General features: G+C 42.1%; 43 protein-coding genes, 1 other RNA gene and 1 pseudogene (2 of these 45 cut by a window edge). 16 read left to right on the forward strand and 29 right to left on the reverse strand.

Annotated elements, in window-relative coordinates:
• Window positions 1-787, forward strand: partial view of an aspartate aminotransferase family protein gene (locus tag VLA57_RS00245; protein WP_333953969.1) — the 3' portion only. The gene continues 395 nt to the left of window position 1, outside the view; only the last 787 of its 1,182 coding nucleotides appear in the window; its start codon lies off the left edge, out of view; the stop codon is at window positions 785-787.
• 103 nt (window positions 788-890) lie between these two features.
• Here the strand turns inward: VLA57_RS00245 and VLA57_RS00250 are convergent, their stop codons facing one another.
• The 7 genes from VLA57_RS00250 to VLA57_RS00280 form a co-directional block, all read right to left on the reverse strand.
• A complete protein-coding gene (locus tag VLA57_RS00250) occupies window positions 891-1,790 on the reverse strand; it encodes a LysR family transcriptional regulator (protein WP_333953970.1) in 900 nt (299 codons plus the stop codon).
• Between the two features lie 234 nt (window positions 1,791-2,024).
• A complete protein-coding gene (gene dnaX, locus VLA57_RS00255; RefSeq protein ID WP_333953971.1) occupies window positions 2,025-4,028 on the reverse strand; it encodes a DNA polymerase III subunit gamma/tau in 2,004 nt (667 codons plus the stop codon).
• Between the two features lie 160 nt (window positions 4,029-4,188).
• Window positions 4,189-5,475 carry a hypothetical protein gene (locus VLA57_RS00260; protein WP_333953972.1) on the reverse strand — a complete coding sequence of 429 codons (1,287 nt, stop codon included), beginning with the start codon at window positions 5,473-5,475 and terminating at the stop codon, window positions 4,189-4,191.
• A 124-nt stretch (window positions 5,476-5,599) separates the two neighbouring features.
• On the reverse strand, window positions 5,600-7,144 hold the full coding sequence (gene lysS, locus VLA57_RS00265) for a lysine--tRNA ligase (protein ID WP_333953973.1): 1,545 nt from the start codon (window positions 7,142-7,144) through the stop codon (window positions 5,600-5,602).
• 136 nt (window positions 7,145-7,280) lie between these two features.
• The gene (locus tag VLA57_RS00270; RefSeq protein WP_333953974.1) at window positions 7,281-7,769 is read right to left on the reverse strand and encodes a hypothetical protein; all 489 of its coding nucleotides are present in this window, start codon (window positions 7,767-7,769) and stop codon (window positions 7,281-7,283) included.
• Between the two features lie 39 nt (window positions 7,770-7,808).
• Complete coding sequence (prfA, locus tag VLA57_RS00275) at window positions 7,809-8,897, reverse strand: peptide chain release factor 1 (protein WP_149409427.1); 1,089 nt, start codon at window positions 8,895-8,897, stop codon at window positions 7,809-7,811.
• 242 nt (window positions 8,898-9,139) lie between these two features.
• Window positions 9,140-10,285 (reverse strand): beta-ketoacyl-ACP synthase III, encoded by a 1,146-nt coding sequence (locus VLA57_RS00280; RefSeq protein ID WP_333953976.1) that lies wholly within the window; start codon window positions 10,283-10,285, stop codon window positions 9,140-9,142.
• Window positions 10,286-10,605: 320 nt separating this feature from the next.
• On the opposite strand from VLA57_RS00280, the gene pnuC reads away from it, so the two are divergent.
• A complete protein-coding gene (pnuC, locus tag VLA57_RS00285; RefSeq protein WP_333953977.1) occupies window positions 10,606-11,358 on the forward strand; it encodes a nicotinamide riboside transporter PnuC in 753 nt (250 codons plus the stop codon).
• A complete protein-coding gene (locus VLA57_RS00290) occupies window positions 11,309-11,917 on the forward strand; it encodes an ATP-binding protein (protein ID WP_333953980.1) in 609 nt (202 codons plus the stop codon). Before pnuC ends, VLA57_RS00290 begins: the two co-directional genes overlap by 50 nt.
• A gap of 37 nt (window positions 11,918-11,954) precedes the next feature.
• On the opposite strand, the gene VLA57_RS00295 is transcribed toward VLA57_RS00290, so the two are convergent.
• The gene (locus tag VLA57_RS00295; RefSeq protein WP_333953981.1) at window positions 11,955-12,638 is read right to left on the reverse strand and encodes a DUF421 domain-containing protein; all 684 of its coding nucleotides are present in this window, start codon (window positions 12,636-12,638) and stop codon (window positions 11,955-11,957) included.
• Window positions 12,639-12,741: 103 nt separating this feature from the next.
• Between VLA57_RS00295 and VLA57_RS00300 the strand changes: the two genes are divergently transcribed.
• Window positions 12,742-13,656 carry a DMT family transporter gene (locus VLA57_RS00300; protein ID WP_333953982.1) on the forward strand — a complete coding sequence of 305 codons (915 nt, stop codon included), beginning with the start codon at window positions 12,742-12,744 and terminating at the stop codon, window positions 13,654-13,656.
• 142 nt (window positions 13,657-13,798) lie between these two features.
• A pseudogene (locus VLA57_RS00305) lies at window positions 13,799-15,147 on the forward strand (aspartate ammonia-lyase).
• Between the two features lie 164 nt (window positions 15,148-15,311).
• Here VLA57_RS00305 and VLA57_RS00310 read toward each other — a convergent pair.
• The 4 genes from VLA57_RS00310 to VLA57_RS00325 all read right to left on the reverse strand — a co-directional run bounded on the left by VLA57_RS00310 (window position 15,312) and on the right by VLA57_RS00325 (window position 23,087).
• Window positions 15,312-15,767 (reverse strand): GlcG/HbpS family heme-binding protein, encoded by a 456-nt coding sequence (locus VLA57_RS00310; protein WP_149409434.1) that lies wholly within the window; start codon window positions 15,765-15,767, stop codon window positions 15,312-15,314.
• A gap of 605 nt (window positions 15,768-16,372) precedes the next feature.
• A complete protein-coding gene (gene hrpA / locus VLA57_RS00315; RefSeq protein ID WP_333953984.1) occupies window positions 16,373-20,638 on the reverse strand; it encodes an ATP-dependent RNA helicase HrpA in 4,266 nt (1,421 codons plus the stop codon).
• A 206-nt stretch (window positions 20,639-20,844) separates the two neighbouring features.
• The gene (locus VLA57_RS00320) at window positions 20,845-21,441 is read right to left on the reverse strand and encodes a DUF1543 domain-containing protein (protein ID WP_333953985.1); all 597 of its coding nucleotides are present in this window, start codon (window positions 21,439-21,441) and stop codon (window positions 20,845-20,847) included.
• A gap of 221 nt (window positions 21,442-21,662) precedes the next feature.
• Window positions 21,663-23,087: an SLC13 family permease gene (locus VLA57_RS00325; RefSeq protein WP_149409436.1), complete on the reverse strand. Its 1,425-nt coding sequence runs from the start codon at window positions 23,085-23,087 to the stop codon at window positions 21,663-21,665.
• 388 nt (window positions 23,088-23,475) lie between these two features.
• Here VLA57_RS00325 and VLA57_RS00330 point away from each other — a divergent pair, with 388 nt between their 5' ends.
• Window positions 23,476-23,637 (forward strand): hypothetical protein, encoded by a 162-nt coding sequence (locus VLA57_RS00330; RefSeq protein ID WP_011513753.1) that lies wholly within the window; start codon window positions 23,476-23,478, stop codon window positions 23,635-23,637.
• A gap of 48 nt (window positions 23,638-23,685) precedes the next feature.
• On the opposite strand, the gene VLA57_RS00335 is transcribed toward VLA57_RS00330, so the two are convergent.
• Both VLA57_RS00335 and VLA57_RS00340 read right to left on the reverse strand, forming a co-directional pair.
• Complete coding sequence (locus VLA57_RS00335; protein WP_201551339.1) at window positions 23,686-24,381, reverse strand: YoaK family protein; 696 nt, start codon at window positions 24,379-24,381, stop codon at window positions 23,686-23,688.
• A 111-nt stretch (window positions 24,382-24,492) separates the two neighbouring features.
• Window positions 24,493-25,299, reverse strand: coding sequence for an enoyl-ACP reductase FabI (locus VLA57_RS00340; RefSeq protein WP_201551341.1), 807 nt, complete (start codon window positions 25,297-25,299; stop codon window positions 24,493-24,495).
• 362 nt (window positions 25,300-25,661) lie between these two features.
• Between VLA57_RS00340 and folE the strand changes: the two genes are divergently transcribed.
• Window positions 25,662-26,258 carry a GTP cyclohydrolase I FolE gene (folE, locus tag VLA57_RS00345; RefSeq protein ID WP_226939345.1) on the forward strand — a complete coding sequence of 199 codons (597 nt, stop codon included), beginning with the start codon at window positions 25,662-25,664 and terminating at the stop codon, window positions 26,256-26,258.
• A gap of 124 nt (window positions 26,259-26,382) precedes the next feature.
• Here folE and msrA read toward each other — a convergent pair whose 3' ends face one another.
• The 12 genes from msrA to ffs all read right to left on the reverse strand — a co-directional run bounded on the left by msrA (window position 26,383) and on the right by ffs (window position 42,375).
• Entirely contained in the window at window positions 26,383-27,633 is a 1,251-nt protein-coding gene (msrA, locus tag VLA57_RS00350; RefSeq protein WP_201551343.1) for a peptide-methionine (S)-S-oxide reductase MsrA, read from the reverse strand.
• A gap of 177 nt (window positions 27,634-27,810) precedes the next feature.
• Window positions 27,811-29,151 carry an iron-containing alcohol dehydrogenase gene (locus tag VLA57_RS00355; RefSeq protein WP_333953988.1) on the reverse strand — a complete coding sequence of 447 codons (1,341 nt, stop codon included), beginning with the start codon at window positions 29,149-29,151 and terminating at the stop codon, window positions 27,811-27,813.
• 209 nt (window positions 29,152-29,360) lie between these two features.
• Window positions 29,361-31,043: an ABC transporter ATP-binding protein gene (locus VLA57_RS00360; protein ID WP_333953989.1), complete on the reverse strand. Its 1,683-nt coding sequence runs from the start codon at window positions 31,041-31,043 to the stop codon at window positions 29,361-29,363.
• Between the two features lies 1 nt (window position 31,044).
• Entirely contained in the window at window positions 31,045-32,103 is a 1,059-nt protein-coding gene (locus tag VLA57_RS00365; protein ID WP_333954460.1) for an ABC transporter permease, read from the reverse strand.
• Window positions 32,104-32,126: 23 nt separating this feature from the next.
• Window positions 32,127-33,194, reverse strand: coding sequence for a microcin C ABC transporter permease YejB (gene yejB / locus VLA57_RS00370; protein WP_333953991.1), 1,068 nt, complete (start codon window positions 33,192-33,194; stop codon window positions 32,127-32,129).
• A 91-nt stretch (window positions 33,195-33,285) separates the two neighbouring features.
• Window positions 33,286-34,065: a hydroxyacylglutathione hydrolase gene (gene gloB / locus VLA57_RS00375; protein WP_333953992.1), complete on the reverse strand. Its 780-nt coding sequence runs from the start codon at window positions 34,063-34,065 to the stop codon at window positions 33,286-33,288.
• A gap of 94 nt (window positions 34,066-34,159) precedes the next feature.
• A complete protein-coding gene (locus VLA57_RS00380) occupies window positions 34,160-35,992 on the reverse strand; it encodes an extracellular solute-binding protein (protein ID WP_333953993.1) in 1,833 nt (610 codons plus the stop codon).
• Between the two features lie 247 nt (window positions 35,993-36,239).
• The gene (gene serC / locus VLA57_RS00385; RefSeq protein ID WP_333953994.1) at window positions 36,240-37,349 is read right to left on the reverse strand and encodes a 3-phosphoserine/phosphohydroxythreonine transaminase; all 1,110 of its coding nucleotides are present in this window, start codon (window positions 37,347-37,349) and stop codon (window positions 36,240-36,242) included.
• Between the two features lie 167 nt (window positions 37,350-37,516).
• Entirely contained in the window at window positions 37,517-38,377 is an 861-nt protein-coding gene (locus VLA57_RS00390; RefSeq protein WP_333953995.1) for a hypothetical protein, read from the reverse strand.
• 105 nt (window positions 38,378-38,482) lie between these two features.
• Window positions 38,483-41,416 (reverse strand): M48 family metalloprotease, encoded by a 2,934-nt coding sequence (locus VLA57_RS00395; protein WP_333953996.1) that lies wholly within the window; start codon window positions 41,414-41,416, stop codon window positions 38,483-38,485.
• A gap of 58 nt (window positions 41,417-41,474) precedes the next feature.
• Window positions 41,475-42,071, reverse strand: coding sequence for a LemA family protein (locus VLA57_RS00400; protein ID WP_201532178.1), 597 nt, complete (start codon window positions 42,069-42,071; stop codon window positions 41,475-41,477).
• 207 nt (window positions 42,072-42,278) lie between these two features.
• Window positions 42,279-42,375: signal recognition particle sRNA small type (gene ffs, locus VLA57_RS00405), an RNA gene on the reverse strand.
• A 244-nt stretch (window positions 42,376-42,619) separates the two neighbouring features.
• Between ffs and VLA57_RS00410 the strand changes: the two genes are divergently transcribed.
• Window positions 42,620-43,336, forward strand: a complete 717-nt coding sequence (locus VLA57_RS00410) for an SIMPL domain-containing protein (RefSeq protein ID WP_333953998.1) — start codon at window positions 42,620-42,622, stop codon at window positions 43,334-43,336.
• A gap of 98 nt (window positions 43,337-43,434) precedes the next feature.
• Here VLA57_RS00410 and VLA57_RS00415 read toward each other — a convergent pair whose 3' ends face one another.
• On the reverse strand, window positions 43,435-44,256 hold the full coding sequence (locus VLA57_RS00415; RefSeq protein ID WP_333953999.1) for a DUF4124 domain-containing protein: 822 nt from the start codon (window positions 44,254-44,256) through the stop codon (window positions 43,435-43,437).
• 195 nt (window positions 44,257-44,451) lie between these two features.
• Window positions 44,452-45,861, reverse strand: a complete 1,410-nt coding sequence (glnA, locus tag VLA57_RS00420) for a type I glutamate--ammonia ligase (protein WP_011513771.1) — start codon at window positions 45,859-45,861, stop codon at window positions 44,452-44,454.
• 750 nt (window positions 45,862-46,611) lie between these two features.
• Here glnA and VLA57_RS00425 point away from each other — a divergent pair.
• The 5 genes from VLA57_RS00425 (at window position 46,612) to VLA57_RS00445 (ending at window position 51,007) form a co-directional block, all read left to right on the forward strand.
• Entirely contained in the window at window positions 46,612-47,235 is a 624-nt protein-coding gene (locus tag VLA57_RS00425) for an anthranilate synthase component II (RefSeq protein ID WP_333954001.1), read from the forward strand.
• A gap of 51 nt (window positions 47,236-47,286) precedes the next feature.
• Window positions 47,287-48,426: an anthranilate phosphoribosyltransferase gene (gene trpD / locus VLA57_RS00430; protein ID WP_333954002.1), complete on the forward strand. Its 1,140-nt coding sequence runs from the start codon at window positions 47,287-47,289 to the stop codon at window positions 48,424-48,426.
• Between the two features lie 63 nt (window positions 48,427-48,489).
• Window positions 48,490-49,377: an indole-3-glycerol phosphate synthase TrpC gene (trpC, locus tag VLA57_RS00435; RefSeq protein ID WP_333954003.1), complete on the forward strand. Its 888-nt coding sequence runs from the start codon at window positions 48,490-48,492 to the stop codon at window positions 49,375-49,377.
• Between the two features lie 103 nt (window positions 49,378-49,480).
• On the forward strand, window positions 49,481-50,212 hold the full coding sequence (locus tag VLA57_RS00440; protein ID WP_011513775.1) for a Smr/MutS family protein: 732 nt from the start codon (window positions 49,481-49,483) through the stop codon (window positions 50,210-50,212).
• 108 nt (window positions 50,213-50,320) lie between these two features.
• A complete protein-coding gene (locus VLA57_RS00445; RefSeq protein WP_333954004.1) occupies window positions 50,321-51,007 on the forward strand; it encodes a DNA-3-methyladenine glycosylase family protein in 687 nt (228 codons plus the stop codon).
• 21 nt (window positions 51,008-51,028) lie between these two features.
• Here the strand turns inward: VLA57_RS00445 and VLA57_RS00450 are convergent, their stop codons facing one another.
• On the reverse strand, window positions 51,029-52,963 hold the full coding sequence (locus VLA57_RS00450; protein WP_227673160.1) for a mechanosensitive ion channel family protein: 1,935 nt from the start codon (window positions 52,961-52,963) through the stop codon (window positions 51,029-51,031).
• Between the two features lie 317 nt (window positions 52,964-53,280).
• On the opposite strand from VLA57_RS00450, the gene VLA57_RS00455 reads away from it, so the two are divergent.
• The 3 genes from VLA57_RS00455 to VLA57_RS00465 form a co-directional block, all read left to right on the forward strand.
• Entirely contained in the window at window positions 53,281-55,179 is a 1,899-nt protein-coding gene (locus tag VLA57_RS00455; protein ID WP_333954005.1) for a TonB-dependent receptor plug domain-containing protein, read from the forward strand.
• Between the two features lie 355 nt (window positions 55,180-55,534).
• Window positions 55,535-56,959, forward strand: coding sequence for an adenosylhomocysteinase (gene ahcY, locus VLA57_RS00460; RefSeq protein WP_201532169.1), 1,425 nt, complete (start codon window positions 55,535-55,537; stop codon window positions 56,957-56,959).
• Window positions 56,960-56,972: 13 nt separating this feature from the next.
• A protein-coding gene (locus VLA57_RS00465) for a methylenetetrahydrofolate reductase (protein WP_011513780.1) crosses the window boundary here: on the forward strand, window positions 56,973-57,671 show its 5' portion. Its footprint extends 150 nt past the window's final position; 699 of the gene's 849 nt are visible here — the first part of the coding sequence; the start codon lies at window positions 56,973-56,975; the stop codon falls past the right edge of the window.

The following is a 57,671-nucleotide window of genomic DNA, read 5'->3' on the forward strand; positions in this document are numbered from 1 at the left end:
TACCTTATTATCATTATCAGCAACTGCCAATCCTAAAGCGCGCGAAGGCTTTTACACTTTAGATAATGATTTTATCCGTGTACCATTTGGGGATATTGCCGCCATTGAACAAGCAGCTCATGACTATGAGGATATTTGCGCGGTATTCGTAGAGCCTATTCAAGGTGAAGGTGGTCTTAATACGGCAGCTAACGGCTTTACTTATCTTGAGCAGATACAAGCCGTATGCGATACACGTAATTGGCTGTTCATGCTCGATGAAGTACAGACCGGCAATGGACGAACAGGTAAGTATTTTGCTTATCAGCATAGCAGCGCACGCCCTGATGTATTAACGACGGCTAAAGGCTTAGGTAATGGCTTTCCTGTCGGTGCCTGTATGGTACGTGGTCGCGCCAATGGCTTATTTGGAGCTGGTAGTCATGGCTCAACCTATGGCGGCACACCGTTAGCCAGTCGTGTGGTACATAGCGTATATGACGTATTGGCGAGCAGTGATATCATGCAAAACGCCGTCAACGAGGGACAATTTATTCGTGATAGCATGGTTGATGCATTTGGACAATATGGCGTCAGCAGTCGCGGCGCTGGGATGATGATTGGCATTGCCCTGCCTGAAGATATGGACTGTAGCAAGCTTGTCGATCTTGCTCGTGATGAGCAGAAACTTATCATCAATGTCACAGGCGGTCATGTGATTCGTTTGCTACCACCACTTAATATGAGCCGTGATGAAAGCTCACAAGTGGTTGAACGCTTGGTTAATTTACTAAAACCCTCGTTTTAAACGTCTATTTAACCAAAGCATAAAAAAGCCTATAGACAAATTATCTATAGGCTTTTTTCGTTATTAATCAATCAGCTTCATTAGCATTTAAATAAACTAAACCTTAGTTTGCATGAAAGTATTTTTTTAATACCTCTAAGCAACGCGTGATTTTTGCAGGTTGTTGCTCACGGTTTAAGGTTACAGCATATAGTACAAAACTTGGCATCTGGTAGCCGGTCAAAACTTCGACCAAGTTGCCCGATTCTAGCTCTTTTTTGACATCCATTTCCATCATTCTAAGAATACCATGACCTTCTTTGGCGATGGTCATTGCCATAAAGACATTATTGGTATGGATACGCGACGTCATTTTGATACGTGTTTTTTTACCAGTCTCAGTCTGAGTAAGCTCAACATTATTTGTATCCTTCATGATATCAATACAGATAAGATGATGATCTGCCAAATCTTTCGGCGTTTCGATTTTCTTATGCTGACGTAAATATTGCGGTGAAGCGACCAACATTTGACGCACATCAGATAACGGTTGATTGCTTACAGTTGAGTCGTTGATATTGGGGCTCATACGTATCGCAATATCGATTCGCTCATCAATCATATCAATATAATTATTATCTGCAAAATAGGTGATACTAAGATCATCGTGCGCTGACATCCAAGTCGATAGTGCTGGCAAAATATGATTAACACCAAGCTCTGGGGTCGTTGCAATACGCAAACTACCTGCCAATTCATCACGTAATTGATTGACTTTAATTCGACCTTGCTCTGCCGCACTTACCACATCTTTTGCCGCTTCATAAAAGCTAGCACCCGCTTCTGTTAAGCTGAGCTTACGGGTTGAGCGATGTAATAACACCACACCAAGCTCGTTCTCTAAAGAACGTATTTGCTGACTAACGGCGCTGGTGGTGATACCAAGCTCACGGGCTGAACCACTAAAGGAGCCGTGTCCGACCACACTAGCAAACACAGCCATACCACGTAAATTATCTAACATATTCTCATCCAAGCTGCTTTTTAGTTGTTAATATAACTTAACCATTATAGCGGATAATGATAAATCTTACAGTTTTTTAATATTAAACTCAGAGTAAGATGTGAGCGCCCCTTAATCAATAAAGGTAAAAAAATCAAGATGATAGATCAATATCGCCTTGATTTTTTAATAGATACAATATTTTTAATAAAGTGCTAATTTTTATAAACTATCAATTAATAAATGTATGACTGTTTAATATAACTGAACCTTGCCCATTTTGCCTTCGCCACGCTCGGTTAAATATTGCATCACTGGCGTATTAAACAATCTTGATTCTGCCACTGTTTTAGCCTCAACGAGACGTTTTTGTTGACGACGCTCTGGGGTTTTATCATCGGCTTGCGCGATACTGCTATCAATTCGTAAACTGATGGCGGCATCAGGGAATTGTACCTGCATCTTTGTCGCTAGCTGCTCAAAGGTTGCCTGCAAATGCTTACTATCGACTGCTGTGACAAAGATGGCTTCGGCATTACAGCTGCCTGTCATCATACCTTGACGGGCAAGCGCCAATTCATCTTGAGCCAAACTAGCGGCTTCACGAGCAGTTTGTAGCCAATAGTCCCATTTTTCTGGTGTCCACTCACCTATCAATTCTTGCGGCGGACAACGCAGAAGCGCACGAGGGTCTTCAGATTGACTGAATAATTGAGAATCATTTACCTCGGGTTCAACAACGGGTTCAACAACGGGTTCAACAACGGGTTCAACAACGGGTTCAACAACGGGTTCAACAACGGGTTCAACAACGGGTTCAACAACGGGTTCAACAACGGGTTCAACAACGGGTTCAGGTTGATTATTGGACAATTCTAGCGTGTCATAAACGTTAGAATTGTCGTACTGGCTTAAATGACTAGCCTCGTCATTTGAGTAATATTGCTCATGTTGAGTAATACTATTATCAGCGCCAACATCCTGTTTATCATTGATACTTATATCAGTATTCTCATAAACGATATTGTCAGATTGAGTTTGTAATTCTAATGATGATGGCACTGACTCAGTAGTGGTGACTGATGTAGCGCTAGAGACAGTGGTAGTATGTTTTTCTATAGCCGTTACCGTACTATCAGGTACATTGGCTAATATCTCATCAACCGGTAAGGGACGAAAAGCTAAGAGACGTAAAATACACATCTCAAGTGCTTGCATCGGCGTACTGGCAAGCTTGACGCCTTCCCGTGCTTGTACCACGATTTCATAATAAAGCTGTAATACGTCAGGGCTCATATGCTGGGCAAGCTGATCGATATGCTGTGCTTGCGCTTCATTGACATTGAGAGCGACTTCGGGCAGCAGCTGACACAATGCCAACTGATGCAATAGCTCAGCGAGTCCGTCAAACATACTGCTAGCATCAACCATTTGCGCACGCATCTGCTCGATATGGGCAGCGACAGCAGGCTTATCATGATTATAGATATCTGTAATTAAGCTCACTAAGTCGGCCGCATCAATCAAGCCGAGCATCGAATTGACGGTCACATCATCAAGCGCACCTTGGCCAAAAGCAATGGCTTGATCGGTCAACGATAAGGCATCACGTACCGAACCTTTTGCCGCACTAGCCAATTGCCAAAGTGCAGGCTGTGTATAGCCTACTTGTTCTTGGGTTAGAACATTGGCTAAATGCTCACTGAGCAAGCTTTGCGACAAAGGACGCAACACGAACTGCAGACAGCGCGAAATAATAGTAATCGGCAGCTTTTGTGGATCCGTAGTGGCTAATAAGAACTTGACATGCTCAGGGGGCTCTTCCAAAGTCTTAAGAAGCGCATTAAAACTGTGTGTCGACAGCATATGCACTTCGTCAATCAGGTAGACTTTATAACGGCCTTGGCTTGGCGCATACGGCACATTATCCAGTAGCTCGCGCGTGTCCTCAACTTTGGTACGAGAAGCCGCATCAATCTCAATCAGATCAATAAAACGCCCTTGATCAATCGCCACGCAATTATCACACACGCCACATGGGGTACTGGTAATACCTGTATCACAGTTCAAACATTTAGACAAAATACGAGCAATGGTCGTTTTACCGACACCGCGCGTACCTGTAAATAGATAAGCGTGATGTAGACGATTGTAATCAATCGCATTAATCAATGCCTGTGAGACATGCGTTTGCCCAATCAACTCGTGAAAGTTTTTGGGGCGGTATTTGCGGGCTAAAACTTGATATTGCTGCGTCATAATGAATGCCAAGGTAAGTCGTAAAAATATAAGTAAAGCATCAAATTAGCAATTTATCTTAAAATCAGTTATCGAAGCTAAATGTCAAAAATAAGTGTCGAGCCTAACTATTGAATCTAACTATCCAAACCAGCTATCAAACTTAAGTCTCAAAACTAGGCTATGATTGAGCTCTCAATTGAGCCAATTGTTGATATAAACGCTGCGTATTCGCATCGATAAGCGATCCATGCTGATGGAAAGCATCAAGATGTACTTCGGTATCCACGCTATCTTCACAAGGTCTGACATCGATACCAATTAAAAACAGCTCTTGCATAACGGGCTGCTGCATTTGGGCGTTGAGCTCAAATAGCAAATCTTGATGACCAGCACGAACTTTATCTGCACTCAACGAGCTATTGCTATCTTGCGCATAAAATACCATCAAATAATGGCGACCAAATACATTATAAGAGTGCTCATGGCGCACATAACCTGTCCAGCGCGATTCTTGATCGATCGTTCTATGGGCCAATATTTTTTCTATTAAACACGCATAGGTGTACATGGATTCATCGACCAAAATATCAACCTGCTCTTTTGGCAATGGGTTACCCGCTTCATAACAGCTTTTGATTAAACTATTAAAAAGCTTGTACCACATTCGAGTATTCTTCTGAATCTCTGCCATCAGCGCTGCCGCAAACTCAGTATGGTTAGACTCTGCTGCTTTTATCAATCGTGGTTCAATCTGTGCTATCAATTCATGACTAACCAATTGCTCTTGAACTTCAATCGCTCTATGATGAAAATCTGGCGATTGTAAGAACTGCACAAGCAAAGTCGATTCATCTGCAAACGTCTCAAACCCAGTCAGTTTACTGCGATGAAACGCTAGATAGGCGGTCAAATCACTTGGTGTTACCAACTGGTTTAATATCTCAGCAAAGTTCTGGTAGCTAAATACTTGTAGAACGCTGTGTTCATCGTCCAAATCTAACACACAATCTTCAGCAAAGAACTGACTGCCATATTCATAACCAACCGCATAAGATGGCAATGATGAATACTGGTTTTGTAGATCATTATGATCGCAATCTTGATGCTGGACTGAAAGTGATGTTAATCCAATAAAATATACGGGTTTATTAGATGTCGCTTCATTTTTATGAGTGATAGCTTTATCGTTTTTGAGATAAAGATGTGCATGTTGCTTGATAAGCTGATTGACAACTTCTTTTCTCCATGTACGAACTTGAGTAGTATCAATGTCTTGCTTACTTGCCTGCATCACGACATCATTGACAATAAGATAAACCGTCGCATTAGAAAACTTGAAAACAAAATCATAACCCTGAAAATATTCAGGGCTAGTGATTTTCTTTTCTGATAAGTTATACAAAGACAAAAAACTCTGTTGAATCATCTGTTGCCAAATCGAGGGCGTTACTTTCTGATTGTCCATAGTATGCATAATGTCCCTATTAATTAAGTACTAAAAAACCATAGAAGGCTATTCCATCAAAGCGGAGAAAGCCATCTTATGTTCAGTTTAGTACTAGCATAGACTTATGGCAAGCAAACTATCTTTAACCCTCAAGCTTACGGCGCATATGTGGGAATAAAATCACATCACGAATACTGGCAGAGTCTGTCAATAACATCACTAAACGGTCGATACCAATACCTTCACCTGCTGTTGGCGGTAAACCATAAGACAAAGCTTCGATATACTCTGCATCGAAATGCATCGCTTCATCATCGCCAGCATCTTTTTCAGCAACCTGACCAAGGAAACGCTCAGCCTGATCTGCAGGATCATTAAGCTCACTAAAGCCATTAGCCAACTCACGACCACCGACAAACAGCTCAAAACGATCCGTAATCTCAGGGTTATCATCACTACGGCGTGCTAGCGGTGAGGTTTCAGCAGGGTATTCAGTGATAAACGTCGGCTGACGCAATTGGTGCTCAGCGGTTTCTTCAAAGATGATGGTCTGCAACTTACCCACACCAAAGACATCCTTTACCTGTTGCTTTAGCGTTGTCGATGCGTACTCTGCAAGATACTCACGATCGTTAATACGATTCATATCAAAGTTTTCTGCATATTTGGCAATCGCATCAGACATAGATAGACGTATAAATGGCGCTTTTAGGCTAATGGCTTCTTCTTGGTAAGTAATCTCGGTGGTACCTAAGATATCGATCGCCAATTCGTTAAATAAGCGCTCAGTCAAATCCATCAAATCATGATAATCTGCATACGCTTGATAAAACTCAATCATGGTAAATTCAGGATTATGACGGGTTGAAACGCCTTCATTACGGAAGCTACGGTTAATCTCAAAGACTTTCTCAAAACCACCAACGACTAAGCGCTTGAGATAAAGCTCAGGAGCGATACGCAGATATAATGGCATGTCTAACGCATTATGATGGGTCACAAACGGACGTGCCACTGCACCACCTGGGATCGGATGCATCATAGGCGTTTCAACTTCCATAAAACGCTCATTTAGCATAAATTTGCGAATACCACTAATGACTTGACTGCGCACCATAAAGGTATCACGGGTCGTCTCATTGGTCATCAAATCAAGATGACGATTGCGATAGCGTGCTTCCACATCTGCTAGACCATGAAATTTATTTGGCATTGGACGTAGCGCTTTGGTTAATAACTCAATCTCTTCAATATGTACGTACAAATCGCCTTTGCCTGAACGACCGATATAACCTGACACACCAACGATATCACCCAAGTCTAGCGATTTGATGTCTGCTAACGTCTTTTCATCTAACTCTTTGCGTGCCACATATAACTGGATACGACCTGTCATATCTTGGATAACAATAAACGCCCCACGGTTCAGCATGACGCGACCGGCGACATTCACCTTTGTTTTTTCGCCTTTAGCATCATTGTCAGCAATTTCTTGTTTTGAGATACCCTCAAAAGCTGCCTGCAAGTCTTGGGCATAATCCGTGCGCTTAAACGTATTCGGATAAGGCTGTTTACCTGAAGCGACGATATCGTCTAGCTTGGCTTGCAATTGGGCAATCAGCTCATTAGCGTCTTCTGGAGCTTGCTCTTGATTATTTTGCTGATTTTGATTATTAGGCTTTGACATAACACTCTCAAAATTATTAGATAATTAAAGGAATAAACGAAAACGATAAACTTAAATTAAGGGATTAAAACAAAAAATTCAAATTAGGCAGCTGCATAATGATTATGCTTTCTAAGCATTAGAAACAACCATCAAATTAGTCGACACAAATCGCAGGCTGTGCCATACCTTTTTCTATGGTTTGATAACAACCAAACGGGCTATTATCACTAGCGCATTGCCCAGACTGGTTTTTAGTACCACTCTTAATGAACTCACCGGTATTTTTGCACTTACCTTGGCATTCGGTACTGTCTTGGCAAGCTTTTCCTGCATCGATATAATTTACCACACATTGATAGCAACCAAGGCGACCTTGCTGTGAAAATGCGCCACCCTTTGCCGTGCACGCTCGTACCATCTCGTTAGGCGGATAGATGCACGCTTGATAAGAAAACGGGTCATTTTTATTAGTCGTTGCGGTATTAGTCGTTACACTACTATCGCTCTGGTCTGGCTGTACGACTGACGTTGATAAAGGCGTGACGCTACAAGCAGATAACCAAAACGCCATTAATATCGCGACAATACTTATCGCGATTTTATTAAACGGTAATAGTAGCGATGAGTTGGTTATCATATGCATAGCATACGCCTCTTATTTTATAGGCTTATGAATCTTTTATTAAACACCGCCAATACTTGCCATCAAGTCCGCTTGATGCTCACGTAACAGCGCATCAAGGATTTCATCCAAGTCACCTTCCATAATAGAATCAAGCTTATATAAAGTCAGATTAATACGATGATCCGTCATACGTCCTTGCGGGAAATTATAGGTGCGGATACGCTCTGAACGATCGCCACTACCGACCAAATCGCGACGTATCGTATCAGCGGCATCTACCTGTGCTTGGACTTTGACTTGCTGAATTTTTGATATCAGCATTTTCATTGCTTGCGCACGGTTTTTATGTTGACTGCGTTCTTGTTGACACTCTACCACGGTACCCGTTGGTATATGCGTCAAACGTACAGCAGAGTCGGTAGTATTCACGTGCTGACCACCAGCACCGCTTGAGCGGAAAGTATCAAAGCGAATATCAGCTGGATTCAGATCAACCGTATCATCAATTTCAACTTCAGGCATTACAGCGACAGTACAGGCTGACGTATGCACTCGACCTTGGCTTTCTGTATCAGGTACACGCTGAACACGATGTACACCAGACTCAAACTTTAGACGACCATAAACGCTATTACCAGACACACGAGTAATGATTTCTTTATAACCCCCATGCTCACCCTCATTGGCTGACAAAATCTCTAAAGTCCAGCCTTGGTTCTGGGCAAATTTTTGGTACATACGGAACAAATCACCAGAGAAAATCGCTGCTTCATCACCACCTGTCCCTGCACGAATCTCAAGGAATGCGGGCACTTTGTCGTTAGGGTCTTTTGGCAGCATCATGAGATTAAGTGCTTCTTCCATCTCTACGATAGTATCGCGAGCACTGTCAATCTCTTCTTGCATCATCTCTTTCATGTCAGGATCTGATGCTTCTTTTAGCATCGCTTCTGCATCAGCTTGATCCTTTTCTGCACCAACATAGTTCTGCCATAAAGTGGTGATATCCATCAAGTCACTATGCTCAACGGACAGCTCACGGAATTTATTGTTATCACTGATGACACTCGGGTCTGATAATAAGGCAGTGACCTCTTCATAACGGTCTACCATTTGGTCTAAACGCAGGCGTAAGGATTCTTTCATAAAAGGACTTTTAATTGAATAATTGAAATAAGACGGTGATTATAGCAAATTTTTGCGCTTAAATTAAAACCTCTCAGCAATCTTGTCAATATATGAACAAACTTTTCTGCCGCTTGCACCATATCGACACTTTTTTCTGATCATTTGAATGCAGCATCAACTTTGCTTAAAATTTAAATAAAAAAATAGCCAAGAATATTCTTGACTATTTTGCTAATAATTAAGACTCAGGACTTAAAAAATTAGACCTTACGGACGATTACCGACCCAATAGAGTAACCAGCACCAAACGAGCAAATAACACCCAAATCACCGGATGCAAGGTCATCTTTATAGCGATGGAATACAATCATCGGGCTGGCTGAGCTGGTATTGGCGAATTCAGCAATGACACTTGGTACAATGGCTTTGTCTGCTTCTTTACCGATGACCGTACGCAAGATTAAATCTAGCATGTTGGCATTGGCTTGGTGGAGCCACATCATTTTTACATCAGAGGTTGCGATGTTATTCTCTTGTAGATGCTCAGTAATGACTTCTGAGACTTTTGGACAGACTTCACGGAAGACTTTACGACCATTTTGTAAGAATAATTTATCGGTTACTGGCTCTTTAAGATCCGGATACATCTCTGTTTGCGCTGCCAAAAACTCTGAGCGATCCATAAAACCGTATTCGTTTTTGATATTGGTTGAAAACTGAGTAAATAGCTTAGAGTTTAGAATCTCATAGCCTTTAGGCGTATCGAGTTCTTCTACGATGCAAGCGGTTGCGACATCACCAAAGATAAAGTGACTGTCGCGGTTACGCCAGTTTAAATGCGCTGAAGTAATTTCAACGTTGACCACAGCGACGCGCTTAGCAAGACCTGATGCGATAGAACCATGTGCTTGCGATAGACCAAAAGTCGCTGCACTACAAGCTACATTCATATCATAAGCAAAACCGCCCACCATACCGATCGCATTTTGAATCTCGATAGAGACGGCTGGATAAGTACGCTGAAAGTTTGAGCAGGCAAGGATGATACCATCTAAATCATTGGCTTCAAGTCCTGCATCAGCCAAGGCATCATTTAACGCGGCCACACCCATTTCTGCCATGATAGACAGCTCTTCGCCCAAGTTACGATAAGCGATAACAGGTGCCATGATGTCAGGATTTAAGATACCGTCTTTTTCCATCACATAGCGTGATTTGATACCAGATACTTTTTCGATAAAAGCCGCTGATGAAGGCTGAAGAGCCGTGAGTGTGCCTGCTTCAATGTCAGCCGCGTGTTTTGCATTATAGTTTTCAACATACTGATTAAAGGACTCTACCAGTTCTTCATTACTGATGCTAAAAGGCGGGATATACAGGCCGGTGCCTGTGATACAAGTCGTCATGATACGCTTCCTTGTCTACTACTATGGTGCTTGAAATAAGCATAAGGTGAAGTAAAACAACAGTCGTCTAATTTTGGGTGAATGACTGTAAACTTAAAATAAGTGCCTTTATTATGCCTGAATATTATTATTTTTCTAATACTTTGTTACAAATAATCAGCTTCTTGCCAAGAATAAGCAAAGATTGGCTTCATTTTGCGGCAGCTGCGTTATAATCAGCCTTGCTTACTCACGTTATTTGTATAAATAATTGATCTGCATTTTGATTGTCTACATCTCTATTAAGAAATATCAAACTTATTATCTATTTTGGAATGACAATGGTGGAACTTTTGAATTGGTTGTTTGGTCAGTATGCCGACTATCCGACCTTGTTTATCGGGTTGGAATTGATTGCGGTTATCTTTGGGGTAGCCAGTGTAATACTCGCCAGCAAAACCAATATTTTGGTATTCCCTATTGGCTTGGTCAGCACCGCTATATTTGTCTATCTGTTATGGAAATGGCAATTATTTGGTGATATGTTTATCAATGCTTATTATACCGTTATGAGTATTTATGGCTGGATCAATTGGTCAAAAAATAAAGAACTTACACAGCATCGAGACCATATAAACCCCACCGCTCAGCAACATAACCAAGAGCTTAAAACTACTGATGCGCCAAACCTTATCCAAGTAGAACGTTTAGATAAAAATGATGTCCCTATATTGGCATTATTAGCCGCGGCAACTATAGCTTTTGTTGGTCTGGTTTATTATTTTAGACCAGTCATTAATAACAACTTCAGCTTCGATGGTGCTGAGCTTGGCATGCATCTATTTACGTGGGTTGACTATACTGACATGCTGACCACTGCCCTGTTTTTGATGGCGATGTGGCTGATGGCACGGCGTAAGATTGAGCATTGGATACTCTGGATTGTCGCTGATGCTATCTCAGTACCGCTTTATTTTTATAAAGGTCTAACCTTTACAGCATTACAATACGTAGTTTTCACTCTTATCGCAATTTGGGCTTATTATGAATGGCAACGACGCTACCGCCTTCAATCTCACGCAGCATACGCCTAAATCCGTCATCAAGGTCGCAGTTTTAGGCGCAGAAAGTACGGGAAAAACCACCCTATGCCGTGATTTAGCTACCCATTTTGGCTGTCCTTGGGTGCCAGAATATATGCGCAGTTACTTGCAAGCTAAATGGGACGACGAGCAACTGACCTGTACGTGGGATGACTTGCTGCCTATTGCACAAGGTCAGATACTGCTTGAGAATAAGTTGGCAAAGCAAGTATCACAAACGTCAAACGACCATCATTATTTATTTTGCGATACCAGCTTGTTTGAGCTGATGGTCTACTCTAATTGGTATTATGGCGATTGCCCTGAAACGCTTACCCAAGCAGCATTGGTGCATCATTATGACTTAATACTATTAACCGACGTTGATACGCCTTGGGTCGCTGACGATTTGCGTGATAGCCCACATCAGCGCGATGAAATAAGCGCTTATTTTGCTGATCAGCTAACGATTCACAACAAATCCTTTCGGGTCATTGGTGGTGATAGAGAGGCGCGGGTTCAACAAGTGTTAAAATTGCTAGACGCATTTAAATTAAATAATAATGCTTAGGCTATTTAATAAACACTGTCAAATCTTGCACCCATTACTATCTTACGAGCTTAGTGTTTAAGGCTTTTGCCCAATTCCGGCAGTTATCTTCACAGCGCTCGCAAGGCTGATTGACATCAGAGATAAAGTCCAAATATCCACAGTACATACAAGCGTAATATGTTCCTGATTCTACCTGCTCAACCGCCTGATACTGTTTCGGGAAAAGTGGCAGACCATAGCCAGTGTCATCAGGTGGGTATAATAAAAGACTAAAATTGCCATCGGTTTCAAGCAAACCGGTACGAACCTGACCTAAATGCTCGACCCCCTGTTGGCGCATTTCCGCAAAAAACTCATCATGTGACATTTTCCCTTCTGCTATTTTGTCGTGTACCAGCATGCCATCTTCGACGATATATAAGGACTTGCCTTCTAACAAATCTTCAAAAGGCTGATATTTCATCATGCCCCATGTACAGAGCCGGTAAAGCAGTATTACCGTACTCATGATTAGTACTGCTTGGATAATCGGTAAATCCTCGGTAAACATCGGGTCACCTGCGATAGATCCCAGTGACAAGATGATAGTAAGCTCAAAGATGGAGAGCTGTCGAACGCCGCGCTTGCCGGTAAAGCGCAAAAATGAAATGATGAGCACAAACATGACAATGACACGTATCAGTATCTCAGCAGCAAATGTCCATGTTGTATCATGAATGAAAATACTTGCCCAATCCATATTTTTTTCCTTGTTATTATTTTTAATGATGGCATCAAAACCACTCTATTTAAAGCTGCTCTATTTTATGCAAAAACTCACTTATTAATTGTAGGAATTATTTTTGAAAGTCACATTGTATACGCTGATTGCGTTAATAGCCTTTGCTGCAAACTCTCTGTTTTGTAGGATGGCCTTAGCAGAGGGTTATATAGACGCTTGGAGCTTTACCATTGTTCGCCTATTAAGCGCTGCTGTCTGCTTGAGTATGATCATGGCAGCTCAGTCCTACTACTTAAGACATCGCAAATTGAGACTTAGTCATTCTTTCAATGAAGAGATATTAAGTGAAAGAGGGAATTGGCTGAGTAGCATAAGCTTGGTTATTTATGCGCTGTGTTTTTCGATTGCCTATGTAGAGCTTGAGACTGGCACTGGGGCGCTGATTTTATTTTCAGCGGTTCAGCTCACTATGATTGGTTGGGGGATTTATAAAAAAGAGACGTTGAGTCATTTGCAATGGATTGCCTTTATTATTGCCATCACAGGATTTGTATATTTGATGCTACCATCGGCCTCAATGCCTTCATTACTCGCTGCCATGCTCATGGCAATCAGCGGTGTGGCGTGGGGTATCTATAGCATACGCGGCAAGACCTGTCTCTCACCGCTGCGAGCCACAGGTTTTAATTTCATCAGAAGTTTGCTAGCGATACCGATATTATTAGTCGCTGGTTTTATATATCAAAACATTATGGATGTGCAACTCATTCATATCGACAGTATCACCATGGAAGGGATATGGTTGGCGTGTGCATCAGGGGCAATTGCCTCTGGTGTTGGCTACAGCATCTGGTATATGGCAATGCCTTTATTAAAAAACACACAGGCTGCCGTTATACAGCTTTGTGTGCCCGTGCTTGCAGCTTTACTGGGCGTGGTGATTTTGTCTGAGCCGATCACTTTAACTTTTATGATAGCAAGTACTGTCATCTTGAGCGCAGTATTGGTCTTTATTTTAAATAAACAGCCATATTAGTCACAATATAAGGCGCTTATGCTGAAATGTTGTCTATAATGCTCATTTGAGGCGGCATCGCCATAGTGATAACAGGGTTTTTATAAATATCGCAGGCGATGGACGTTTTTATCAGGGCTTTTTATTGAAGGAATTCTATTAAATGACAACCACTACTCGCCAAGAATATGACTTACTTGGTCATCGCGATGTGCCGGCTGACGCTTACTACGGCATCCAAACCTTACGTGCTTTTGAAAACCTCACTATGAGCGGTGTGCGCTTAACAAAGTTGGAGTATTAAATAATACCGTTAAAGATGCGATTGTCGCAGCGTGTGATGACTTAATCGCTGATAAATATCATGACCAATTTATCGTCGATATGTTTCAAGGCGGCGCAGGCACCTCAACCAATATGAATGTCAATGAGGTCATTGCCAATCGTGCTTTAGAGATATTAGGCTATGAAAAAGGGCAATATCAGCATGTCCATCCAAACAATCATATCAACCTTTCGCAGTCGACCAATGATGCCTATCCAACGGCGCTCAATGTCGCATTGGATGACTATTGCACCCATTTGTTAGAAAAGATGGCCATACTGAATCAAAGCCTAATTAACAAAAGCATCGAATTTGCCGATCAATTAAAAATGGGACGCACCCATTTACAAGATGCGGTACCGATGACTGCAGGTCAAGAATTCAACGCTTTTGCAACGATGGTCAAAAAGGAGATGGCACGTATCGAGTCAACTCGTGCGCTGTTTCATGAGATTAATATGGGCGGTACTGCTATCGGTACTGGCTTGAATGCACCTGCTGGGTATTCAGAGCTGTGTGCTGAGACGTTACAAGAGCTAACTGGCAGACCTTATTATATTGCTGAAGATTTGATTGAAGCCACACAAGATACCAGTGCTTATGTTGCTTTGTCTGGCAATCTGCGTCTATTTGCTGCTCGTCTATCAAAGATTGCTCATGACTTACGCTTACAATCCTCGGGTCCTCGTGCAGGCTTGGCACAATATCGCCTGCCTGAGATGCAGCCTGGTAGCTCAATCATGCCGGGTAAAGTAAACCCTGTTATACCTGAGGTGGTCAATCAAGCGTGTTTTCATGTAATGGGTATTGATACCGCTATCGTCATGGCATCAGAAAACGCTCAGCTACAACTCAATGTCTTTGAGCCAGTCATTGCTTTCAACTTATTTACCGGTATGAGCATGATGGCAAATATCTGTGAGATATTTGCCACGCGCTGCATCGATGGCGTAATGATGAATAATGAAGCGTGTAATACTGAAGTATTCAACAATATTGGTCTGGTCACCGCATTAAACCCACATTTGGGTTATGAGTCGTCTACCTATGTGGCAAGAAAAGCCCAAGAAACCGGTGGTCGTGTTTATGACATCGTTCTAGAAGAGAACCTGATGGATAAAGAGACGTTAGACAACCTACTCTCTCCTGCTAATATGGTATATCCAAAGGTCAAACTAACCCCTTAGTTTTTCTTTTTTAACGTAAAAAGGCTGGGTTAGCGATTGCTAATCCAGCCTTTTTTTATTTTATTGATATCTGCATTATTTGGGGAAAGCCTATAAGCTATATCTACGCACTGTCTAAAGATTGTGAAAATTAAAAATTAGTGCGTGGAACTCGCCCTATGTATTTACTCTAAAACGCTTAAGCCTGCGCGAGCAATACTTACGTCTTCATTGCCATGTGCGCCGCCCACACCAATACCACCAGCCACAATACCATCAATATATACAGGAATACCGCCCGGCATTATCAGTATGTTTTCATCAAGGTACCTGATGTCGGCAGCAATACTACCGTCCGCAACACCTCTAGCGATAACCGCTGTTTCTCTTTTTTGCGAATTGGCTGTATAGGCTTTTTTATAACTTGAGCGAATAGTGTGCACACCCGCTCGGTGATCCTTTAAAAAGGCCAGTATTTGCCCAGAACGATCAACCACCGTCACCGATACCATTAGACCATGCCTTTTAGACTCTATAAATGCAGCATTCACCATATCTTGTGCCATCTCGCCTGTAAGTAACGAGATTTTTGTATCTTGTGTCTCAGTACAAGAGACGCTATCCATAGCTGTAATTCCCATCTTCAATCCTTGATTTGATTTTATGAATAATTCATTGTCTTTGCATAACTCTCAGGCGCAAGCTTCATAGTAATAATCAGCATGCTCACCAATGTGATAAGTAGCATCAGCCAAACGGCTTGAAAGCTACTTGACCACTCACGCAAAAATCCGGCAAAGTACGGAATAATTGCGGTAATAACAAACTAATACCTTGTACAAATGCGATCACAGCACCAGCCAATGTAAGAGATGACAGAGATTCAAATACGACTGTTAACGTGAAAGAGATGCATCAATTTTATAAAAATGATAACTGAAACACTGTAGAGGTTAGCAATCGGTGCATGGCGACTGCTTGAATATTTATTCCTCTAGAAAGGCTTGTAAGGTATGAGCTTAGCAGCCAGTGTCATGATAATGTCTAAGATATCTATATAAGCGGTTGAATAAGCTTTTTGATAATACGGACAAGAGCGTCATGCTTTTAGTTGCTAGCAACTAGCAACTAGCAACTAGCAACTAGCAACTAGCAACTAGCAACTAGCAACTAGCAACTAGCAACTAGCAACTAAAAGCATGACCATAAAAATTTGCGAACGGTTACTGAAGTACTTACTTTTATGCTAACTCATTTTATCCCATATCTTACTTAGACGCTTGGGCGATACCGCCATACGGGTTTTCATCGGCTGAGCAAACAGTTGAATGCGGTACTCCTCGACCATCCAGCGGTAATCGCTGATGGCTTTATCATTAGCACGTCCTGCAAGTCTTTCCATATGTAAGTCAAGGGCATAGACGCCATCGAGGTCAGCTTCGACATTGTGCTCAAGGCGGTCGATACGAATCTCTAGCGCTTCCAGATAGCGTGGATACTGCTGCCAGTGGCTATAATCCATACGATAAACAAAATCAGCCAAATGCAAATCTGCTAACTGATCTTCAATATCTTCAATAGACTCGCCAAATATCTCTCGATCAAGCATTAGCATGCTTTGGCGAATACGTTGCCAGCGGGTATAAACATTTTTGAGGGTTTTTATGACTGTTTGACCAATCAGCAAGAAGTTACTTAGTATCACATCGAGCGTTTGGCTATACTCTTCAGGAGTAAAGGGTAGCTCCTCACTGAGTCCAACCGCAACATCATTAGCACTCTCAGGTAGGTCTGCCGTATGATCAAACAATACATAGTGCTCTTCGAGTGTTGCATCTAAAGTCGCATCAATGATGATAGTTTTAAGCTTTTCCATATCACCAAGCGGTGCGAATGCCAGTTTAAATATATTGTCGACTTGACTGGTAAGCTGTTTTTTCTTTGAGCCAAGTCTGCTTTTGATTAGCGTTAACACCCCGATACGGTGCGCCTGCAGTGCTGCATTAACATCGGTATATTGATGGATAGATACCGCTTCACCTGCCTCATCAGCAACCAAAGCAGCAAACTGCTTCATAACCACGCCTGCGCTATGATGGTTTTTACTAAAGGCAAAGTGTTCAGGAAATTCTGTATGCGCGCCTTGCTGCTCATTCACCGCTTGGCGCGTCTGAGAGGCATGGCGAATCTGTAGCGTTTGCAGATCGCGTCCTTTTTCGATGATACGGTTCTTATCATCGACCACGCAGATTTGTGGCTGCAAATAACGATCGATACTAGACGGATTAAAATGCTCTGTAGTAACTGACATAATGCCACGGCGGTTGAGTGCTTGGCAAAGCTGTTTTAATAACCCCTGTCCACCCGCAGGCTGCAACTCATCAAACAAACTATCGGCAGTATCAGGAATAGGTACAATCTGACGACGAATGTCTTTTGGTAATGATTTTAATAACTGTAATACCAGCTCATAACGCCAACCGGGTACACCCCATAAAAGCTCAATCGCATCAAGCTGCGGTAGGGCGACAAGCGGCACACGGATGGTCACCCCATCATCATCGCTTGCTGGATCAAAGATATAGCGTAGTGGCAGCTTTAAGTCACCAAGCTTCCACACTTCTGGGAAATCGCCTGTGGTCGGCGCTTGGCTATTAAGCACGTCTTCATCGGTAAAGAACAGATACTTACTATCGGTTTTTTCAACTTCGGCACGCCAGTCTTCAAACGTTTTGCGGCTCGCAATATGATCGGGGATTTTTTTATCATAAAACTGATACAAGGACTCTTCATCGACCAATAGATCACGGCGGCGTAATTTATCCTCGATGCGTTCAATGTCAGCAATTTTATCCATATTATGCTGTAAGAACGGTGCTTGTCTACCTAAATTTCCAGTAACCAGACCGTCACGGATAAATATCTCACGCGACTCGCTTAGATTAACTTGCTCATAGTTGGTCAGTTGCTTACTGATAATAATCAGACCAAATAAACTGATTTGGGCATAAGCTTTGACACGCCCCGTCTTCTTCGACCAATGTGGCTCAAAGTAGTGATATTTTAATAAGTTACCGGCGGCTGAGATAATCCATTCTGGTTCAATCTTGGCAACGGTACGCATAAAGACTTGCGATGTCTCAACCACTTCAAAAGCCATGACCCAAGGTGGTATTTGCTTAAAAACCGTACTGGCTGGAAATATTTTGGCTTTCTGCTGGCGAGCGGCTAAGTATTCACCGCGATTTTCAGTTTTGTGAGCAATCGTAGACAACAAACCCGTTAACAATGCGCGATGTAAATTGGCGTATTTAACCGCTTTGAGTGCTTCATCTTCAATCGCGGTAGGATCACTGTGAGTCACTTCTTTCGAGGCATTCTTGTCAGCAGTTTTTGCCTCATTAGCATCAGTCAGCTTAAGCTCAGTGACCATTTGTACTAACTGACGATGGGTTTGACTCCACTCACGTACACGCGGGAAGCTTAGATAGTTTTTCTTCGCAAACTGCTTACGCTGATTGCCAGACAACTTATTGCCATCTTCGTCTTTCTCAAACAGTGCTTTCCACAGACTTAAATAGAATAAAAAATCAGAGTCATCTTGGCGAAATTCAGCATGCTTCTGATCCGCTTGCTGGCGCTTATTTACTGGCCGCTCGCGTGGATCTTGGACCGCAAGCGCCGCAACGACAATGAGCATTTCTCGGATACAATCAAAATCGCTACCAGCTACCAGCATACGTGCCAGCCTTGGATCGATTGGCATACGTGCCATCTTTTGACCAGTCGGTGTCAGAACCAGATGATCCAGACCCTGGTTTGATTTTGGCTTGTTAGTTTGTTTAGCTGAAGGTACGTCGTTTTTAGCAGTAATCGCGCCTAACTCATCAAGCAATTTATGTCCATCAGTAACCAAGCGACTGTCAGGCGGCTCAATAAAGGCGAAATCATCGACGCTTCCTAGGCGCAGATTTGCCATTTGTAAAATAACGGATGCTAAGTTAGTGCGTAAAATCTCAGGGTCCGTAAATTCAGGACGACCAGTAAAGTCCTCTTCACTATATAAACGAATACAAACACCCGGCGCAACACGACCGCAGCGACCTTTACGCTGATTGGCTGCTGCTTGTGAGATGGCTTCAATTGGTAAACGCTGTACGCGCGAACGATAAGAATAGCGTGATATACGCGCAAAACCCAAATCAATCACATAGCGGATACCCGGTACGGTCAATGCCGTCTCAGCGACGTTGGTCGCAATAACGATACGCCGACCGCGATCTGAGGGCTGAAAGATACGCTGTTGCTCTTCATAGGTCTGCCGTGCAAATAGTGGCAATACTTCGGTGTGCTTGGGACCATGACGCTCAAGCAACTCTTGGAGCTCACGAATTTCTGCTTCAGTGGCGGCAAATATCAAGATATCTGCTTGATCAGCATGACCTTTATTTTGTGCATCGCTAAAGCATTCTTCCACTGCAGCAACCACCGCACGTGGCAGATTTTCTTCAAAGTCGTCGTAGCTATCATCGTCTGAGCTGGTTACTGGCTCATCTGTTAACGGACGATAACGCACTTCGACCGGGAAGCTTCGTCCTTCGACATTAAAAATAGGCGCAGGAATTTGCCGTTTAAGCTTATTATCGTAGCGACTAAAGTATTCGCTAAAACGCTTAGTATCGAGGGTTGCAGAGGTAATAATGACTTTTAAATCAGGGCGCTTGGGCAGCAGTTTTTTTAAATAACCCATAATAAAGTCAATGTTTAAACTACGCTCATGGGCTTCATCAATAATAATAGTATCGTATTTACTCAAAAAACGATCATGACCAAGTTCAGCAAGCAAAATACCATCAGTCATTAGTTTAACGACAGATTGCGCTGTGCCTTGCTCGTTAAAGCGAATCTTGAAGCTGACCGTATTACCAAGCTGCTCGCCCAATTCTTCAGCGATACGGTTTGCTACACTGCGTGCCGCCAGTCGTCGAGGCTGTGTATGCCCTATTTGCCCACGTATACCGCGCCCTGCTAACATTGCTAACTTAGGCAGCTGCGTAGTTTTACCTGAGCCTGTCTCACCTGCAACGATAATCACTTGGTTATCGATGATTGCCTGAATCAAATCATCACCACGTTGGCTAACAGGGAGATCCTGATTCAGTTTTTCTGCCAACCTATCTGGAATGCTCTCTATACGCGCTTGCACCGCTTGTTGCGAGCGAGCTTTTAATTGCTCATATTGCGCGCGTTTTTTATCCAAATCATTGCTATTTTTAACCTTGTGTTTGTCATCCGTATTGCTATTTTTATTAGCAGACGATTTTGCACGTGCCAGCTCACGCTCAAGGCGACTGAGATAATACTCGTCCTTTGCGAGCACAGGTAAATTAGCAACAGAAATAACCTGTTGAGTATCCACACTTTCTTTCTGCGTATTTTTTGTCTCGGCGTTTAGATTTTCGGCTTGTACAGGCTGGCTTTTTTCTTGATTTTCTCTTGAAGTATCAGGCATATTTACTTAGGCTATTTATTATTTAGGAGTAGTTAGATTATGGGGATAATTGAGCTGCGATTCAAGTTACTCGTGTATGGCCTAGACTTGAGTTGTTGCTTATAGAACGTATCAAATTTATAAAATAACCAAAAATCTCACAGAGATAAGGAGTGATTAGACGTATCTCTTAAAACTCATAAACTCATAAGCGACAATTAATATTATCACAGTGCTAATTTTTTAAGATTTTTAATACTTAAATATCCTACGTACTTTTTATCTTCTATGACATTTATATTTTTATCAAGCGCTCTAGCAAGAGGCTCGATAATGATTTTAACATTTGAGATAAGATCATTGACGTTATATATGTCGTCTATATCCAACTCAAACTTGTCATCAATATGTGAGGCAGCGTTAAAAGGCGATGTTGTATCTTTAAAAGTAAATTGTTTATAAAATTCGCTCTGTTTTGCTTGTTTAACTGCATCTGCTTGGCTATCAGCTACGATAAGTAGCTTATAATGAAACTCTTCAAAACTGCCCTGCTGATAGCCGCCTAAATTGATAAAGAATAGCTTTAAGTCGTTGGCGCACTCTGCTTGAATATTGGATTCCACTAATTTAATCGCATAATTATCAACTTTGCTAATAGCGCGGTATGAATCAATATGCCACTTATTTTTCACTTCAGGCCAATGGTTATTGATATCTGCTATTAATTCATTAACCTGATTGGCCACGCCAAAAAATATATCGTGTTGTTCAATCAACCGTCCTTTGGGACGACCGCCTAATTGAATCATATATAGGGTTGGCATTTTAGAGATTCCTTAGACATCTTATATGTTCCTTGTTAGATAAACCTAGTCAGTTAATAGTCATCCCAATCTGCTTTGAGCAGCTAATACATCAATGATAACAAGAAAGAAACGATAAGTATTTTATACCGACATTATGACTACTAGTAAATGAAAAACCCAATGTTTAAGAATCACTTAAACATTGGGTTTGTTCGGTTATAACTGTCTTCACTCATAGGTTATAGTAAGAAAAAATATGCCCACAAACCTATGATAAAGGTAGAAATAACATTCAGTATGACACCAACACGTATCATCTCTGTCTGCTTAATAAGACCCGTCCCAAAGACAATAGCGTTTGGTGGCGTGGCAACTGGTAGCATAAATGCGCAAGAAGCACCGATACCAATAATCATGACTAACACTGCAGGTGGCAGACCCATTTGCTCAGCAATAGCCGCAAACACAGGGACTAACAAGGCAGCAGAAGCCGTATTAGAAGCAAATTCTGTCAAGAATATAATGAATGCTGCAACTGCCAGTACCACGACGATAAGCGGTGCAGAGGACAGTCCATTAGCAACTGCTTGACCAAGAACCAACGATGCGCCTGACACTTTTAACACCGTTGATAGCGCAATACCACCACCGAACAACATGAGCACGCCCCAGTCGGTGTTATCAGAAACTTGCTTCCATGAAACCAACCCTAAGCTGACCACCGCTGATGCTGCTAACAGTGCCACAATAGAATCAACATCATCAATATTGAGTGCGGCACCAATTTGTTTCGAGAGTATCCAGCTTAGCGCTGTGACGATAAAAACAATAATCGTCAGTACACGCGGCTTATTCCATGCAATAGCCTCATCATCTTCGTTCAGCGTGACCTGACGATTAAGATTGGGCTTGAGGAATAAATACATCGCACCGAGCAATAATGGCAACAGCACCAACATCATCGGAATACCAAACTTCATCCAATCGACAAACGCAATATCCAGCGCTTTTGCAGCAATAGCATTGGGTGGTGAACCAACGATCGTACCCAAACCACCAAGGCTCGCAGAATAGGCAATACCTAATAGTACGAACACAAAAGTGCCACGGTCTTTTTCGCGGTCAACCTGCGTTAGAATACCAAGCGCCAGTGGCAGCATCATCGCTGCAGTAGCCGTATTTGATATCCACATCGATAAAAATGCGGTGACCCCAAATATTAAGAATACCGCATTCCTCAGATTACCACCTGACATTGATAGAATCTTAAGCGCTATTTTCCTGTCTAATTGCTGCACATGCAATGCCGCCGCTAGTGCAAAGCCACCAAAGAACAAATAAATAATTGGATTAGCAAAGCTTTGTAAGCCAATTTCAGCATCGAAATCCGGTAAACCAATTAGCGCTCCTATGACCACCACCAATATCGCTGTAATCGTCACATGTACCGCTTCAGTTAACCATAAAACGCCGATAAAGAACAACATGGCGAGGCCTTTATTGGCACTGATATCGTACGGCAATACATTATAGATAAACAGACTGATAACCGCCGCGATAGCGACAACTATCAATCCTTTACCGGTACCTTTTGGGAAGGTATCTGTAAATAAATACTCGTTGCCATCGTTAGGAAGATGGCTATCTAGTTTTTTCTCTGACATATAATGTCCTTATTGTACCCAAAGACGGTGTTAAAAATTATAAACATAAAGACGTATTTCAGCCGTTAACCATACCTTTATAATCGTACTTAATAACAGTACTTATAAAAATAAGGTGCCATCATAGCAGAAATATTATCCACCAAAATATTATCAATATAGACATATTGAAAACCTTGTCAGAAATATACTCTTTATTTCATCTACCCAAAACCAACTGACTTTATAAGTATGGATTTAAGTCTATTTTCAAAAACCAGAAGTCAGTTTGATACAAAGTTACATACCGTCACTAAATATGTTCATATCTTCCCTGTACAACTCATAAGCTGTATCACATACTGAGTTGGTGAAGAACGTTAATAAAAACAACAAATAGGAGATTCTCATGGCAGATGACAACAAAACTGACTCAACGACGAAAATGGCACCAAAAGACATCAACCAAGATGGATTGGCTAAAGAAGATCAGCAGCGTACTGACGATTCTGCATTAGATATGATGCAAGGGTTGCACGAACATGAAGACCATAAAGAAGACGATCAGTAGTCTGTATGGATTCGATTGAAATAAAATTTAAAAATGAAAAAGCGCTTATCAAACTGATGAGCGCTTTTTTCTTGGCTGTCTTTTTTCTGGTAGATTGTCTGATACATAGTTGTATACGAAGGCTGCGCTCAGAACAATAGTAATAGGCAAAAACAACGCACCATAGCCCACTCTGGCATATAAAAAAGCACCTACGGCACTGCCAGTGCAAAAACAGTACCAAATAATCGCCTGAAAGCCTAATGTTGGCTTACTGATGCGACGACCCGCCAGCCAATTACCGATGGCAGCGCCCATATCTGAGGTTAGTCCTGTTAAATGCGTGGTACGAATCACTGCACCGCTATAAGTTGCAACCATCGCATTCTGTAAGCCACATGCCATAGCGGCGGCAAGCTGTCCTAGATAATCGTGCTGCTGGTATAACCAATAGCTTATTAACAATAATGCCGCTTCAATATAAAGCGCATTGCCATAACGTCGACCAAGCTTCAATGACGTCTGACCGATAACAAAACCACTTAATACAGCCCCTGCCAAAAAAGACAGCAGTAACGCGCCGATAAATAAAAGGCTTCGAATGTCTAGATAAGCGATAGCAGCGGCAAACAAGCTTACGTTACCTGTCACATGCGAAACAGATAAATTGGTAAAACCCATTAATGCGGCCGTATTGACACAGCCTGCACTGAATGCCAATACGGCGCCACCCCACAATATCCATCTTGGTAATTTGGTTATCATATTCGTCGCTTAATGGCTTATCAGCAAAAAACCCATAGTATAATCAAAAAAGACAGCCGATTGGCTGCCTTCCTTACTTCTCATTATATATCGCTGAGGATTACCTTTTAACTATTTCTGCTCATCAAGCATCATTAGCTGCTCGCTGATCGCAACCGTATTGAAGCCTGCATCAACAAACATAATCTCGCCAGTGATACCAGATGCCCAAGGCGACAATAAAAATAGTGCGGCATTACCGACTTCAGCTTGAGTAATGTTGCGCTGTAACGGGGCGATTTTTTCACTGATATCGAGCATTTTACGGAATGACTTGATGCCACTGGCGGCAAGCGTACGAATAGGACCTGCCGAGATCGCGTTGACGCGAATGCCCTCACCGCCCATTGAAGTTGCAAGGTAGCGAACACTGGCTTCAAGACTCGCCTTTGCCATACCCATGACGTTGTAGTTCGGCAATACTGAAATACTGCCTTCATAAGTCAACGTCAACATTGAGCCGTGGCGCATAGCAAGTAGCTCACGCGATGCTTTTGCCAATGCCACAAAGCTATAGCTTGAGATATCATGGGCGATATGACTGCCTTCACGGGTTGTCGCATTGACAAAATCACCATCAAGCTGATCCATCGGTGCAAAGCCAATCGCATGTACTACGCCATTGATGCCATCGCCCCAATGGGCAGTGACTTGCTCAAAACAAGCCGCAATAGACGCATCTGATGCCACGTCACACTCAAGGACCAAGTCCGCCTCAAATGCTTCAGCCGCCATATCTACCCGTTTTTTGATTTTATCATTAGGATAAGTCAAAATTAACGACGCGCCTTCACGATGTAGTGCTTCAGCGATTGCCCAAGCGATAGATAGTTTGCTAGCGATGCCTGTAACGACAAAACGCTGTCCTTGTAATAGCATAATATTTCCTTTTAAGTTAATTTAGGTCATTTAAATGATCGATTATTTTTAATAGTTGGCTAACAAATAGCGAGTGGAAGTACCAATTGAAAGATGAGTTATTATACACGAATTGATTTAAGTAAACAGTCGTAAACTGTATTTGCTTACACTGTATTAATGCCTAATCCCGCTCAATAATACCATTTAATATTGATAAAACGGTGAACTACCGGCTACAGCAGTATGAAGTTAAGTAGATTTCGAGTATAATCACAGCCCTCCCAGCTTGCACAATTTTTATAATAATCCTTTACAACCATTGTTTGTAACTAAGGATTTAGCGTTAAGCTACACCCACATTTTGGATGGCTGCCAAACTTATGAGCAATACTGCAACAATAGCATCAGACTACCAAGAAAGCATCGAATCCTATCGCCAGCTCATCGCCTCAACGGGTGAGGACTTGCATCGTCCAGGACTTGAAGACACCCCAACACGTGCTGCCAAAGCATTTGCGCATTTGACCAAAGGCTATCATCAAAGCTTAGATGAAGTCGTTAATGACGCTTTGTTTCCATCGACCAACCGTGAGCTGGTATTGGTGCAGAATATTGAGTTTTATTCATTGTGCGAGCACCATATGTTGCCTTTTCATGGTGTAGCACACATTGGTTATTTACCAAACGGTCAAGTGTTAGGGTTGTCTAAATTTGCTCGTATCGTCGATATGTTTTCTCGTCGCTTGCAAGTTCAAGAAAATTTAAGCGAACAAATAGCGCAGACGATTATGGATGTGACGGGCTGCCGCGGTGTGGCAGTAGTAATGGATGCTGCTCACATGTGTATGATGATGCGCGGCGTCAATAAGCAACACTCTACTACGCGCACAATGTCGATGTTAGGTGAGTATGTACATGACAATCAAGCGCGCAATGAGTTCTTAGATGCTGTACCGAAGCGTAAACCTGCTTTCTAATAGACTAAAAACGTTAAATTTAAAAAAAGGATACCTAATTAGGTATCCTTTTTTAATGCAAACTATTCACGATTTTCAGTCATTAAACAATGTTGAAAAGCTATTAAAGGTTGTCAAACAATCCCTAGCTATCTGATTTTACGTCATTAATCCATTTACCATAGCCAGCCGCTTCCATCTGCGCCAGTGGAATAAAACGCATTGCTGCTGAGTTCATGCAGTAGCGTTTACCCGTCGGTGCCGGGCCATCGTCAAATACATGACCGACGTGTGAATCTGCATAACGGCTACGAATCTCGGTACGGGTACCAAATATTCCTCGATCTGCCTTTTCCACGACAAAGCTAGCATTCAATGGACGAGTAAAGCTCGGCCAACCAGTACCGGACTTGTATTGATCACGAGACGAATATAATGGTTCACCTGATACCACATCGACATACAGTCCAAGTTCTTTATTATCCCAATATTCGTTATCAAAAGCGCGCTCAGTACTATCTTCCTGAGAGACTTTATATTGAATGTCACTTAGTGATTTTTTAAGATCAGCTTTTGTCGGTTTTACAAAGGTCTCTGGGTCAAAACCTGCACTTGTCTTAACTGTCGACGGCTTTACTGTAGCTGACGAGGTATTCGACATTGCTGACTTTGCACTGGTTACAGTCGGTTTGAATTGGTTGAAATCTAACTCATATTTTTTACCATAGACACTTTCAATGAACTGGTAGCGACCAGAGTTAAACGTATAAGCTTTATAACGTAGTGGATTCTTTTTGTAATAATCCTGATGATACTCTTCTGCTGGATAAAATTCGCTAACAGGCACAATCTCGATTACGACTGGCTTTTTATAGACGCCAGAAGCTTGCAGCGATTGCTTAGCAGCTTCGGCTATCTGCTTTTCTTGCTCACTATTATAAAAAATAGCTGGGCGATACTGGGCACCTCTATCTACAAACTGACCTTTATCATCAGTAGGATCAGCGATTCGCCATAGGGCTTGAACAATACCATTGTAGGTAATCTTGGTCGGATCATAATAAACTTGGGCTGCTTCAGTATGCCCTGTACCACCAGCTGAAACAGTACTATAAGTTGGATTTTTAGATTCGCCACCTGTATAACCTGACACTACCTCTACCACACCAGGAATCTTTTCATAACCCGCCTCGACACACCAAAAGCAGCCACCAGCGACCGTTGCTACTGCTAAATTGGGGTCAGTAGGCGCATAAGGATTGTCAATGGAAACATTTTTTATCGTAGGCGGTTTTTCAGTGGAGGCGCAACCGACATAAAAGACACTGCTCGCTACTATCGCCATGCCCACGACTTTAGCTGGTAATTTATAATTCACTAATAATCGGTGTGTCATGAAAGGCTCCTAAGGGTAATATCATGTAACCATCGTAACCCTTAGGTCTCACAGAAATATTCCTAAAGTGTTGTTTATATACACCATATTTAATGAATGGCCATAAAAAAAGCTTATTACCTTTCGATAATAAGCTTTCTATTAATTCATGACTAGATTATTCATTTAGCAAATCATCTATGCAACTTTATCGCTCTTAACATCAGTATCGGCATGCTCATCACTGGCTTGCTGAATCTTCGTTAAAATACCCTTGATTTCAGATGCTGACAGATACGTTGGCACTGCATAGGTATCACTGACTTCTTTAGCTGCGGCTTTAGCAATACTATCAAAGTCAGTGGTTTTCATACCTTTAACCGTTGGATCGATATTTAAAGTAGCGACCAATTCGCGAACTTGCGCAATCAGATGATCTGCAATCACAGCATCACTCTTGCCGGCTTGACCATCCTTAAGCATACCTGTTTTTCTAGCCAGATCTGCTAGTCTTTTTTTGCTTGCTTGACGATTGACATCAAGTACATAAGGTAACACGATGGCATTGGCGCGACCATGAGGAATACTATAATACGCACCAAGCTGATGAGCAATGGCATGGACATAGCCAAGGCCCGCTTTATTAAAGGCAATACCGCCGTAATGAGCGGCAATACCCATTGCTTCTCTGGCTTTGAGATTGCCGCCGTCTTTATATACTACTGGCAGATTCTGCATAACTGACTTCACCGCAGAAGCCGCATAATAGTCGGTCTCGACGCTCGCATTAGCACTCATCCAAGCTTCTAAGGCGTGGGTCAACACATCGATACCCGTATCCGCTGTGATATGAGCCGGCATCCCTTTCATAATAACTGGGTCAATAGCGGCGGCTAATGGCACCATTCTTGGGTCGATAGATAGGGCTTTTTGATGGGTTTTATCATCTGATACAACTGCACCAAGTGTCGCTTCCGAACCAGTACCCGCAGTTGTAGGCACACAGTACAGCGGTACAGAAGGCTTTCGTGCTTTAAGAATGCCGATAAGTTGCTGCGGCTTGCAGTTGTTGCCTTGTGACATAGCAATCATTTTAGCTGCATCAATCACAGAGCCGCCGCCGATAGCAATAATAGAATCGCATTTAGCATCAACGGAGATGCGTAGCCCTTCTTCAACCACTTTAAAAGTAGGGTCTGGCGTAATACCGTCATAGACTTTATAGCGGATATTTTTGCTATCTAAATAATCAGTGACTTTTGCAGGTATACCAAGCTTATTCAATACCGCATCAGTGACGATAAAGACATTGGTGCTACCTTCATTAATAAGCATGTCGCATAGCTCATCACAAGAGCTTTCGCCGACGAATAACATCGGTCTTCTAATCGGGATAACATAAGCAAAGGCTTTTAGTACTTTGGCGCGTGTCTTGGCAACGGCTAAATAGCCAGCATGCTGTAATCCATCGGTACTTACTAACTTGCTACTTACTAACTTATTACTTACTAATTTAGCAATACTATTTTGTTTTTTCATGGGTATAAAAATCCTTTTTTAATGATGCTTTTAATGGTAATAATGACCGTTTGAACTAACCGAATAAATCAAGGTTCAAATAATATACATAGGACTAGGTTCTATATAAAGTAAACTACTGTCCAAACTTATTGTACCATTGCGATTTTTGGTATGTCGCTATTAGTATGAACTGCTATGTTCTGAGTATTTAATATCATTTACTTAGGCTATATCACACTCGCCTGAAATAATTGCTTTGCATACGGATGTTGTGGATTATTAAACACATCTTCGGTACGCCCAAACTCAATGCACTTGCCTTCTTTTAACACTATAATTTGCTGACACAAGGCACGGACTACTTTTAAATCATGACTGATAAACACATAGCTGATTTGCAATTTTTCTTGAATCTCACGTAGTAAATTCACTACAGTGACTTGCGTAGTGCTATCAAGCGCAGACGTTGGCTCATCCAATATTAAGAGACTTGGCTGCATAATAAGGGCACGAGCCAGAGCCACCCTTTGACGCTGACCACCTGATAGCTCGTGCGGATAACGCTGCGCAAACTCTAACGGTAAATGCACGGTAGCAAGACTGTTCATTACTGCCTGCTGACGTGCTACTTTAACAACGCCTTGTACTAACAACCCTTCTTCGACGATTTCCATGACAGTCATACGAGGGTTAATACTGGCAAATGGATCTTGAAAAACCATTTGAATCTGTGAGCGGAAGGTGCGCAAATCACGTTTTGATAACGCCGCAATATCTTGATTATTCACCATTATCTGACCACTGACACGCGCTTGATTGCTAAGTAACTGACTTAACGCAAGCGCTATGGTAGTTTTCCCTGAGCCTGACTCACCAACAATACCCAATGCCTGACCTTTTTGCAGGCTCATATCGACATCTTTAACAGCCTCGAACCAACGTTTGGTACCACCAAACAGACTTTTTTCAATTGGGAACTGTACTTGCAAGTTATTTACTTTCAATACAGTTGGTTCCTGATTCTCAGTATCAAATAAATCTAATGCGTGTCCAAAGTCTTGTTTGATAAGCGAGCGGGTATATTCTGCTTTAGGCTGACTAAATACCGCTGCAGTTCTACCCTGCTCAATAGTCTGCCCTTGACGCATAACGATGACTTCATCACTGTAGCGCCTGACCAGATTGAGGTCATGGCTAATCAATATCATTGCCATATTATGCTGACGTTTAAGATTGTCTAATAGAGCGAGAATCTCATGTTGCAAGGTCACATCAAGCGCAGTGGTTGGCTCATCAGCGATTAAGATGTCAGGTTGCTGCGCTAATGCCATGGCAATCATCACCCGCTGACGCTGACCACCCGATAACTCATGCGGATAGCGATTTAGCTTATCAGTAGGATCGGTGATATTGACATCATTTAACAAGGCGATACTTTTTTCATGCCATTGATTTTTGGATACTCCGATTAAACGGAGCGATTCTACAATTTGTTTGGCAACTGTATGCAATGGATTAAGCGCTGTCATTGGCTCTTGGAACACCATGCCGATGCGCTGACCACGTACATCACGTAGAGCTGCATTACGTGTTCTATCGTTGGCTATCGATAATGTAGTCATTCCTACTGTATCTGCTAACTGCACTTTACCAGTAACGGTCAAGCTATCTGGGAGCAAGCCTAATAGCGCGAGACTTGCGATCGATTTACCAGAGCCGGATTCACCAACGATGGCTAGTGTTTGACCTTGCCTGAGCTCATACGTTAGCTTATCGACTAAAACAGTACCCGAAGTGGTTGCAATGTTAAGCTTATCCACTGTCAGCATGAGCTTATTTGATATATTGATATGATTGTCATTTAAAAGACTATTTTGCTCAGTAGCAGTTGTCATATTCTCAGTTGTCATATTAAGAGCGCCTCGGATCAAAGGCATCACGCAGTGCTTCGCCAACGAAGATGAGCAACGACAAAATAAAGGTTAAACTAAAAAATCCCGATAGGGCCAGCCAAGGCGCATCAAGGTTGTTTTTCCCTTGTACCATCAGCTCACCCAGAGACGGTGACCCAGGCGGTAAACCATAACCTAAGAAATCTAGCGCTGTTAACGCAATAATATTGGCCGTTAAAATGAACGGCAGCTGTGACAAGCTTGATGCTAAGGCATTGGGCAAGATATGCCTTAGCATGATTTGGCTGTCGGAAGCCCCCAGATTACGCGCCGCACGCACATAATCAAAGTTGCGCGCGCGCAAAAACTCTGCCCGTACCAAACCAACCAATCCCATCCAGCCAAACAATAACATCATCGCAAATAGCATAAAAATACTAGGGCTAAATAAGCTGACCAAAATAATAATCATAAACAGCTGCGGCATACCGCCCCAAACCTCCATGAAGCGCTGCCCTGCCAAATCTATCCAACCACCGTAATAGCCTTGTATCGCACCGACGATAATACCAATTAATGCACCGGCAAGTGTCAATGCCAGACCAAATAATAATGATACTCGCATGCCATACAGTATACGCGCCAGCACATCGCGACCCAAGTCATCCGTACCAAGCCAATTCTGGCTATTGGGTGCCGCTGGATATGGAATACCCAGCTCAACATTTGGCGTCTGATCAGCAAACGGAATGATCGGCATCACATAATAACCCTGATCATTAATCAGTGTTTGTACCGCAGGATCTTTGTAATTGGTCTCGGTCTCAAACACTCCGCCAAAAGTCGTCTCAGGATAGGCTTTTAGTACGGGGAAGTAGTAATCGCCTTGATATTGCACCAGCAGCGGCTTGTCATTGGCAATCACATTGGCTGCCATACAGATGACAAATATCAAGGCAAAAATAAACAGCGATATGACACCAAGACGATTTTGACGAAAGCGATTAAGTCGTGCCTGCCAGATAGGATTTAGGCGACGTTTTTTTTCTATAGCAATAGCAGATGCGCTTGAGTGCATTGAAGGTAATGGATGACTTGACATTAGCGCCCCTCAAAATCGATACGGGGATCAATTAAGTGATAACTTAAATCACTGATTAACTGTAATAACAGTCCGACCAAGGTAAAAATAAACAGCGTGCCAAATATCACGGGATAATCACGCTGCTGAATGGCTTCGAAACCTAACAAGCCCAAACCATCAAGTTTAAAAATAATCTCAATAAGGAAATTACCGGCAAAGAAAATGCCAACGATAGCCGCTGGAATACCGGCGATAATAATCAGCATGGCATTACGAAAAACATGCCCGTATAACACTTGCCTCTCTCCCAAGCCTTTGGCACGTGCAGTAAGTACGTATTGCTTGCCCAACTCTTCTAAAAAACTAAATTTGGTTAGATACGTCAAGCCAGCAAACCCACCAACCGTACTTGCCAACAGCGGTAATGCCAAGTGCCAAAAGTAATCTTTCACTTTACCAAGTGTGCTTAATTGGTCAAAGTTTTCGGACGTTAGTCCCTGTAGCGGAAAAATATTCCAGTAGCTACCACCGGCAAAAAACACCAGTAATATAACGGCAAATACGAAAACGGGTATTGCATGGCCGATAGCCAGTAGCATGGCTGTGACTTTATCAATCCCTGAGCCATGATGCATGGCTTTATAGACCCCCAGTGGAATCGCTATCATATAAATCAGCAGCGTGCTCCAAAGCCCAAGCGAGATTGATACGGGGAGCTTCTCGATAATCAAGTTAGTAACCGATTGCCCTTTAAAAAACGACTCCCCAAAATCCAGCTGGGCATAATTTTTTAGCATCAGCCAAAAGCGCTCAGGCGCGGATTTGTCGAAGCCATATTGTGCATTAATCGCCGCCACCATCTCTTCTGATAGGCCGCGCGTGCCTTGATACGTACTATTATTACCTGAACTACCCGCACCAATATTACCGCCCAAGGCATTGTCTTTTGCACCTTGCTCAATCATGGCGAATTGCTGCTCAACAGGACCGCCGGGCGCTGCTTGTACAATGACAAAATTCGCCAGCAATATCAAAAATAGCGTCGGTAATATCAATAACAACCTTTTTAAGATATAACGACCCATAATGGCGGCTTCCTAATAGTAAGAAATATGGCAATAGAAAGAATGCGCAGCTAATAACTCTCAAAGCGTCAGTCGAAGCATTGATTAGAATTTAAAAGTTATTTTTAAGCTCACGTAGAGCTGCAAATACAGTCAAAGATTTATCATCATCGATATTAAACTGAGCCTTTACACCTGCAATTACACTCGGCTCTTGCGTGCGTAAAAATACATTGATCGCACGTTCATGTTCTAAAGTAACAGGGAGCGTCGGAATGCCTTGGGCGGTTTTGTCTTCTGCTTGTGCCAAAGCTTGCTGCATCGCTTCATTATCAGGCTCAATCGACAACCCAAAACGTAGATTGTTAGCGGTATATTCATGTGCAGGATATAACAGCGTATCAGCTGGCAGTCCATTTAGACGCTTAAAGCTGTCATGCAACTGCTCAATCGTTCCTGTAAACACACGTCCGCATCCAGCACTAAATAAGGTATCGCCACAAAAGCAATGCTTAAGGCCATCGATATCTAATATATAAGCCATATGGCTGGCGGTATGACCGGACACATCCCATACCTGCGCAGAGCAGCCCCACGCGCTTACTGTACTGCCATCTTTGATGGTCTGATCTTCATCGACATTATGTTCAGTATGCGCAACCAGATGCGTCATCGGATACGATTCTTGTAACTCTGCAACGCCGCCGATATGGTCATGATGATGATGAGTCGTCCAGATAGACGTCAGCTCTAATCCATTTTCCTCTAAATAAGCAACGACTGGTGCCGCTTGACCCGGATCAATAACAATGGCTTGCTTGTTACTCTCATTGATTAATGTCCAAATATAGTTGTCATTGAACGCTTTAATTGGGTGAATACGAATACTCATGCTAAATCCTTACCAGTGGTTATATTTATTGCTAATGTCTATTAAATTCTTTCAAATTACTTTTAATGTCACTGTCACTTACTGTCATTGTCGATTACTGTTTTAAATATTGATTAACGCGTGCTTCTGCTTTTTTATCCGTCCACCAGTAATCAATACCGATGGCATTAGATGGCAGCTTTTCAGTATGACGGTATTGATTCCAATATGCGACATTGGTACTAGACTTACCATATAACGGCACCAAATAGTGACCTGCACGCAGCAGGCGATCGAGCACCTGAGTATAGAGTACAATCTCATCACGGTTTTTAGCATTGGCAAGCAACGCTGTTACTGTATCGATAGCGGTATTTTTTATGCCAGCCGTATTATGATTACCAGGCTCATCAGCCGCCGCACTGCCCCAAAATGCCGCTTGCTCAGCACCAGGCGATAAGCTCTGAGCGAATACATCGACTACCATGTCATAATCAAAACGACGCACACGCTCATAATATTGTGCACCATCCACTTGGCGTAACGTCACATCAAAGCCTAAACGCTTTAGATTACGAATATAAGGCAACAACACTCGACCCATGGTTTCGCCTGTCATTAAAATTTCAATCTGAGCAAGCTTGCCATCCGGCTGATACAGCTTCATATCTTCATAGTAAAATCCAGCATCTAGCAACAGCTGCCGCGCCTTTAACAACCCTTCGCGATTAAAGCCACTACCGTCACTGGTTGGCAGCTGCCACTCCATTAATACCGCTTTGCGCTGCATTGGTTCAAGTTTAGATAATAATGGGCTTAGCACCTGCATCTCTGCATCTGTCGGCGTGCCAGTGGCGGCAAGCTCTGAGCCATGAAAAAAGCTTTGCAAACGCTCATACTGCCCATGAAATAAGGTTTTATTCATCCATTCGAAATCATAAGCTGCGGTTAAGGCTTGACGGACACGAATATTTTGAAAGATGGGCCGACGCATATTCATGACAAGTGCTTGCATCGGCACTGGATTTTGACTACTTATTGATTCTTTATTAATAAGACCTGCTTTTACCGCGGGGAAATTATAACCCGTTGCCCAGTTAGACGCTTTATTCTCTGGGCGAAAACGATATTGACCCGATTTAAAACCTTCAAAAGCAATCTCATCACTTTGATAGTAGACAAACTTAATCATATCAAAATTATAACGACCACGATTGACCATCAAATCACGACCCCAATAATTGGGATCACGCACATAACTGATCGAACGCCCCGCATCAACGCGCCCTAATTTGTAAGGACCGCTACCCATCAATGGCGTTAGGCTAATTTTTTCAAAATCAGCATCGATAGAGGACTTGGCAAAAATAGGAAATTGACCAACCGTTAATAAAATCTCTTTATTTTTATCAGAGGCAAAAACAAACTTTACTTGTTGTTTATTAATAATCTGAATGTCTTTAATATCCCCCAAATAACTGCGAATATACATCGGTCCTTTGTTCAGTATCGCGTCGTAAGTGGCTTTTACATCGTGACTGGTCACCGGTGATCCATCCCAAAAGCGTGCGGCAGGATTGATATGATAAATAATCCAGCTGGTATCATCAGGGTCATAAGTGACCTTACTTGCCAGCTGCGGATACATGGTAAAAGCTTCATTTAATGAGCCTGTCATCAAGGTATCATATAAATAGTCGGTGCCAGCCATTGCTACCCCCGTCGTCATCCATTTATTAGCCGCATTAAAAGTACCGCGCGCATCAAGCGACAACGTGCCACCAGTGGGCGCATTTGGATTGGCATACGGCATAAATGGAGCGTCGATATATTCAGTAGGACTATTATGACCAAGCGCAGTAGTAGTGATCGGCACCGCGATACTGGCTGGTATCCAGCTCGCCATGGTCACTAATAGGACAGTTTTTAGCATGGTATTTTTTATCATAATAAAGTTATAACAAACCCCTGTGCTAGCCCAATGAATATGGTGATAATTGACTAAAGTTCTGCTCTATAATAAAAAGCAGTAAGTTCCACAAAATTTTATCATAACAAACTTAGATTTTTTAACCTAATAGTTTGCAGCGTGAAAGTGACTCTATGACACATTATTCACCAATGATAAGCATTAATGCTCATAAAAAAAGACGCAACTCATAAAAGTGCGTCTTTTTGCCAAAAACTGTACTGACTTAAGCGTGCTTCTTTTCAAACGCAATCATAAAGTCGACCAATTGCTGCACCCAGTCTAGCGACACCGCATTGTAGATGCTAGCACGCATACCGCCAACATCGCGGTGACCTTTTAGATGCAGTAAACCTGCGGCTTCTGACTCTTCTAAAAACACTTTATCAAGACTGCTGTCAGCCAAGGTAAATGGGACGTTCATGATAGAGCGATACTTAGTGTCGACTGGATTGCTATAAAAGCGACTATCATCAATCGTTTTATAGAGCAAATTCGCTTTTTGTTGATTGATTTTTCCGATAGCAGCAACGCCGCCTTGCTCTTCTAACCAATCAAAGACCAGCCCTGCCAAGTACCAAGAGTACGTCGCTGGCGTGTTCGACATAGATTCTTTTTCGGCTTGGTGTTCATAGTTCATGAGTAACGGGCACCACTCACTTGCCTGCCCTAATAAGTCTTCGCGAATGATGACAATAATTAGCCCTGCTGGACCAATATTCTTTTGCGCACCAGCATAAATCATCCCAAATTTAGACACATCAATCGGTTGTGACAAAATGCAAGATGACATATCAACGATAATAGGCGCATCAACTTTCGGTGGCTCAAATACTTGCAAACCATGAATGGTCTCATTGGCACAGTAGTGGAAATACGCCGCATCTTCGCTCAGGTTCCAGTCACTTTGGTCTGGCACGTCGGTAAAGTTACTGTCTTTGCCTGTTGCCACCAGATTAACTTCACCAAGACCTAAATTAGCATAACGCTGCGCTTCTTTAATGGCTTTTCCTGACCAAGCACCAGTAGTGAGGTAGTCACCGCGTCCACCATTTAACAGATTTAATGGAATGGCTGAAAACTGTAAGCTGGCGCCACCTTGCAAAAACAGCACTTTATAATTGTCTGGAATATCCATCAATGAGCGCAGTTTGGCTTCAGCTTTTTCAGTAATCGCGATGTATTCTTTACTACGATGGCTGATTTCCATCACCGATACGCCGCGTCCTTGCCAGTCTAGCAACTCTTCTTGAGCACGTGATAACACGGCGGTCGGTATAGTAGCAGGGCCTGCTGAAAAATTAGGTACACGGTTAGGAGTGGCTTTGGTAGTCATAATCATTATCCTAAATATGATAAAATCATCGTTGTTAGTTGGGATTTAAAACTTATGGGATTTAAAACTTATGGGATTTAAAAGTTAACCATTGAAATACTTCTTACATTTTTATTTTATTGGCTAACGACTATGTTGCTTATAAAAAATGATCAAAACTTTCACTATTAATCAGCCGAACCAGAAATCATCTCCCAAAGCGTGCGCTTTAAGCGACTATCAGTAAGCATTTCATCTAACGTTGGTGCAGCAGTCAAATCGGGATGCTCAAGCCCTTCAGGTAACGCAGTCAACGCCAACACCTTTATTTCTTCTTCGCAGCGTCCAATTTTAAAGACATGTCCAGCAAAACTGGCATTGGCAAGCTCAGCCGTATCCATGCCTTCACAGATAGGGAATGATGTTGTCTCACAAGAGATTGATAGCGCTTGTGTGATATTTTGCCACAGTTTTTGGCTGTCATTATTAAGCGCTTGAATATCAGCAATGATTACCCAATCGCCATAACGACCACCTTGTAAGTCGAACGTTGCTACCTTAAGGGTATGGTCATAATGATTGTCATTAGAAAATACCTGCTCATCAAACAGGGCAACGTCTTGTTGAACGACCGTATCTGTCTTAGAACCAACTGCGGTATCAGGGCTGACTGCATCAAAATTATAAGTAACTGGGCTTTGCTGGTTAAAGGTATGCGCGCTTATATCTTGGAGGTCGTCAGTTCCCGCTTCATTATATGGATAAGCAGAGACATTATGGTCAGCACTGCTATCTAATATTTCAACGTTTTCTTCATCTGGATTTACGATGCTGACAACTGGCTGTTCATTATTTGGCTGTGTCTTGACGTTGCTAGTAGTAGAATCAGACTGAGTCATACTGGGCATGACAGTAGATGCTGCAATATCACTGATATTAAGAGTTTCTGAGCTTGGATGCACCCACTGATTGATACCCATCATCGCTAAAATCTGACGCTGCTGTACACGGTGCTGTAATACCAGCTGCGGGTCTTGGATATCACTCATGCGACTCTACTATCCTACTTATCTAAAATGGGTTTACAGGCTTTTACTGTCAAAAACGATGCTAACCATTACTTGATGCATTAACTATAAAATCGTCCAATCTACCTAAAAAAGCTGTTTAACACCAAGCCAGTGCTCTGCTAGTATCGTTAAGCAATCATATTCATCTTGGCTGACTATCGTATCGTGTAACATCACTGTATGCAATGTACTTAGCCATTGACGATAGTTGCTAACTATATATAGATTATCAGTAATGACATCATCAATATGGCTGTTTTGTATAGCGCTATTATACTCTATTTGACCATCACTCTGCTGCCTGTCTTGATAATTATCACCAGCCTCTTCACTGTCTATGCTTGGTGATATAAAAACAGGCACTGCTTCTATCAATGCCAATAATTGCACACTATTTAAATTTTGTGCAGTCAATAGTAGCCATTGTAAATTTGCATTGCTCACTGCTGTTAAATCCATATCAATCAGGCGTGCATGACGGCGCACATATACAACATAATTGGACACATTAAAACTTCTACCACTCAGAGCTGATGCTACCTGACCTTTGACATCTTTTGATAATCGGTAGGCTAGTAGCGTTAATATTGTTTTTTCAGCGTTGCCAAGGCTCTTAAAAACCTGACCTGATGGATCAAGCTGGGCATAAATATCATCTAAACCAGCTCGTAACTCCAGTTGCCATGATTCATTAGCATTTGCTAACTTATGGTTTAAAACACCAGCCAGTATAGGCAGTAGTTGCTGTAAGTGCAGCGCCTGCCATAATGACAAAATTGATGGTGACCGAGAGATTGTATTCTCTGAGCGCATGAATACTGGTTTAGGCTCACCCATGTAAACGTCATCATTGGCTATTTCATCAGCAAAATTTCTGCTTAAATCGACGGTTAACTGACTTTTAAACAGCTCAATGATGCCGTGCTGATAGCGCATCAGCATGGTACGAGATTTTGTTTGCTGTTTATAATATAGATGGCTTTGGTGGCTATGGCTACTTTCACTTTTTAAGCGTAATTCATTTATTACGCTTTCGGATAAATTATGCTGGGATAGTTGCTTTATAGCAAATATTATCAAAGCACTATCTAACCGCCGATCAATACCAGCAACCATCTCTAGTAACTGCTGGTCTATGGTATGCAACAATATTTTCTGATCACTCATTATATCAATTCGAGGTTTTACATTAGACGTAGAGCTACTATCAGTCGTAGTCACTACCCTATCTTTAGGAATACCACTCCAGATATCTGATAAATCATAAGTGGCAATTGTAGATAATATGCAACCTTGATGGCATAACATCACTGCCTCAATCAAAACTTGCGCACCCCGCGGATGATAACTGTGATTAAGCACATATTGTGGCAATGACACCTTGTTTATAGCAGCAGTACTGATTAATTTTTTTGCCAGCAGGTCGCTATCATGCTTTGCTTGCCATGGCCTTATCAGCTGATGTTTATCAATCGACTTTGCTTTTACTTGTAAACGCCCATCAACTATCACATCCTTCTCTACAGCGAACTCAAGACCTGAGTCCGTGTCTAAATCACTACTTATTTTTGTATCATTGTTCTTATAAATACTAGGTGATGACTGAGATTGAATTATGATTTTTTCTGGCGATTCTGTACTTAGGCTATTATTTCTTCTTTTTAGGCTATTTGCTGTTATTACTCCCCAATCACCCAGCCGGCGCTGCTCATAAACTTCTTGTACTTTCTTCTGATTAATACGTTTTTCTTTGGCAACTTGTATGGCAAAGTCGTGATAAGTATTAGCATTAATGGCGTTCATACGCTCACTCAAACTTGGATGAGTGGCAAACCATGAGACATCACCTAGGTCGGCGCCGCTACTGGCAAAGAAAAAATGACTCAGTCCATTAATATCGGCGATACCTGTCAAGCGCGAACCCAAAGAATCTTGATGAATGGCTTGCAAGGTTTCCATAATTGCTGGCGAGCGTGTGAGCTGTATACTGGTCGCATCGGCTAGCAATTCACGCTCGCGGTTAAAGCTGTGCTTGATTAGTTGAGCACTTGCCATGCTAGAGAAGCTCAACCCATGTATTAGTAATGTCCAGATATTACGCGGTGCTTGTCGATCTATTACAGGTATATTTTGCAACCATTTCGACTGACGCTTGGCGGAGGACTGCTGTTGTTGTGATTGCTGCTGCCAGTAAGTGACCCACTCACTATGAGTGGTAAAACGGGCGGTTTGCGCCTCTGTACTGCGTGCAAAATGATCAACTTGTCTCTGTGATAGAGACTGATGGGAAGTGATATCAGTATCGAGGGAACGATGATTGGAAATTGGATCACTCCAGTCATAGAGTAATTGTAAGCCTGCCAGCACAACCATTAGTTGTAGATTAAACTTGGCATCACCATGTAAGAAATGACCATATTCGTGCCCTATCAGACCATATAGCCCCTCATCAGACAGTTTATCAAGCGCGCCTTGAGTAACTACAAGTGCCATATCTTGACTATGACGACCTGCAACGAATCCATTGATGCCTTGCTCGTTAGGCAACACATATAATATTGGCATACTAAAACCTGAAGCAATCGCTAGCTGCTGGGCAATCTCATAATAGCGACGATAAACAGGCGGGAAATCACGCTCATCACGTACCGCAATTTGGCGTGCACTGAAGCGAACCTTTGGTGCAGGCTCATGCTGATGGGCAATCCCTTGACTATGCTCCCACGCATCTTGGCTGTGGTCGATAAATAGGCGAACCCCGCCCACACGCTGAGCAATAGCGCGACCACCCGCTTCTAAACGTCTGTACTCTAAAAAACTGCCAATGACAAAGCTACCGATTATCCAGACCACAACCAGTATCAACACCCAATGGTAAATGACACCAGTAAATATCGTCAGCAGCAGCGCCATGATACCCAGCGCTACTGCCAGATGTGCAAAGACAATGAGAAAAAATAGCCCATAGAGCAACAGACTTCGCTGAGTACGGGTACGCTGTTCACCAAAAAAATCCATCTAGTTGCCTGACTTAAAAATAGCTAAACGCATTTAAGCATACGAACGTAATGAAACATCAGCCCATATTGACGACAGGTGCTTGTGCAATCGCTTTTCTATCTTCAAAGACTAATGGACTGAGAGGACGAAAACCAAAAGTCGTGCTAATCAGATTATTGGGAAATACCTCGCGGTCATTGTTGTAGAACATTACGCTGTCATTATAGTGCTGACGGGCAAAGCCAATGCGGTTCTCAGTATTGGTCAGCTCATCCATTAACTCTTTAATCATGCTGTCTGCTTTTAGCTCAGGGTACGCTTCCACGACAGCTGAGAACTGTCCTAATGCTTTGGACAACATACTCTCAGCCTTGGCAAATAGCGCCATGTGTTCAAGCGAGTCTGGCTGATGCTTGCTAGAATCCTGCAGACTCTGAGCATGGTTGCGCGCACTAATAACGCGTATCAGCGTCTCTTCCTCGTGAGACAAGTAACGTCGTATAGTTTCGACTAGGTTTGGAATCAAATCATGACGACGTTTTAGCTGTACATCTATCTGCGCAAAACCATTTTTTGCTTGATTACGGGCGCGTACCAACTTATTAAATATTGATGTACCAAAAATCATTACCAATACAACCACTACAATGAATGACCAAACAAACACTTTCATCGTCAGACTCCAATACGCTTTGTATTAATCTTATTGTTAATAAAAGTTACTGTATTGTATTTTAACTTATATAGTTTACTAAAAGTTCAAAATAAGACAAAAGACAGGCGAAAAAAAAGCCCTTTATAATGAAGGGCTTATTATCAGGATTCAATATTTGGGCTTATTTATATATTTTATTATCAAATTTTGGGCAAAAAAAAGCGACCCCATCAGCACATCCTCGGCACACATTATAACTATTACCGTTGCTACCTTCCGGTCCTGGCGGGATTCATAGAACAATGTTGCGAGGCTACCAATGGGGCCACCAGCTGCAGATTATACAAGAATTTTTCATTATTACAACCCCAATCGTAAAACTGTTCGCTTTTTATACTACATGCGCCTGTAACTTGAGTGACAAAATTCTCACAGCGATACTTTTAAATTTTGCTATTTTAGCTAAGAAGCTTAAATGCTATAAAAAATGCCAAATAAATAAAATGCATTTTTATGGCTTTCAAATTAACTTCTTCAAACACAATTACGTCATTCAGGAGATTATGATGAAAAACATATTAACTAATAAAGCTGCTCTCAGCACTGGTACAGCACTTTTATTAACAGCGATGATGGGAAGCGCTCATGCAGCACCAACTGGCTACGACCAACTTACTTTTCAGGCAGAAGTAAAAGAAGAGATTCAAAACGATGAGGTCACTGCCAGCTTATATAAAAAAGCACAGGCAACCGATGCAAAAGCATTAGCAACCACATTAAACACTTCGATTAATAATGCTTTGAAAATCGCTAAACGCTACCCAACTGTCACCGTCAGTACAGGGCAACAGCGTACCTACCCACGCTATGATAAAAGCAATAAAATCGTTGGCTGGACAGGACAGGCAAATATCGATCTAAAAAGTACGGATTTTACCGCAACTAGCCAGCTGATTGCTGATTTACAAGAAACCTTAGTGATGGAAAATCTTAGCTTTGGTGTTTCAGATATCAAAAAGAATGCACTAGAGCAAAAGCTAATGACTGAGGCTTCACGCGCTTTTCAGCAGCAAGCTAAAAATATGACCCGTGCTTGGGATGCACGCGGCTATCGTGTCGTCAATGTCAATCTAAACACTGGCAGCAATTATCCGCGCCCGATGTATAATGCGATGAGTATGAAAGCTGAGAGTGCTGATGCATCTGTACCAAGCCAAAACTTTGAATCTGGCAACAGCACCATCTCAGTCACTGCCAATGGTACGATTGAGTTGACTAAATAAAATACCGTCAAAGTTATATGAAAAGATGAGTATGAATAAAGGCAATCGCTGATATCAGTGATTGCCTTTATTTTTTAGATAACATGATTCATCATAGGCTACTTTATAGCTGGTTGCTCAAGAGTCATAGGTGTGTCTACTTGTGGTTTATTAAAGGTTTGCATATTAGGCTGTTTGCCATCTTGACGCAGTTTTAACAACACCTTTTGATGCCAAGGCAAGCGCTGATAAGCCAAAAGCTGCTCAGCAATTTTTTTATTATTTTGCAATGTCTGCGTATTTTGAATCACATAAATAGTTCGTGATATCTGCTTTAACGTCTGCCCTTTCGCGTTTTTAATCACAGCATGAATAACATGAGAGCCCGGTAGGATATCAGCCGTAGAAATTGAGGCACTTAGACCTTGGGCCACCTCATTACCATCAAGCGTAATACTCACACTATCTCCTACTTGTAGTGCAGGTTTAGTTTGTAGAGTGACCACGATACTTTGCGCCGGACGACGATAGGCGCGCTCTTCGCTAGGCTCAATCATCGTTAATTGATAACTGACGCGTGATGCTTGAATTGCGCTTGAAGCACTTGCCATCGCTGGAGGTGTTGCATTGCTAGTGACCATTGGCTTAGCAGGTGCAATAGGATTACTATCTACTGCGGTGCTGTTATTAGTAGCATTATTGGACGTAGAGCGAGTGTCCGTTATAACAGAAGTTTCACTAATTTGCTTGCCCGGTTTATTTTCGTAGTTCTGCGGGCGATCGGTAAAGGTGACTTGACCCGTTTTTTCATCAATGACTTTATAAATAGCAGCGGCATTTGCAACAGGCATCCAAAGACTAGCCGTGCTAACCATAAAACCCGTCAGCAGGCTTAAAGTCACACTTTTATTCAAAAGATTACTTTTTGATGATAGAGTCATAGTCAGTCAGCCTAATAGATACTTATTATTAATATACAGATGAAACTATTATGCGTTACTTTTCATATTAAAGCAGTATCGTCTGCACAGAAATTTTGTCAGCTCAGTCAACACAAATATTCAAGAGCAAAAAAAACCAGCTAAGATCTACTTAACTGGTTTTTTATTAAAATCATTGAGCGTATTAGCTATAAATTAGCAGCTGTAATACAAGTCAAATTCAACTGGATGTACCGTGATATTAACGCGCTGTGCCTCTTCTTGTTTTAGAGCAATATAAGCCTCTAACATCTCTTTAGTGAATACATCGCCTTTTAATAAGAACTCATGATCATCTTTTAGTGCTTGTAGCGCCACTTCTAAGTTTTCAGCGACCGTTGGGATCAGTGCTTCTTCTTCTGGTGGCAAATCATATAAATTTTTGTCAGCTGCTTCACCTGGATGCATTTTGTTTTGAATACCGTCAATACCAGCCATCAACAACGCCGCAAACGCTAGGTATGGGTTGGCTGCTGGATCAGGGAAACGTGCTTCAACACGCACTGCTTTTGGGCTACTAACGTGCGGAATACGGATAGACGCTGAACGGTTAGATGCTGAGTACGCAAGCTTGATAGGCGCTTCATAATGTGGCACAAGGCGCTTATAGCTGTTGGTCGATGGATTGGTAATCGCATTAAGTGCACGGGCGTGTTTAATAATACCACCGACAAAATACAATGCCGTTTCAGACAAGCCCGCATATTCATCACCAGAGAAAGTATTGACGCCATCTTTTGAGATTGAGATATGGACGTGCATACCAGAACCATTGTCACCAACGATAGGCTTTGGCATAAAGGTTGCAGTTTTTCCAAACTGATGAGCAACATTATGTACGGCATATTTGAGTTTTTGCACTTCATCTGCTTTGCGTACTAGAGTGTTAAAAGCAACGCCAATCTCTAACTGACAAGGCGCAACTTCATGGTGATGGACTTCGATACAACCTTCACCAATCATATCTTCAATGCGATCACACATGACAGTACGCATATCTTGTGCGCTATCAACTGGTGGCACTGGTACATAACCGCCTTTGACACGTGGGCGATGACCCATGTTACCCCACTCGTAGTCTTTATTAGTTGACCAAGCGGCTTCTTCAGCGACGATTTCATGACTGACACCAGACATGCCCACAGACCATTTTACTTCATCAAAAACAAAGAATTCAGGCTCAGGACCAAAATAGGCAGTGTCACCAATACCGGTAGATTTTAAATACTCTTCAGCACGGCGCGCAATAGAACGTGGATCACGGTCATAACCTTGTAGGGTTGATGGCTCAATGATGTCACAAGTCACAACAACCGTAACCGCATCAAAGAATGGGTCAATAAACGCCGTATCAGGATCAGGACGCAATATCATGTCTGATGCTTCAATCCCTTTCCAACCAGCAATCGATGAGCCATCAAACATTTTGCCATCTTCCATCGATTCTTCATCAACGCTATGAGCTGGAAAGCTCATATGATGCTCTTTACCGCGGGTATCAGTGAAGCGGAAATCAACCCATTTAGCGTTGGATGATTTGATCAGATCAAGTAGTTTATTTGACATAGATAGTTTCCCTAGTGATTATCATGGTACTGAAATTATGGTAATGGCTTTGTATTACTAAACAGTGCTGAGGTTGAAGATAACGGTTTTTACTCGTTATTCATACTAACAGCCAGTATCTGTCTTTATTATTAATGACACATTTTTATCAATCAGACAAATGCAATTGCTATATTAGCAATATCTCGCTAATAATGTTGCACTCTTCAGACGCCGATTGATAAATAGTTTGTGCTGCAAGGCAATACAAGATACTTGTATGCTAGGGAGATGCAACAGCCATGCCAACCTAGCTAGTTTCATTACTCTATATCATCAAATTTTTAGTTTATTACTAATAAATACAGTCGGTTAAATAAAGTACAGACTAATTTTCCAGAAAAAATATTGACTCACATTTGCTTCTAACAATGAATATCAACGATTCAATATCATAATATTAGCATCATAATAGTGCATAGATAAGAATATATTTAGTGCACGTGCACCATAGTAGAACATTTATAAATATTTTTTGAAAATATAATTTTTTTTAGCAGCGGTAATGGTGCCAAGTTGCCGTTCCATTAACGATTAAACATACTTTTATCTAGCGACATTCAATCTATAGAATCATCACATTTGATAGACGACAAAATAATGTTAATATAATGATGCCATAAAATCTTTAACATTAAGTGACATAGCAAACTGCCATACAAATTTATTAATCAATGCCAACAGTAAACATCTCAATAAGTTGAAGCCCTCATGATTCTGATGATCGATAACTACGACAGCTTTACATATAATATTGTACAGTACTTCGGTGAATTGCAGCAGGACATCACCGTTTGTCGTAATGATGAGATTAGCATTGAGCAAATAAAAGCGCTTGCGCCTGACGTCATCGTTATCGGTCCTGGACCTTGCACCCCTGATAGCGCTGGCATCTCACTTGAATTGATTGATACTTTTAAAGGCATGATACCAATACTGGGTATCTGCTTGGGTCACCAAGCTATTGGACAGGCGTTTGGCGGTAACATAATCAAAGCAAGTGAAGTGATGCACGGACGCTTATCCGCTATTTACCATAATGGACAGGGTGTGTTTATGGATTTACCCAATCCTGCACAGTTTACCCGCTATCATTCACTGGTTATTGATAAATCAAGCTTACCTGATGGCTTTGAGATCACTGCTTGGACACAACATATCGATGGCAGCATAGAAGAAATCATGGGTATTCGTCACCGTGACTTTGCCATTGAAGGGGTACAGTTTCATCCTGAATCTATTTTAAGCGAGGCCGGCTATCAGCTGCTTAATAACTTTTTACGAGCGCATCATTTGGCTGTTATAGACACCGATAATTTGCCACAGGTGGGCTAAGGCTAGCCGCTAGAAATTATCTAAAAATTTAAAATAATAATAAGTGAGAATATGATGACCACTGCTCCTTTGCAGAATGTACTTTCAAACGTAACCCGTACGCCAGAAGATATCCATCAGCTGTCAGATGAGAGTATCCATGAGCTACTGACCACCGCATTAGGTAGGATTTTTCAACACATTGATCTGACCTTTGATGAGATGTATCAAGTGATGCTAGTCATCATGCAAGGCAGATGTAGTGATGCCATGATGGGTGCTATTTTGACCGGTCTGCGTATGAAAGGCGAATCAATCGATGAGATTACCGCCTCAGCAAGTGCTATGCGTGCATTGGCGTCAAATATCGCCCCAAAAGACTGTGACTATATGGTCGATATCGTTGGTACAGGGGGTGATGGTGCCAACTTATTTAATGTCTCTACAGCGGCAGCGTTGGTAGCAGCAGCAGCAGGCGCACAAGTTGCCAAACATGGTAACCGCGGTGTTTCAAGCAAATCTGGTAGCTCGGACTTGCTTGAGCAAGCTGGTATCAGTCTATCGCTGACGCCTGAGCAAGCGCAAGCCTGTATCGAAGACCAAGGTATTGGCTTTTTATTTGCGCCAAACCACCATAGCGCCATGCGTTATGCCAATCCAGTACGCCGTGAGCTAAAATCTAGAACGATTTTTAATATTTTAGGTCCACTCACCAATCCTGCTGGTACGCCCAATTTGGTGATTGGCGTATTTACCGCGCAATTATGTGAACCTTTAGCAAAGGTCATGAAAAATCTAGGCGCGCGCCACGTGATGGTCGTCGGTGCAAAAGATGGTTTGGATGAAATAAGTCTCGCAACCTCGACTACGGTGGCTGAATTAAAAGATGGTGAAATTTCTGTCTATGATATGATGCCAGAGGATGCAGGTATTGATTCACAAACCTTGATTGGGCTTGATGTGGACTCACCAGCGCAAAGCCTCGAGCTAATACGTGCCGCTTTGTCAGGCACAGAGACACATGAACGATCAGTGCTTAAAGCGCGCGATATGATTGCGTTAAATGCAGGCGCAGCAATATATACTGCAGGACTTGCAAGCAACTATCCAAACGGTGTGAGCCGAGCACAAAAAATTATCCAAAATGGCGAGGCTTTAGTGAAGCTTGAGTCTTTGGCACAATATACGCAGCAATTAGCAGCCAATGCTTAACTTATAAGTACATAAACCTAGCCATCATAGACTATTTATCTTTAACCATATTTGGATCCCGCCATGACTACTAACAAAACAGTTGGCTCACATATTCCTTCAGTATTACAACGTATCGTTGCTACCAAACATGAAGAGGTTGCTGCTGCTCGTAATCTGTTATCACTTGAAGACTTACAAGCGAAAGTCGCGGCAGATAAACAACCTCGTCGCGATTTTGCCAGTGCATTGCGCGCCGCTAATATCGGTATTATTGCTGAGATAAAAAAAGCCTCGCCTTCTAAAGGTATTATCAATCACAACTTTGCGCCGGCTTTATTTGCTAAGCAGTATGAGCAATCAGGCGCAAGCTGTCTGTCTGTATTGACAGATCGCGATTACTTCCAAGGTGATGATAGCTACTTGGTCCAAGCACGTGAAGCTTGTGATCTGCCGATATTACGTAAAGACTTTATGATTGATGTCTATCAGATTTATCAGTCATATTTACTTGGTGCAGATTGTATATTACTGATTATGGCGTGCCTTGATGACGCACAGGCGCAAGAGCTACATGCGCTAAGCATCGAGCTTGGTATGGATGTGTTAATAGAAGTGCATACGGCAGAAGAGCTTGAACGTGCCCTACAATTGCCACATTCAGAGCACAATATCTACGGTATCAATAACCGTGACTTAAACACCTTTGATGTGGATTTGCAGACGACACTTGATTTAAAGAACGCCCTATTACGCGAGCTTGCCATTGATGATGCGCTTTCTGCAAATCCCAATGATAGCTTGATACGACCGCTTATCGTGACCGAAAGTGGCATTCACAGCAGTAACGATATCCGCATGATGCTAAGCCATAATATTCAGCACTTTTTAATCGGGGAGCAATTTATGAAAACCGATCATCCTGGACAAGCATTACAATCCTTACTTGCGAGCGTCGCAGCACAGGCGTAAAGTAAGTGAGATAGTTTAGATAAAGCCAATATGAAAATAGTCATTATCTTTATTACTTACTTAATTAATCATTTATTCACTAACCAACGATACATTAATTATTATGTCAAACTCTCTATTTTCAAAAGAAATGCAAGACCAACTTAAAGAGCTTAAAGGTCAATTGAGTAAAGGTCGTGATACCGTGTCACCTGATGGCGACGACGGTAAGCCCACTGAGCCTGTCTCGCTATTGACTCAAAAGCAAGTTAAAAAAACCGTCAAACAGATGGATAGCGAACATATTGATGATGATAAAGTCTTGTTCATGCAAGCAATGAATGGTGTCAATCAACTCGACGATAAAAACGTACGTTCACCTGCCAATGCGGCAAAAGCCAAAAAGCCTGATGCAGCGACACTGTCTAAACGTGCAGCCGCTCAAGGTGGCGAAGCAAGCGACTTGGGCGCTGGTTTATCAGATATGCAGGCTTTATTGAACCCTGTTGCTGGTGAAGCCTATTTATCTTATAAAAACCCTACCTTACAAAACAAAATTTTTACCCAGCTAAAACAAGGTAAATTGCGTTGGTATGATGCTGTAGATATTCATGGTTGCACTATTGAAGAAGCACGTGTAGCGATGACTCAATTACTCAGCCAAGCAAAGCAAAACAATGAAACATCGGTAAAAATCGTCCATGGTAAAGGTAGTGAAGCGATTCTAAAAACTTGCGTCAACGGTTGGTTACGTCAATTACCAGAAGTGTTGGCATTTTGCTCAGCCCCGCCAAAAGATGGTGGCAATGGCGCGGTGTTGGTATTATTAAAAAAGAATAAGCCTGATAGCGAGTAAGCTCTTTGGTTTAGGAACAAAAAAGGACTGCAAATAAGCAGTCTTTTTTTATAGCTGTATTTAACCTATATTCAGTAGGTAAATTTAATTATTTAGGGTAAGTCTCTCATGGACGTACAAAATACTGAAATAATAAAAACCGTTAAAAGTCTTAAAAACATCGAAACCGTTAAAACAATTGAAAATAATGAACAGCTAAAACTTCACATCGATGCACTTATTGCTATTGAACCAAAATTTGCTCCTATCTATGAGCAAGTAGGTGCTCCAGACTTAAGACGTAATAATGGCGGCTTTGAGCAGCTAATGAGAGCGATAGTTGGTCAACAGCTATCTGTAGCGGCGGCTTCCAGCATTTGGAAAAAACTGCTTGATGCTAACCTCACCTCACCGCAAACGATTATTCAGGTAGAAGATGATATATTGCGAACACAGGGGTTATCTAAGCAAAAAATTCGTTATACGCGCTCATTGGTTAAGCATGATATCGACTTTGAAGCATTAACTACCATAAGTGATAAAGAAGTGCTTGAGATACTCACTGCCGTCGTTGGTATTGGCTGTTGGACGGCTGAAATGTACTTATTATTCTCTTTAGGACGAGCTGATGTACTCGCGGTCGATGACTTGGCGATTAAAGTCGCAGCGATGGATTTGCTAGGTCTAGCAGAACGTCCAACACCAAAACAATTAAAGATGGCGACCAAAGATTGGTCGCCACATCGGAGTGCTGCTAGCTTACTACTATGGTCACATTACGGCTGGCTAAATAATAGAAAAGCAGTGCCTTTATAATAGGCTCTCTTACTAAATGCTTCATACCTTAGGGAATCTAAAGCTCTTTTTAACCTGCTTGAACTTTAGTTTTGCTAAATTATAACCACGATTTTTATGAATGCGTTTGTATCTATTGTCGATCATATCCTTTTTTAAGCCATCTTTGGGTTTATCTGCGGTCTGCTCATCATCAACAGCATTCACATCTTTGCTTAAATTAACGGCTTCAGACTTATCATCAGCAGCATTTTTTTTATCAGCTTTCTTTTCAACCGTCTCGCCTTCTTTACTTTCATGATCTAATTCAGCCTGAAGCTCTGGTTGCTTAACAATCAGCTGCTGTGTTGGCAGGGCATGCTCTACATCATACTTTCTAACTTGCATTAATAGATCAACAAATAACACGTCTTGTTTTTCATAAAATTCGATGATACCAGTGGCATTGATATAGGCTTGCAATTGAATAATATAACAATCTTGACGCAACTCTAAAATATTGACTTGGTTCCATTCTTGATTGGTTAATTCATGCTCATCCAAAAACGTATCCAAATGCTTTACCATTTTAAACACAACATCGATATCAGCGGTACGCTTGATATATAGCTGATGCAAAAAGCGGAACATATCACGCGAGGTAAAGTTTTCAATTTGCATCGATGAAAAATCACCATTAGGTACTGTGACGATAGTGCGAGTCAAAGTACGCACGCGCGATGAGCGAATACCGATATCGATGACGGTGCCTTCATAGGTACCAAACTTGCAATAATCACCGATACGTACGGGCGAATCTGCCACTACTACCACACTACCGACTAAGTTTTCGATGGTTTTTTGCGCACCTAATGCTAACGCTAAACCACCGACACCTAGTGCCGCAATACCCGTCGTTAAGTCAAAGCCCAAGTTACCAAAAGTGACGATGACTGCAAATATCAATAACAGTGCTTTGACGACTTTGCGTAGTAGCCCCAAAATTGAGACCCGTTCAGTATAGTTTTTCTTATAGCTTAAGTTCACTGCACGGGTAAATAATGCATCGATAATGCGTAATAACAACCACGTTATCGCCACCCACGAAGCAATCTCAGCGAAACGGTTGACAGGCTCGCGCAGGGTCACTGACACGCCCGCATAAACCATCACCTCAGATAAAATCAGCGCCATAATCACCACCGCTAGCGGCAATATTACTTTGTCTGGCAATGGTAGCGGCACATCACGGACACGAGGGTAAGTGATTTCTAATAAATGATACAGTAGCCATACTGCGATGTAGGTGAACAAAAAACTACTAATAGTCATCATTAAAGCGGCTACCAAATCAGCCAACTGATAACCAAAAAGCTTTTTTCCTTCTAAAGAATCAATGGTATAACGAGAAACCAAAGTCGGCTCATAGTTCTCTATCGCCTCTGGTATTGAGCTGAGTGTATCGGTAGAAAACTGCCAATATTGCTCACCTTCTTTTGACACCACTCTTTCAAGTAATAGAGGAATGCTGGCATCACTGACTTTGATGACACCTACATTTTCTTGGCTTGGCGGTAGCTGATCGGTCAAATTGCCTTCAGGCGTATTATTAATCTGTAGATCAGCCTGAAAACGACCACCTGCATCGAGGGCTTGCTTGAACTGTCGTACAATGGTTGTGGGATTATCAGATTTAGATAGATTTAAGTAATTACTCGCCAGCAAATAATCATTTTCACCCAATGCTGCAATAAATCCTTGCACCGTATGCCGAGGCGTATCGCGTCCGAATGAATCAGGTATCGATGTGCCATCCCCTTCCTCAGTCTTAGTCCCACCCACACCCAGTATGCTCGTCTCAGCTGCCAACGCACTAGGCTGCGAGAGGATACTAAGTGCCATAGCAACGAGTAGTGTTATCACGATTAATGGTAACTTCATCAATGACATCGATAAAGATGGCACGGCAGTGGTATTCAGACGATGTTTAATAAACAAAACAAACCTCATGGCTTTATGAATGGCATAACGAAAAACGGGAAAAATCTGCCCTATAATAACAATTATGATGGTCAAAAATATCACTAGTGAACAAAAAAATGATAAATAGCTTGTCCCTTGCTTAAAACAATCAAAGATAGCTAATAGTGAATAATATTCACCCTATGATGAATAAACATTAGGTGAAAGTGGTTTATAAATGAGGTGCTTTTATAGATAATAACGCCATGTATTTTATTTATTACTTTTTGTAATTTTTAGCTGCTCAGATTTCACTTCTGTAACTTCTTTATTTGATTAATTTGGAATTCAACATGGTTTTATCACGTTCATCTTCAACCACTTATCTGCGGTTGTGTATTTTAAGCGCATTTGGCGCATTTGCTATGAGCGCTAACGCCGCTACTGACGTCAATGTCATCAGTGATAGCGAGCTACCACAAGTTGAGCTTGATAAAATTGTAGTCACCGCCACTCGTACACCGACTAAAACCAGCAATGTCATTGCTCAGACTCGCGTCATTGATCAAGAAGACTTGAAACGCTTCCAAGGTCAAAATGCCCTTGATATCATCAAACGTCAGCCAGGTATCAGTCATTATACAAATGGCGGGCCTGGTACCACCTCAAACTTTTATATGCGTGGATATGATAATAAGCAAATATTGGTGCTTATTGATGGGGTACGCTATAGCTCAATTAGTGCTGGCGGCGCAACATTAAGCTTACTGCCTGCTGATCAAATCGATCGTATTGAAATATTATATGGTGCTTCTGGCTCTAGTATTTATGGTTCAGACGCAATCGGCGGCGTGATTCAAGTGTTTACTAAAGGCTCAAACATTGAAAAGAGTCAGGTTTCTATTACTGCAGGTGTAGGCTCACATAACGAATATCTATATGGCGCTAGTGCTCAACTTAACAGTGGCAATGGCACGACAATGAGCTTATCAGCCAGCCATAATGAGACGGATGGCATCAATGCGACCTTACCAAATGCCTATGGTTATAATAGCGATGATGACGGCTTTAAAAGCGATAACGTTAGCTTAGCGTTAACTCAGCGTATCAATGAGCAATGGTTAACCGGTGCAAGCGCCTTATATAGCAAATCGACCACAGATTATGACGATGGTGCAGCAAACGCCTATTCAAAACAAGAAAACGGTTCTGCGCAAGCGTTTGTTGATTGGCGTTATATGCCTGGTTCTTCTGTCAAATTACAGTATGGTCATTCTATTGATAAGAGTGATAACTACGGTAGCTTCCCTGGTGTTTTTGATACCAAACAAAATCAAGTTAGCCTAGTAGGTCAGCATAAGTTTCAAGTTGGTCAAGGCATATATGGCCTTGAATACCTTAACCAAGGGCTTGATAGTACTGCCTATACCGTTGATGACCGTGACGTGAAAAGCGCATTCTTAGGCTATCTATTGGCCAAAAATCAATTCGATGCTCAAGCCAACGTGCGCTTTGATGACAACTCACAATATGGTGGTGAGACGACTTACAACCTAGGTGGTGCCTATCACATTAATCCTAACCTACGCGCTGGTGCCAACTACGCCAAAGGCTTTCGTGCGCCTACTTTTAATGACTTATACTATCCGGGTTCAGGTAATACTAATTTGAAACCTGAAACCAGCGATAACTATGAAGCTTTTGTTGAATACGATACTGTATTACAGTCGACACGTCTAACAGGCTATCACAACAAAGTTGATGATCTAATTGGCTATGTTGCAAAACCTACACCTGGCAATCCTTGGGGCGGTAGCAGTGAAAACGTTGATAGAGCTAAAATTGAAGGTATTACCTTAACTTCAGATTGGGTTGTTGATAGCTATTTATTTGGTGGTAGCTATGACTATCAGCAAGCAAAAAATGCCAGTGGCGGTGCGAGCGATGGTAATTTCCTTGCCATTCGTCCTGAACATAAAGGTCTGGTATATGCAGGCTACCGCTTACCAAGCTTAGATGTTCGTGCAGAATACCAATATGTTGGTGATTATTATAGTGGTGTCGCTAATACAGACTCACAGTTAGTCGATTCTTACGGTTTATTGAATATCAGCGGTAACTATAAACTCACTGATAATCTATCTATGACTGCTCGTTTAAATAATATTGCGAATAAAAAATATATTACTCTACCGGGTTATAATACTGATGGTATTAACTTCTTCACCTCTTTAACCTATAATTGGTTCTAGGGTGATTTAGAATCACACTGAACTGGTATTCATTTAAATGAGAAAAGGTCATCCAACGATGGCCTTTTTTATGGATGTCAATCACATAAAACGATATTGCGTGTCATCACTACTTACCATTTATATCAGTCAATAGGTGACAAATTACACATCATCTATTACAATAATCACCCTCCGAGAGGTGTTGCACCATAATATTTGATCTTGCAAATAGGCTTTAGAGCCGTGCTAATCAGTGGTTATGTTAGGCTCGGCAACTGTTGAACAGTCTTTCTCATGATTGTCGACAGCGCAAATAACGGCACCTGCGTTATTATTCTTTTTATCATACCTTAACCACTGATAGGAGCATATTATGGACGCAGTGTCTAACACCCCATCTGCCCATACGATCGATCCCTCTTTCACCGACTATAAAGTCGCCGACATCAGCCTTGCTGATTACGGCCGCCGTGAAATCACGCTTGCCGAAGCTGAAATGCCTGCCCTTATGGGGTTGCGTCGTCGCTACGAAGCCGATCAACCGCTTAAAGGCGCAAAAATCGCTGGCTGTATCCACATGACCATCCAAACCGCCGTACTTATCGAGACACTAGTCGCGTTAGGTGCTGAAGTACGTTGGACCTCATGTAACATCTTCTCAACTCAAGACCATGCTGCCGCGGCGATTGCTGCTGCTGGTATTTCTGTTTATGCTTGGAAAGGCGAAACCGAAGAAGAGTACGAGTGGTGCTTACGTCAACAAATCCACGTTGGCGGTGAAGAATCAGGTCAGCTTTGGGATGCTAACTTAATCTTAGATGACGGCGGTGATTTGACCGCATTGATTCATAATGATTATGCTGAATTGCTGGATAATATTCATGGTATTTCAGAAGAGACGACAACAGGTGTCCATCGTTTGGTTGAAATGCTAAATAAAGGTACGCTTAAAGTACCAGCGATCAACGTTAATGACGCGGTTACTAAGTCTAAAAATGACAACAAATACGGTTGCCGTCATAGCTTAAACGACGCTATCAAACGTGCAACTGACATGTTCCTTGCTGGTCGCCGTGCTTTAGTCATCGGTTATGGTGATGTTGGTAAAGGTTCTACGCAGAGCTTACGTCAAGAAGGTATGATTGTCCGTGTCTCAGAAGTCGATCCTATCTGTGCCATGCAGGCTTGTATGGACGGCTTTGAAGTATTGTCACCTTATATCAACGGCGATAACACTGGCGGCGCAGAAAACATTAACACGCGTCTGTTAGAAGATACCGACATGATTGTTACCACGACTGGTAACTACCATGTGTGTGACAGACATATGCTAGCAGCGCTAAAACCTGGTGCGGTTGTTTGTAACATCGGTCATTTTGACACCGAAATCGACACCCAATTCATGCGTGATAACTGGCGCTGGGTTGAAATCAAGCCACAAGTGCATCAAATCTTCCGCTCAGACGATGAAAACGATTACTTGATTTTGCTTGCTGAAGGTCGTTTGGTGAATTTGGGTAATGCTACTGGTCACCCATCGCGCGTGATGGACGGCTCATTTGCTAACCAAGTATTGGCGCAAATGTATCTGTATGAAGAAAAATTTGCTGACTTGCCAGCTGATACACGTACTGACAACTTATACGTCAAAGTTTTACCGAAAAAGCTAGACGAAGAAGTTGCCGCTGCGATGGTTGCTGGCTTTAATGGTACGCTAACTAAGCTAACTAGCAAGCAAGCTGAGTATTTAGGCGTACCTGTTGAAGGTCCATTTAAGCCTGACGCTTATAAATACTAAAAGGAGTCAGACTGTGACTAAGCCTGCTTTCTCCTTTGAGTTTTTCCCAGCCAAAACCGAGCAAGGACACGAAAAGCTCCTCAGCACTTATGATGAGCTGAATAAGCTGTCACCTGCGTACTTTTCGGTGACCTATGGTGCTGGTGGTTCAACTCGTAGCCGCACTTTAGATATCGTCCAAGCCTTATGCGCGCGCGGTGAGACTGATATTGCACCCCATATGTCTTGTATTGGCGATGATAAAAGTGAAATTGCCGAGTTACTTGAGCATTACAAAAGCTTGGGCATCAAACGCTTGGTCGCATTACGTGGCGATTTGCCTTCAGGTCAAGTAGGCATGGGTGAGCTGCCGTTTGCATTAGATTTGGTCAAGTTCATCCGTGAGCATTCGGGCGATCATTTCCATATCGAAGTAGCCGCCTATCCTGAGATGCATCCACAAGCGCGTAGCTTTAAGCTTGATGTCGATAACTTGGTCAATAAATATCAAGCTGGCGCCAATGCTTCGATTACCCAGTTTTTCTACAACGCTGATAGCTACTTGTATCTTCGTGAGAGCTTAGAAAAACGCGGTATTGATACTGTAGCACAGCCATTGGTTGCTGGCATTATGCCAATCACCAACTCTAGCAATCTGATGCGTTTTGCTGACAGCTGTGGCGCCGATATCCCACGTTATGTGCGTAAGCAATTGGCTGACTTTGGTGATGAT

The organism is Psychrobacter sp. S4(2024), from assembly GCF_036861305.1.
Taxonomy (GTDB): Bacteria; Pseudomonadota; Gammaproteobacteria; order Pseudomonadales; family Moraxellaceae; genus Psychrobacter; species Psychrobacter cryohalolentis.

Coding starts and splice junctions, on each gene's coding strand:
- VLA57_RS00365 (WP_333954460.1), bottom strand. CDS start 32,103: ATGCACTCAAGCGCATCTGCTATTGCTATAGAAAAAAAACGTCGCCTA.
- pnuC (WP_333953977.1), top strand. CDS start 10,606: ATGGTGGAACTTTTGAATTGGTTGTTTGGTCAGTATGCCGACTATCCG.
- VLA57_RS00440 (WP_011513775.1), top strand. CDS start 49,481: ATGTCAAACTCTCTATTTTCAAAAGAAATGCAAGACCAACTTAAAGAG.
- VLA57_RS00340 (WP_201551341.1), bottom strand. CDS start 25,299: ATGCTATTACAAGGACAGCGTTTTGTCGTTACAGGCATCGCTAGCAAA.
- serC (WP_333953994.1), bottom strand. CDS start 37,349: ATGACTACCAAAGCCACTCCTAACCGTGTACCTAATTTTTCAGCAGGC.
- VLA57_RS00455 (WP_333954005.1), top strand. CDS start 53,281: ATGGTTTTATCACGTTCATCTTCAACCACTTATCTGCGGTTGTGTATT.
- VLA57_RS00390 (WP_333953995.1), bottom strand. CDS start 38,377: ATGAGTGATATCCAAGACCCGCAGCTGGTATTACAGCACCGTGTACAG.
- VLA57_RS00410 (WP_333953998.1), top strand. CDS start 42,620: ATGAAAAACATATTAACTAATAAAGCTGCTCTCAGCACTGGTACAGCA.
- trpD (WP_333954002.1), top strand. CDS start 47,287: ATGATGACCACTGCTCCTTTGCAGAATGTACTTTCAAACGTAACCCGT.
- VLA57_RS00330 (WP_011513753.1), top strand. CDS start 23,476: ATGGCAGATGACAACAAAACTGACTCAACGACGAAAATGGCACCAAAA.
- prfA (WP_149409427.1), bottom strand. CDS start 8,897: ATGAAAGAATCCTTACGCCTGCGTTTAGACCAAATGGTAGACCGTTAT.
- VLA57_RS00280 (WP_333953976.1), bottom strand. CDS start 10,285: ATGACGACTTGTATCACAGGCACCGGCCTGTATATCCCGCCTTTTAGC.
- lysS (WP_333953973.1), bottom strand. CDS start 7,144: ATGTCAAAGCCTAATAATCAAAATCAGCAAAATAATCAAGAGCAAGCT.
- VLA57_RS00425 (WP_333954001.1), top strand. CDS start 46,612: ATGATTCTGATGATCGATAACTACGACAGCTTTACATATAATATTGTA.
- VLA57_RS00360 (WP_333953989.1), bottom strand. CDS start 31,043: ATGACAACTGAGAATATGACAACTGCTACTGAGCAAAATAGTCTTTTA.
- trpC (WP_333954003.1), top strand. CDS start 48,490: ATGACTACTAACAAAACAGTTGGCTCACATATTCCTTCAGTATTACAA.
- VLA57_RS00295 (WP_333953981.1), bottom strand. CDS start 12,638: ATGGATTGGGCAAGTATTTTCATTCATGATACAACATGGACATTTGCT.
- glnA (WP_011513771.1), bottom strand. CDS start 45,861: ATGTCAAATAAACTACTTGATCTGATCAAATCATCCAACGCTAAATGG.
- msrA (WP_201551343.1), bottom strand. CDS start 27,633: ATGACACACCGATTATTAGTGAATTATAAATTACCAGCTAAAGTCGTG.
- folE (WP_226939345.1), top strand. CDS start 25,662: ATGAGCAATACTGCAACAATAGCATCAGACTACCAAGAAAGCATCGAA.
- VLA57_RS00270 (WP_333953974.1), bottom strand. CDS start 7,769: ATGCATATGATAACCAACTCATCGCTACTATTACCGTTTAATAAAATC.
- VLA57_RS00290 (WP_333953980.1), top strand. CDS start 11,309: ATGAATGGCAACGACGCTACCGCCTTCAATCTCACGCAGCATACGCCT.
- VLA57_RS00380 (WP_333953993.1), bottom strand. CDS start 35,992: ATGATAAAAAATACCATGCTAAAAACTGTCCTATTAGTGACCATGGCG.
- ahcY (WP_201532169.1), top strand. CDS start 55,535: ATGGACGCAGTGTCTAACACCCCATCTGCCCATACGATCGATCCCTCT.
- VLA57_RS00325 (WP_149409436.1), bottom strand. CDS start 23,087: ATGTCAGAGAAAAAACTAGATAGCCATCTTCCTAACGATGGCAACGAG.
- VLA57_RS00400 (WP_201532178.1), bottom strand. CDS start 42,071: ATGAAAGTGTTTGTTTGGTCATTCATTGTAGTGGTTGTATTGGTAATG.
- VLA57_RS00335 (WP_201551339.1), bottom strand. CDS start 24,381: ATGATAACCAAATTACCAAGATGGATATTGTGGGGTGGCGCCGTATTG.
- dnaX (WP_333953971.1), bottom strand. CDS start 4,028: ATGACGCAGCAATATCAAGTTTTAGCCCGCAAATACCGCCCCAAAAAC.
- VLA57_RS00415 (WP_333953999.1), bottom strand. CDS start 44,256: ATGACTCTATCATCAAAAAGTAATCTTTTGAATAAAAGTGTGACTTTA.
- VLA57_RS00250 (WP_333953970.1), bottom strand. CDS start 1,790: ATGTTAGATAATTTACGTGGTATGGCTGTGTTTGCTAGTGTGGTCGGA.
- gloB (WP_333953992.1), bottom strand. CDS start 34,065: ATGAGTATTCGTATTCACCCAATTAAAGCGTTCAATGACAACTATATT.
- hrpA (WP_333953984.1), bottom strand. CDS start 20,638: ATGCCTGATACTTCAAGAGAAAATCAAGAAAAAAGCCAGCCTGTACAA.
- VLA57_RS00445 (WP_333954004.1), top strand. CDS start 50,321: ATGGACGTACAAAATACTGAAATAATAAAAACCGTTAAAAGTCTTAAA.
- VLA57_RS00310 (WP_149409434.1), bottom strand. CDS start 15,767: ATGGGAATTACAGCTATGGATAGCGTCTCTTGTACTGAGACACAAGAT.
- VLA57_RS00320 (WP_333953985.1), bottom strand. CDS start 21,441: ATGCCAACCCTATATATGATTCAATTAGGCGGTCGTCCCAAAGGACGG.
- VLA57_RS00395 (WP_333953996.1), bottom strand. CDS start 41,416: ATGGATTTTTTTGGTGAACAGCGTACCCGTACTCAGCGAAGTCTGTTG.
- VLA57_RS00355 (WP_333953988.1), bottom strand. CDS start 29,151: ATGAAAAAACAAAATAGTATTGCTAAATTAGTAAGTAATAAGTTAGTA.
- yejB (WP_333953991.1), bottom strand. CDS start 33,194: ATGGGTCGTTATATCTTAAAAAGGTTGTTATTGATATTACCGACGCTA.
- VLA57_RS00260 (WP_333953972.1), bottom strand. CDS start 5,475: ATGGACAATCAGAAAGTAACGCCCTCGATTTGGCAACAGATGATTCAA.